This window comes from Allobosea sp. LjRoot90, from assembly GCF_964254315.1.
Taxonomy (GTDB): Bacteria; Pseudomonadota; Alphaproteobacteria; order Rhizobiales; family Beijerinckiaceae; genus Allobosea.
The window spans coordinates 1-55838 of the sequence record NZ_CAXUTF020000007.1 but is presented as its reverse complement, the minus strand read 5'-3'; the positions used below and the strand labels follow the sequence as shown (position 1 = coordinate 55838).

At 66.6% G+C, this 55838-nt stretch carries 53 protein-coding genes (1 of these 53 running past the window's edge); 30 read left to right on the top strand and 23 right to left on the bottom strand.

All coding sequences use genetic code 11. The features are described 5' to 3' along the window. From xdhB to ACSQ3M_RS22460, 13 genes are all read left to right on the top strand, one after another. Positions 1-324: the final stretch of a xanthine dehydrogenase molybdopterin binding subunit gene (gene xdhB, locus ACSQ3M_RS22520; protein WP_436152309.1), read on the top strand. 2025 nt of this gene lie to the left of the window's left edge; 324 of the gene's 2349 nt are visible here — the last part of the coding sequence; its start codon lies beyond the left edge, outside the window; its stop codon occupies positions 322-324. Next, complete coding sequence (xdhC, locus tag ACSQ3M_RS22515) at positions 321-1187, top strand: xanthine dehydrogenase accessory protein XdhC (RefSeq protein ID WP_436152308.1); 867 nt, start codon at positions 321-323, stop codon at positions 1185-1187. The genes xdhB and xdhC overlap by 4 nt, the downstream gene beginning before the upstream one ends. Then, a complete protein-coding gene (locus ACSQ3M_RS22510; protein WP_436152307.1) occupies positions 1171-2730 on the top strand; it encodes an ABC transporter ATP-binding protein in 1560 nt (519 codons plus the stop codon). Before xdhC ends, ACSQ3M_RS22510 begins: the two co-directional genes overlap by 17 nt. After that, positions 2723-3799, top strand: coding sequence for an ABC transporter permease (locus ACSQ3M_RS22505; RefSeq protein WP_436152306.1), 1077 nt, complete (start codon positions 2723-2725; stop codon positions 3797-3799). The genes ACSQ3M_RS22510 and ACSQ3M_RS22505 overlap by 8 nt, the downstream gene beginning before the upstream one ends. Further along, the gene (locus ACSQ3M_RS22500; RefSeq protein ID WP_436152305.1) at positions 3796-4719 is read left to right on the top strand and encodes an ABC transporter permease; all 924 of its coding nucleotides are present in this window, start codon (positions 3796-3798) and stop codon (positions 4717-4719) included. The genes ACSQ3M_RS22505 and ACSQ3M_RS22500 overlap by 4 nt, the downstream gene beginning before the upstream one ends. 32 nt (positions 4720-4751) lie before the next feature. After that, the gene (locus ACSQ3M_RS22495; RefSeq protein WP_436152304.1) at positions 4752-5825 is read left to right on the top strand and encodes a BMP family ABC transporter substrate-binding protein; all 1074 of its coding nucleotides are present in this window, start codon (positions 4752-4754) and stop codon (positions 5823-5825) included. A gap of 270 nt (positions 5826-6095) precedes the next feature. Further along, positions 6096-7259 carry an ABC transporter substrate-binding protein gene (locus ACSQ3M_RS22490; RefSeq protein ID WP_436152303.1) on the top strand — a complete coding sequence of 388 codons (1164 nt, stop codon included), beginning with the start codon at positions 6096-6098 and terminating at the stop codon, positions 7257-7259. Between the two features lie 259 nt (positions 7260-7518). Next, the gene (locus ACSQ3M_RS22485; protein WP_436152302.1) at positions 7519-8445 is read left to right on the top strand and encodes a branched-chain amino acid ABC transporter permease; all 927 of its coding nucleotides are present in this window, start codon (positions 7519-7521) and stop codon (positions 8443-8445) included. Then, entirely contained in the window at positions 8442-9434 is a 993-nt protein-coding gene (locus ACSQ3M_RS22480; protein ID WP_436152301.1) for a branched-chain amino acid ABC transporter permease, read from the top strand. The genes ACSQ3M_RS22485 and ACSQ3M_RS22480 overlap by 4 nt, the downstream gene beginning before the upstream one ends. Then, positions 9427-10176 carry an ABC transporter ATP-binding protein gene (locus ACSQ3M_RS22475; RefSeq protein ID WP_436152300.1) on the top strand — a complete coding sequence of 250 codons (750 nt, stop codon included), beginning with the start codon at positions 9427-9429 and terminating at the stop codon, positions 10174-10176. Before ACSQ3M_RS22480 ends, ACSQ3M_RS22475 begins: the two co-directional genes overlap by 8 nt. Next, a complete protein-coding gene (locus tag ACSQ3M_RS22470; protein WP_129158307.1) occupies positions 10177-10875 on the top strand; it encodes an ABC transporter ATP-binding protein in 699 nt (232 codons plus the stop codon). Positions 10876-10889: 14 nt separating this feature from the next. Then, the gene (locus ACSQ3M_RS22465) at positions 10890-11348 is read left to right on the top strand and encodes a cupin domain-containing protein (RefSeq protein ID WP_092160664.1); all 459 of its coding nucleotides are present in this window, start codon (positions 10890-10892) and stop codon (positions 11346-11348) included. A gap of 97 nt (positions 11349-11445) precedes the next feature. Beyond that, positions 11446-11826 carry a PilZ domain-containing protein gene (locus ACSQ3M_RS22460; protein WP_436152299.1) on the top strand — a complete coding sequence of 127 codons (381 nt, stop codon included), beginning with the start codon at positions 11446-11448 and terminating at the stop codon, positions 11824-11826. A gap of 69 nt (positions 11827-11895) precedes the next feature. On the opposite strand, the gene ACSQ3M_RS22455 is transcribed toward ACSQ3M_RS22460, so the two are convergent. Then, positions 11896-13137, bottom strand: a complete 1242-nt coding sequence (locus ACSQ3M_RS22455; protein WP_436152298.1) for a flavin-dependent oxidoreductase — start codon at positions 13135-13137, stop codon at positions 11896-11898. A 279-nt stretch (positions 13138-13416) separates the two neighbouring features. Between ACSQ3M_RS22455 and ACSQ3M_RS22450 the strand changes: the two genes are divergently transcribed. The 3 genes from ACSQ3M_RS22450 (at position 13417) to ACSQ3M_RS22440 (ending at position 15732) form a co-directional block, all read left to right on the top strand. After that, positions 13417-13689 (top strand): HU family DNA-binding protein, encoded by a 273-nt coding sequence (locus ACSQ3M_RS22450; protein WP_057190077.1) that lies wholly within the window; start codon positions 13417-13419, stop codon positions 13687-13689. Between the two features lie 167 nt (positions 13690-13856). Further along, positions 13857-15032 (top strand): vWA domain-containing protein, encoded by a 1176-nt coding sequence (locus ACSQ3M_RS22445; RefSeq protein ID WP_436152297.1) that lies wholly within the window; start codon positions 13857-13859, stop codon positions 15030-15032. A gap of 103 nt (positions 15033-15135) precedes the next feature. Further along, positions 15136-15732, top strand: a complete 597-nt coding sequence (locus ACSQ3M_RS22440) for a hypothetical protein (RefSeq protein WP_436152296.1) — start codon at positions 15136-15138, stop codon at positions 15730-15732. 25 nt (positions 15733-15757) lie between these two features. Here the strand turns inward: ACSQ3M_RS22440 and ACSQ3M_RS22435 are convergent, their stop codons facing one another. From ACSQ3M_RS22435 to ACSQ3M_RS22425, 3 genes are all read right to left on the bottom strand, one after another. Further along, positions 15758-16222, bottom strand: coding sequence for a YidB family protein (locus ACSQ3M_RS22435; RefSeq protein WP_436152295.1), 465 nt, complete (start codon positions 16220-16222; stop codon positions 15758-15760). A 44-nt stretch (positions 16223-16266) separates the two neighbouring features. Further along, on the bottom strand, positions 16267-16527 hold the full coding sequence (locus tag ACSQ3M_RS22430; protein WP_436152294.1) for a GlsB/YeaQ/YmgE family stress response membrane protein: 261 nt from the start codon (positions 16525-16527) through the stop codon (positions 16267-16269). Positions 16528-16627: 100 nt separating this feature from the next. Beyond that, entirely contained in the window at positions 16628-17050 is a 423-nt protein-coding gene (locus ACSQ3M_RS22425; RefSeq protein ID WP_436152293.1) for a universal stress protein, read from the bottom strand. Positions 17051-17332: 282 nt separating this feature from the next. On the opposite strand from ACSQ3M_RS22425, the gene ACSQ3M_RS22420 reads away from it, so the two are divergent. Then, a complete protein-coding gene (locus ACSQ3M_RS22420; RefSeq protein WP_436152292.1) occupies positions 17333-18568 on the top strand; it encodes an MFS transporter in 1236 nt (411 codons plus the stop codon). 20 nt (positions 18569-18588) lie between these two features. Here ACSQ3M_RS22420 and ACSQ3M_RS22415 read toward each other — a convergent pair whose 3' ends face one another. Continuing rightward, positions 18589-18909 (bottom strand): 2Fe-2S iron-sulfur cluster-binding protein, encoded by a 321-nt coding sequence (locus ACSQ3M_RS22415; RefSeq protein ID WP_436152291.1) that lies wholly within the window; start codon positions 18907-18909, stop codon positions 18589-18591. A 199-nt stretch (positions 18910-19108) separates the two neighbouring features. Continuing rightward, positions 19109-19444: an Hpt domain-containing protein gene (locus ACSQ3M_RS22410; RefSeq protein ID WP_436152290.1), complete on the bottom strand. Its 336-nt coding sequence runs from the start codon at positions 19442-19444 to the stop codon at positions 19109-19111. Positions 19445-19707: 263 nt separating this feature from the next. Between ACSQ3M_RS22410 and ACSQ3M_RS22405 the strand changes: the two genes are divergently transcribed. Next, positions 19708-25887, top strand: a complete 6180-nt coding sequence (locus ACSQ3M_RS22405; protein ID WP_436152289.1) for a hypothetical protein — start codon at positions 19708-19710, stop codon at positions 25885-25887. 324 nt (positions 25888-26211) lie between these two features. On the opposite strand, the gene ACSQ3M_RS22400 is transcribed toward ACSQ3M_RS22405, so the two are convergent. The 5 genes from ACSQ3M_RS22400 to ACSQ3M_RS22380 form a co-directional block, all read right to left on the bottom strand. Continuing rightward, positions 26212-26805: an ABC-type transport auxiliary lipoprotein family protein gene (locus ACSQ3M_RS22400; RefSeq protein WP_436152288.1), complete on the bottom strand. Its 594-nt coding sequence runs from the start codon at positions 26803-26805 to the stop codon at positions 26212-26214. 12 nt (positions 26806-26817) lie between these two features. After that, positions 26818-27951 (bottom strand): MlaD family protein, encoded by a 1134-nt coding sequence (locus ACSQ3M_RS22395; RefSeq protein ID WP_436152287.1) that lies wholly within the window; start codon positions 27949-27951, stop codon positions 26818-26820. A gap of 9 nt (positions 27952-27960) precedes the next feature. Continuing rightward, on the bottom strand, positions 27961-28677 hold the full coding sequence (locus tag ACSQ3M_RS22390) for an ABC transporter ATP-binding protein (protein WP_436152547.1): 717 nt from the start codon (positions 28675-28677) through the stop codon (positions 27961-27963). 129 nt (positions 28678-28806) lie between these two features. Then, positions 28807-29952, bottom strand: a complete 1146-nt coding sequence (locus tag ACSQ3M_RS22385; protein ID WP_436152286.1) for an MlaE family lipid ABC transporter permease subunit — start codon at positions 29950-29952, stop codon at positions 28807-28809. Between the two features lie 22 nt (positions 29953-29974). Further along, the gene (locus tag ACSQ3M_RS22380; RefSeq protein ID WP_436152285.1) at positions 29975-31162 is read right to left on the bottom strand and encodes an MFS transporter; all 1188 of its coding nucleotides are present in this window, start codon (positions 31160-31162) and stop codon (positions 29975-29977) included. A gap of 103 nt (positions 31163-31265) precedes the next feature. Between ACSQ3M_RS22380 and ACSQ3M_RS22375 the strand changes: the two genes are divergently transcribed. After that, on the top strand, positions 31266-32147 hold the full coding sequence (locus ACSQ3M_RS22375; protein WP_436152284.1) for a hypothetical protein: 882 nt from the start codon (positions 31266-31268) through the stop codon (positions 32145-32147). A gap of 34 nt (positions 32148-32181) precedes the next feature. Here ACSQ3M_RS22375 and ACSQ3M_RS22370 read toward each other — a convergent pair whose 3' ends face one another. From ACSQ3M_RS22370 to ACSQ3M_RS22360, 3 genes are all read right to left on the bottom strand, one after another. Then, on the bottom strand, positions 32182-33063 hold the full coding sequence (locus tag ACSQ3M_RS22370) for an ABC transporter permease (RefSeq protein WP_436152283.1): 882 nt from the start codon (positions 33061-33063) through the stop codon (positions 32182-32184). After that, positions 33060-33875, bottom strand: a complete 816-nt coding sequence (locus ACSQ3M_RS22365) for an ABC transporter ATP-binding protein (RefSeq protein WP_436152282.1) — start codon at positions 33873-33875, stop codon at positions 33060-33062. Before ACSQ3M_RS22365 ends, ACSQ3M_RS22370 begins: the two co-directional genes overlap by 4 nt. Before the next feature lie 103 nt (positions 33876-33978). After that, positions 33979-35007 carry an ABC transporter substrate-binding protein gene (locus ACSQ3M_RS22360; RefSeq protein WP_436152281.1) on the bottom strand — a complete coding sequence of 343 codons (1029 nt, stop codon included), beginning with the start codon at positions 35005-35007 and terminating at the stop codon, positions 33979-33981. A gap of 231 nt (positions 35008-35238) precedes the next feature. On the opposite strand from ACSQ3M_RS22360, the gene ACSQ3M_RS22355 reads away from it, so the two are divergent. Beyond that, positions 35239-35898 carry an NAD-dependent epimerase/dehydratase family protein gene (locus ACSQ3M_RS22355; protein ID WP_436152280.1) on the top strand — a complete coding sequence of 220 codons (660 nt, stop codon included), beginning with the start codon at positions 35239-35241 and terminating at the stop codon, positions 35896-35898. Between the two features lie 25 nt (positions 35899-35923). Then, complete coding sequence (locus tag ACSQ3M_RS22350) at positions 35924-36724, top strand: creatininase family protein (RefSeq protein ID WP_436152279.1); 801 nt, start codon at positions 35924-35926, stop codon at positions 36722-36724. Between the two features lie 231 nt (positions 36725-36955). Here the strand turns inward: ACSQ3M_RS22350 and soxR are convergent, their stop codons facing one another. After that, a complete protein-coding gene (gene soxR, locus ACSQ3M_RS22345; protein ID WP_436152278.1) occupies positions 36956-37417 on the bottom strand; it encodes a redox-sensitive transcriptional activator SoxR in 462 nt (153 codons plus the stop codon). Between the two features lie 73 nt (positions 37418-37490). Between soxR and ACSQ3M_RS22340 the strand changes: the two genes are divergently transcribed. Both ACSQ3M_RS22340 and ACSQ3M_RS22335 read left to right on the top strand, forming a co-directional pair. Beyond that, complete coding sequence (locus ACSQ3M_RS22340; protein WP_436152277.1) at positions 37491-38045, top strand: NADPH-dependent FMN reductase; 555 nt, start codon at positions 37491-37493, stop codon at positions 38043-38045. A gap of 236 nt (positions 38046-38281) precedes the next feature. Beyond that, a complete protein-coding gene (locus ACSQ3M_RS22335; RefSeq protein WP_436152276.1) occupies positions 38282-39052 on the top strand; it encodes an MBL fold metallo-hydrolase in 771 nt (256 codons plus the stop codon). A 20-nt stretch (positions 39053-39072) separates the two neighbouring features. On the opposite strand, the gene ACSQ3M_RS22330 is transcribed toward ACSQ3M_RS22335, so the two are convergent. Continuing rightward, positions 39073-39666, bottom strand: coding sequence for a TetR/AcrR family transcriptional regulator (locus tag ACSQ3M_RS22330; protein WP_436152275.1), 594 nt, complete (start codon positions 39664-39666; stop codon positions 39073-39075). Positions 39667-39796: 130 nt separating this feature from the next. On the opposite strand from ACSQ3M_RS22330, the gene ACSQ3M_RS22325 reads away from it, so the two are divergent. Continuing rightward, the gene (locus ACSQ3M_RS22325) at positions 39797-40201 is read left to right on the top strand and encodes a DUF6463 family protein (protein WP_436152274.1); all 405 of its coding nucleotides are present in this window, start codon (positions 39797-39799) and stop codon (positions 40199-40201) included. Positions 40202-40209: 8 nt separating this feature from the next. Here ACSQ3M_RS22325 and ACSQ3M_RS22320 read toward each other — a convergent pair whose 3' ends face one another. From ACSQ3M_RS22320 to otnK, 3 genes are all read right to left on the bottom strand, one after another. Beyond that, positions 40210-41739 (bottom strand): malonate--CoA ligase, encoded by a 1530-nt coding sequence (locus ACSQ3M_RS22320; protein ID WP_436152273.1) that lies wholly within the window; start codon positions 41737-41739, stop codon positions 40210-40212. A 38-nt stretch (positions 41740-41777) separates the two neighbouring features. Next, a complete protein-coding gene (locus tag ACSQ3M_RS22315) occupies positions 41778-43106 on the bottom strand; it encodes a malonyl-CoA decarboxylase (protein WP_436152272.1) in 1329 nt (442 codons plus the stop codon). 83 nt (positions 43107-43189) lie between these two features. Next, positions 43190-44455 carry a 3-oxo-tetronate kinase gene (gene otnK / locus ACSQ3M_RS22310; RefSeq protein WP_436152271.1) on the bottom strand — a complete coding sequence of 422 codons (1266 nt, stop codon included), beginning with the start codon at positions 44453-44455 and terminating at the stop codon, positions 43190-43192. 353 nt (positions 44456-44808) lie between these two features. On the opposite strand from otnK, the gene ACSQ3M_RS22305 reads away from it, so the two are divergent. From ACSQ3M_RS22305 to ACSQ3M_RS22285, 5 genes are all read left to right on the top strand, one after another. After that, on the top strand, positions 44809-46314 hold the full coding sequence (locus ACSQ3M_RS22305; RefSeq protein ID WP_436152270.1) for an ABC transporter substrate-binding protein: 1506 nt from the start codon (positions 44809-44811) through the stop codon (positions 46312-46314). 217 nt (positions 46315-46531) lie between these two features. Continuing rightward, positions 46532-47476, top strand: a complete 945-nt coding sequence (locus ACSQ3M_RS22300; protein ID WP_436152269.1) for an ABC transporter permease — start codon at positions 46532-46534, stop codon at positions 47474-47476. 8 nt (positions 47477-47484) lie between these two features. Then, positions 47485-48345 carry an ABC transporter permease gene (locus ACSQ3M_RS22295; protein WP_436152546.1) on the top strand — a complete coding sequence of 287 codons (861 nt, stop codon included), beginning with the start codon at positions 47485-47487 and terminating at the stop codon, positions 48343-48345. Positions 48346-48368: 23 nt separating this feature from the next. Then, on the top strand, positions 48369-50171 hold the full coding sequence (locus ACSQ3M_RS22290; RefSeq protein WP_436152268.1) for a gamma-glutamyltransferase family protein: 1803 nt from the start codon (positions 48369-48371) through the stop codon (positions 50169-50171). A 10-nt stretch (positions 50172-50181) separates the two neighbouring features. Next, the gene (locus ACSQ3M_RS22285) at positions 50182-50907 is read left to right on the top strand and encodes a DUF1028 domain-containing protein (protein ID WP_436152267.1); all 726 of its coding nucleotides are present in this window, start codon (positions 50182-50184) and stop codon (positions 50905-50907) included. Positions 50908-51099: 192 nt separating this feature from the next. Here ACSQ3M_RS22285 and ACSQ3M_RS22280 read toward each other — a convergent pair whose 3' ends face one another. From ACSQ3M_RS22280 to ACSQ3M_RS22265, 4 genes are all read right to left on the bottom strand, one after another. Next, the gene (locus ACSQ3M_RS22280) at positions 51100-52056 is read right to left on the bottom strand and encodes a dihydrodipicolinate synthase family protein (protein WP_436152266.1); all 957 of its coding nucleotides are present in this window, start codon (positions 52054-52056) and stop codon (positions 51100-51102) included. A 71-nt stretch (positions 52057-52127) separates the two neighbouring features. Further along, entirely contained in the window at positions 52128-53117 is a 990-nt protein-coding gene (locus ACSQ3M_RS22275) for a TRAP transporter substrate-binding protein (protein WP_436152265.1), read from the bottom strand. A gap of 33 nt (positions 53118-53150) precedes the next feature. Further along, a complete protein-coding gene (locus ACSQ3M_RS22270) occupies positions 53151-54419 on the bottom strand; it encodes a TRAP transporter large permease (RefSeq protein WP_436152264.1) in 1269 nt (422 codons plus the stop codon). Further along, positions 54419-55045 (bottom strand): TRAP transporter small permease, encoded by a 627-nt coding sequence (locus ACSQ3M_RS22265; RefSeq protein ID WP_436152263.1) that lies wholly within the window; start codon positions 55043-55045, stop codon positions 54419-54421. The genes ACSQ3M_RS22270 and ACSQ3M_RS22265 overlap by 1 nt, the downstream gene beginning before the upstream one ends. Positions 55046-55130: 85 nt before the next feature. Between ACSQ3M_RS22265 and ACSQ3M_RS22260 the strand changes: the two genes are divergently transcribed. Beyond that, positions 55131-55796, top strand: a complete 666-nt coding sequence (locus tag ACSQ3M_RS22260) for a GntR family transcriptional regulator (RefSeq protein ID WP_436152262.1) — start codon at positions 55131-55133, stop codon at positions 55794-55796. The last annotated feature ends 42 nt before the right edge of the window (positions 55797-55838 follow it).

The following is a 55838-nucleotide window of genomic DNA, read 5'->3' as shown; positions in this document are numbered from 1 at the left end:
GAGGAGCTGGTCTGGGACGAGAAGGGGCGCCTCAAGACCCACGCGCCCTCGACCTACAAGATCCCGGTCGCCTCCGACCGGCCGCGCATCTTCAATGTCGCGCTGCTGGAGAATGCGCCCAATCGCGAGCACACCATTCATCGCTCCAAGGCGGTCGGCGAGCCGCCCTTGATGCTGGCGATCAGCGTGCTGCACGCGCTCTCCGACGCTGTGGCCAGCGTCGGCGATCACCACTTCTGCCCGCAGCTCGACGCCCCGGCGACGCCGGAGCAGGTGCTCGACGCGGTCGATCGGGTTCGGGCCCTGGCGGAGGCGGCGCGATGACCCCCGCCGATTTCCTCGCCGCCAACCTCGCGGACGGCGCCGTCATCGTCAGCATTGCGGAAGCACAGGGCTCGACCCCGCGCGAGGTCGGCGCCACGATGATCGTCAGCGCCAATGGCAGCGCCGGCACGATCGGCGGTGGCCAGCTTGAATTCCATTGCATCGATCTCGCCCGCATCCTGCTCGACAGCAGCGGCCCGCGGCAGCTGATCGATATTCCGCTTGGCCCACAGATGGGACAGTGCTGCGGCGGACGCGTCCGGGTGGCGATGGAGCCGGCGACCGCAACGCATCTCGAGGCACTGAAGCAGGACGAAGCGAAAGCTGCGGCCGAGCGGCCGCAGGTGCTGATCTTCGGCGCCGGCCACACCGGCAAGGCGCTGGCGCGGAGCCTTGCTTTGCTGCCGCTCGCCGTGACGCTCATCGACGACCGACCTGGCCAGTTCGACGAGGTGCCGGCGGCCGTTGCCTGCCTGCAGCTCGACGATCCCGAAACCGCTCTGTCCGCCGCCCGATCCGGCGCAGCCTTCGTCGTCCTGACCCATAGCCATGCGCTCGATTATCGCCTGGCCGAGGCGGCGCTGCTGCGTGGCGACGCTCCTTACGTCGGTATGATCGGCTCGGCGACGAAGCGCGCCCGCTTCGAGGCGAGCTTCCGCCGCCGCCATCCCGGCAGCAAGGCGCCAGCCCACCTCACCTGCCCGATCGGCGGATCGGATGTGCATGACAAGCGTCCGGAGGTGATCGCCGCCTTGACGAGTGCAGAGCTGGTGCGTTGCTTGCTTGGCGAGAAGGCGGCCCTCGCGGGGAGGTCCGCCACGGGACGCGCGAGGGCACGGAACCGCCATGACGCAGCCGCCTGACCAGACGGCACCTTCGCGCCTGGCGCTCGCCCATGTCTCGAAAAGCTTTCCGAGCGTGAAAGCCAATCAGGACATCAGCCTCTCCGTCCGCCCCGGCGAGATCCATGCCCTGCTCGGCGAGAACGGCGCCGGCAAGTCGACCCTGGTCAAGATCATCTATGGCGTGCAGCGCGCCGATGAGGGGCAGATCAGCTTCGACGGCAAGTCGGTCGAGATCGCCTCGCCCAAGGCGGCGCGCAGGCTCGGCATCGGCATGGTCTTCCAGCATTTCTCGCTGTTCGACGGCATGACCGTGCTGGAGAATATCGCGCTCGGGTTGGATGAGAAGATCTCGGCCGAGGAGCTGAAGGCGCGGATAAGGGCGATCCTCGACAGCTATTCACTGCCTCTCGATCCGGACCGCGAGGTCCACACGCTCTCGGTCGGCGAGCGCCAGCGCATCGAGATCGTGCGCTGCCTTTTGCAGAGACCCAAGCTGCTGATCATGGACGAGCCGACCTCGGTGCTGACCCCGCAGGAGGTCGAGCGCCTGTTCGAGACGCTGCGCCAGATCGCGGCAGAAGGCTGCTCGATCCTCTACATCAGCCACAAATTGCACGAGATCAAAGCGCTCTGCGAGGCCGCCACCATCCTGCGCGGCGGCAAGGTCGTCGCCACTTGCGACCCGCGTATCGAGACGACCCGGCGCATGGCCGAGCTGATGATCGGCGCCGAGCTGAAGAGCATCGAGCGGTCGGCCGGAGACGGCAAGGCCGGCGCTGCGCGGCTCAGCGTCGACAAGCTCGACATGCCGGGCGAGCCGCCTTTCGGCACCAGCCTGAAAGGCATCTCGTTTTCCGCCCTGGCCGGCGAGATCCTCGGCATCGCCGGCGTCGCCGGCAACGGCCAGGCCGAATTGCTGATGGCGCTCTCTGGCGAGAGCCTTGCCAACCAGGCAAACGCAATCAAGCTCGACGGCCGGCCGATCGGCCTCGCGGATGCCGGCGCACGCCGCGCCGCCGGCCTCGCCTGCGTGCCCGAAGAGCGCAACGGCCATGCCGCCGTACCCGACTTCACGCTGGCCGAGAATGTCGTGCTGACGGCCCGCCATCGCCTGCCGCTCGCGCCATCGGGCCTGATCCGGCAAGGACCGGTCGAGGCCTATGCGAAGGACGTCATCGCTCGCTTCGACGTGCGCACCACCGGCACGGCCGCCCTTGCCGGCTCGCTCTCCGGCGGCAACCTGCAGAAATTCATCATGGGCCGCGAGATCGGGCAGAAGCCCGACGTACTGGTGGTGGCGCAGCCGACCTGGGGCGTCGATGCCGGCGCCGCCGCTGCGATCCGGCAAGCGCTGGTCGACCTCGCCGCGCAGGGCTCGGCGATCGTGGTGATCTCGCAGGACCTCGACGAGTTGCTCGAACTCTCCGACCGGCTCTGCGTGATCAACGAAGGCCGGCTGTCGCAGGCGCGGCCAGTCGCCGGACTGAAGCTGGAAGAGATCGGCCTGCTGATGGGCGGCGTCCACGGCGAGAGCCACGAAGCGGAGCCGGCGCATGCTTGAATGGCGGCGCCGGCGCGGGCCCAGCAAAGCGATGCTCTATCTCAGCCCGCTGATGGCGATCGGGCTCACCATGCTGACGGGCATGCTGGTCTTCGGCGCGATAGGGTATGACGGCCTGCGTGCGGTCACGGCGATCTTCATCACGCCACTGATCGAACCGCAGCGCTGGGCCGATCTCGGGGTCAAGGCGGCGCCGCTGATCATGATCGCGCTCGGCCTCGCCATCGGCTTCCGCGCCAATGTCTGGAACATCGGCGCCGAGGGGCAATACGTGATGGGCGCGATCGCCGGCACCGGCGTCGCACTCCTGACCCATGACATGACCGGCTGGTGGATCCTGCCGGCAATGGTGCTCGGCGGCATTCTCGGCGGCGCGGCCTGGGCCGCGCTCCCTGCCCTGCTCAAGATTCGCCTGCAGGTCAGCGAGATCCTGACCAGCCTGATGCTGACCTATGTCGCGGTGCAGTTCCTGTACTACCTCGTGCGCGGGCCGTGGAAGGACCCGGACGGCTTCAATTTCCCGCAGACGAAGATGTTCAGCGCCGACCAGACGCTGCCGGCGATCGCGGAAGGTTCGCTCGTCCATGTCGGCGTGCCGCTGGCCATCCTGCTCGCGCTCATCGCCTGGTTCGTCCTGAGCAAGACCGTCGCCGGCTACGCCGTGCGCGTCGTTGGGCGCTCTCCGGCCGCCGCCCGTCATGGCGGCTTCGACGCCAACCGCGTCACCTGGGCGGTGCTGCTCGCCGGTGGCGGCCTTGCCGGCCTCGCCGGACTGCTCGAGGCGGCCGGCCCCTTCGGCCAGCTCACCCCGCAATTCCCGGTCGGCTACGGCTTCACCGCGATCATCGTCGCCTTCCTCGGCCGGCTCTCGCCTGTCGGCATCGTCTTCGGCGCGCTGGTGCTGGCGGTGACCTATGTCGGCGGCGAGATCGCCCAGAGCACGGTGCGGCTGCCCTCGGCCGCCACCGGCATGTTCCAGGCGCTGCTGCTGTTCTTCCTGCTCGCGACCGACGTGCTGGTGCGCTGGCGGCTCGCCTGGAAGGCGCGGCCGGCGAAGGTGGCGCCATGACCGCCGCCATCCTCGTCTCGATCTTCATGACGCTCGCCGCCGCGGCGACACCGATCCTGCTCGCGGCGCTGGGCGAGCTCGTCACCGAGAAAGCCGGCGTCCTCAATCTCGGCGTCGAGGGCATGATGCTGTGCGGCGCGGTCGCCGGCTTCGCGGTCGCCTACTCGACCGGCAGCGTCGCGCTCGGGCTCATAGCCGCGACGCTGGCCGGCGTCGCGGCAGCGATGATCTTCGCGCTGCTGACGCTCGGCCTCGGCTCCAACCAGGTCGCCACGGGCCTCGCCCTGACGATCTTCGGCATCGGCGCCTCCTCGCTGATCGGCGCCGGCTTCGTCGGCCGGACCATCTCGCGGCTCGGCCCGCTCTTCCCGGCCGATTACGCCGCGCATCCCTGGCTGCGCCTCGTCTTCGGTCATGACGCCATCGTCTATCTCTCGCTGGCGCTCGTCCTCGCTGTCGGCCTGTTCCTGCGCCGGACGCGGGCAGGACTGATCCTGCGCGCCGTCGGCGAGAACGCCGACTCGGCCCACGCCATCGGCTATCGCGTGCTGGCGATCCGCACCGCCGCGACCGCCTTCGGCGGCGCGCTCGCGGGCTTAGGCGGCGCCTATTTCTCGCTGGCACTGACGCCGATGTGGGCCGACCGGCTGACCGCCGGGCGCGGCTGGATCGCGCTCGCCCTCGTCGTCTTCGCCGCCTGGCGGCCGGGCCGGCTGCTGGCCGGCGCCTATCTCTTCGGGGCGGTCGCGACCTTCGAGCTGCAAGCCAAGGCCGCCGGCGTCAGTTGGGTCGCGCCGGAGGTGCTGGCGATGACCCCCTACCTTGCGACGATTGTGGTTCTGACCATGATGTCGCTAGGACGGAGGACCGGCGGGCGCAACGCACCCGCCTGCCTCGGCAAGCCTTTCCCGGCGCAATGAGCGCGCCGCAACCGATAACGGGGAGCACGACCATGTCGACCATCATCACCCGCCGCACACTTCTTGCCGGCGCGGCCGCAACCTCCGTATTGCCCTTCACTGGCGCACAGGCGCAGGCGCCCTTCGGCGTCGGCTTCATCTATGTCGGCCCGGTCGGCGACCATGGCTGGACCTGGACGCACGACCAGGGCCGCAAGGCGGTCGAGGCCGCCTATGGCGCCAAGGTCAAGACCAGCTTCATCGAGAGCGTCGCCGAGGGACCGGACGCGGCGCGCGCCATCCGCCAGCTCGCCCAGGCCGGCGACAAGCTGATCTTCACCACCTCCTTCGGCTTCATGAACCCGACCATCCAGGTGGCGAAGCAGTTCCCCAAAGTCTTTTTCGAGCACGCGACCGGCTACCAGCGCGCCGAGAACGTCGCGACCTATAATGCCCGCTTCTACGAGGGCCGCGCGGTGATCGGCACCATCGCCGGGCACATGTCGAAATCGGGTCAGGCCGGCTACATCGCCTCCTTCCCGATCCCGGAGGTGGTGATGGGCATCAACGCCTTCCATCTCGCCGCCAAGAAGGTGAACCCGAACTTCAAGACCAAGGTGATCTGGGCCTCGACCTGGTACGATCCAGCCAAGGAGGCCGACGCCGCCAAGGCGCTGATCGACCAGGGTTGCGACATCATCACCCAGCACACCGATTCCGCCGCGGCCCTGCAGGCGGCCGAGCAGCGCGGCGTCTACGCGTTCGGCCAGGCCTCCGACATGAAGGCCTTCGCGCCCAAGGCGCATCTCTCGGCGATCGTCGACGACTGGTCGGGCTATTACGTCAAGCGCGTCAAGGAGGCGATGGACGGCACCTGGAAGTCGGGCGATGTCTGGGGCGGCATCAAGGACGGGCTGGTCAAGCTCGCGCCCTATAACGATGCCGTGACCCCGGCAGCGCGCGCCGCCGCGGACGAGCTTCAGAAGGGCATCGTCGCCGGCACGATCCACCCCTTCACCGGCGAGCTCAAGGACCAGAAGGGCACGCTGCGCCTCAAGGCCGGCGAGACCGCCAGCGACGAGATCCTCTCGAAGATGGACTGGTACGTCGACGGCGTGCAGGCCTAAGGCGGTTAAACGAAGGACGCGTCATGCTCGGGCCTGTCCCGAGCATCTCAGGCAGGCACAGGCGCCAACCAGCGCCCTCTCGTCATGAGATTCTCGGGTCTGCGCTTCGCTGCGCCCGAGAATGACGCTCCCAGCCGACGCACAAAAATTACCGATCAGAACCCCTTGCAGATATTTTAAGCTTGAAACAATATGGCCGTGGCGCTGCGCGAAACGGGGATGGGGATCCCTTCGGCGGCGGCTATCGCAGGTCCCGGGAGGACATCCGACATGACACTGAAATTCGCTTTGTCGCTCAGTGCCGGCGCGCTCGCGCTCGGACTTGCCAGCGCGCAGGCGCAGGAGCCCCTGAAGATCGGCGTGGTCAGCGTGCTAACCGGGCCGGCGGCGGCGCTCGGCCAGCAGGTCCGCGACGGCTTCCAGCTCGCCGTCGACCAGAACGGCGGTAAGCTCGGCGGCGTGCCGGTGCAGATCACCGTGATCGACGACGAGCTCAAGCCCGACGTCGCGGTCGGCAAGGTCCGCAGCTTCGTCGAGGGCGGCAAGGTCGACTTCGTCGTCGGCCCGGTGTTCTCAAACATCCTCGGCGCGATCGCCAAGCCGGTGCTCGATTCCGGCGCCATCCTGATCAGCCCGAACGCCGGTCCCTCGACCATGGCCGGCAAGGCCTGCCACCAGAACTTCTTCGTGACCTCCTACCAGAACGACCAGGTCCACGAGGTGCTGGGCAAGTACGCGCAGGACCAGAACTACAAGAAGGCCTACATCATCGCGCCGAACTACCAGGCCGGTAAGGACTCGCTCGCCGGCTTCAAGCGCTACTTCAAGGGCGAGATCCTCGACGAGGTCTATGTCCCGCTGACCTCGCTCGACTTCGCGGCAGAGCTCGCCAAGATCGCCTCGGCCAAGCCCGATGTGGTCTTCGCCTTCCTGCCCGGCGGCCTCGGCGTCAACTTCGTCAAGCAGTGGTCGCAGGCCGGCATCAAGGTGCCGTTCCTCTCGGCCTTCACCGTCGATGAATCGACCCTGCCGGCGCAGCAGGACGCGGCAGTCGGCATGTTCGGCGGCATGACCTGGGCGCCTAACATGGACAACCCGCAGACGAAGAAGTTCGTCTCGGCCTATGAGGCGGCCTACAAGATCGTGCCCGGCTCCTATGCCCAGCAGGCCTATGACGCAGCGCAATTGATCGACTCGGCGGTCAAGGCCGCCGGCGGCACCGGCGACAAGGACAAGCTGCGTGCCGCGATCAAGAAAGCCGACTTCACCTCGCTGCGCGGCAAGTTCAAGTTCAACACCAATGGCTATCCGATCCAGGACTTCTACCTGGTCAAGGTCGCCAAGCGCGCCGACGGCAAGTTCCAAACCGAGATCGCCCAGAAGGTGTTCGAGGACTACGCCGATCCGCACGCGAAGGATTGCGGGCTGAAATAGGGCGGCTGAACCTCGATAACCCCTCTCCTGCATCGAAGTCGGGTCTACCCGACTTCGACACTCTAAGATGCTGATCTCGGGTAAACCCGAGATCAGCGAGAGGGGCAGGGGTGAGGTGTTCGGAGCGACATCGCTGGCCTGAACCCGACCGCGCGGTCAGCCCTCGCGGCGCTGGTCCAATCGCCTACCCCTCAACCTGCCCTCTCCCTCCCGGAGAGGATTCCCCGCGCATGTCCGAGCAAGCGATCGCGAACGACCGATGACCACCGGCCTCCTCATCGTCCAGATCCTGAACGGGCTGCAGTTCGGCATCCTGCTGTTCCTGGTGGCGGCAGGGCTGACGCTGGTCTTCGGCGTGATGGACTTCATCAACCTGGCGCATGGCGTGCAGTACATGCTCGGCGCCTATCTCGCCGTGACCTTCGTCTCGCTGACCGGCTCCTTCATGCTCGGGCTGGTGCTGGCGCTGGCGGCAGCACTGGTCTTCGGCCTCGCTCTCGAATTCCTGGTCTTCCGCCATCTCTATGAGCGCGACCATCTCGACCAGGTGCTTGCGACCTTCGGGCTGATCCTCCTGCTCAACCAGGGCGTCAAGATGGTCTGGGGCGCGGCTCCCCTCTCCGTGCCGCTGCCGGTGTTCCTCACCGGCAATGTCGCGCTGATCGACGGCATCCTCTATCCGACCTACCGCTTCGCGCTGATCGGCGCAGGGCTTGGCGTCGGCGCCCTGCTCTGGTTCATTGTCGAGAAGACCCGCACCGGCATGCTGCTGCGCGCAGGCGCCTCGAACGCGCCGATGGTCTCGGCGCTCGGCGTCGACATCCGCAAGCTGTTCATGATCGTCTTCGCCTTCGGCACGATGCTGGCGGGCTTCGCCGGCGCGATGGCGGCGCCGATCCTCTCGGTCGAGCCCGGCATGGGCGACACCGTGCTGATCCTTGCCTTCGTCGTCATCGTCATCGGCGGCATCGGCTCGATCCGCGGCGCCTTCGTCGCGGCGCTGATCGTCGGCCTCGTCGACACGCTCGGCCGCTCCTTCATGAACGACCTGCTCCGGCTATTCATGAGCGCTCCCTCAGCGCGGGCGACCGGCGCCGCCCTGTCCTCGATGCTGATCTATCTCTTGATGGCGGTCGTGCTGTTCGTGCGGCCGGAAGGCCTTCTGCCCGCACGAGGCCGGACATGAGCGCAACGCCGGCCATGGCCGAGGTCAGCAGCGTCGCGCCACCGCGCGAGCGCGCCAAAGTCCTGCTGCCGGCCCTCCTCTTCCTGCTGCTGGCGCTGGTACCGCTCGCCGTCTCAATCGGCATGCCTGCCGGCTGGCTTGCCCTGCTGACGCGGGCGCTGATCTTCGCCATCGCGGCGCTCTCGCTCGACCTCATCCTCGGCGTCGGCGGTCTGGTCTCCTTCGGCCACGCCGCCTTCCTCGGCATCGGCGCCTATGTCACCGGCATCATGATCACCGAGGGCCGAAGCGAGGCGCTGGTGATCCTGCCGGTGATCCTCGCCGTCTGCGCGCTCTTCGGCGCGATCACCGGCGCGGTCTGCCTGCGTACGCGCGGCGTCGCCTTCATCATGATCACGCTCGCCTTCGGCCAGATGGTCTATTTCCTGGCCCAGGCGCTCTCCACCTATGGCGGCGATGACGGGCTGACGCTCTACGAGAAGAGCACGCTTCTCGGCTTCACTCCGTTCGCAAACCGGACCTCGTTCTATTACACCGTTCTCATCGCACTCGGCGGCGCCTATCTTGTGGTCCGCGGCCTCGTCGCCTCGCGCTTCGGCCGGGTGCTCAGGGCAGCGCGGGAGAACCCGACCCGCGTCAGCGTCACCGGCTTCGACGTCACCCGCGTGCGGCTCATCGCCTATGTGATCAGTGGCATGCTGGCCGGGCTCTCCGGCTTCTTCCTCGCCAACCACACCGAGTTCGTCAGCCCGGCCTTCATGTCCTGGCAGCGCTCGGGCGAATTGATCTTCATGGCGGTGCTCGGCGGCGTCGGCTCGCTGCATGGCGCCATCATCGGCGCCGTCGCGTACCTGATCGCCGAGGATGCGCTCTCGCACCTGACCGAGCACTGGCGTGCCATCTTCGGGCCGCTGATCATCCTCTTCGTGCTGTTCACCCGCGGCGGCATCGTCGGGATGCTGCGCAAACTGGGCTCGCGTCATGGCTGAGCCGGTTCTCATCCTCGACGGCGTGCGCAAATCCTTCGGTGCCCTCAAGGTCACCGACGGTGTCAGCCTCGCCGTCGCGCCCGGCGAATTGCACGCGCTGATCGGCCCGAACGGTGCCGGCAAGACGACGCTGGTCCACCAGATCTCCGGCATGCTGACGCCAGATGCCGGCACGATCCGCTTCCGCGGCCAGGACGTCACAGCCTTCAATGCCGAGAAGCGCGCCCGCCACGGCCTGGCGCGAACCTTCCAGATCACCTCGACCATCGCCTCGCTCTCGGCACTGGAGAATGTCGCGCTCGGCGTGCAGGCCAAGGCCACGCATCCGCTCTCCTTCTTCCGCAACGCTGCAAGCGACGAGCGCCTCAACCGCCCTGCCCGCGCTGCGCTGGAGGCGGTCGGCCTCAGCGAGCGCGCCCATGTCCCGGCCGGCAGCCTGTCGCATGGCGAGAAGCGGGCGCTGGAGATCGCCATGGCGTTGGCACTGGAGCCGGCGGCGATCCTGCTCGACGAGCCGCTCGCCGGGGTCGGCAAGGAGGAAGGCGAGCGGCTGATCGCCCTGCTCAAGAGCTTGAAGGGGCGCTACGCCATGCTGCTGGTCGAGCACGACATGGAGGCGGTGTTCGCTCTTGCCGACACGGTTAGCGTGCTGGTCTATGGCCGCGTCATCGCCTCGGGCGATCCCGCCGCCGTCCGCGCCGACGCTGCAGTGCGCGAAGCCTATCTCGGCGAGGAGGGCTGAATGCTCACCGTCGAAAACCTCGATGCCGGCTATGGTGAGGCGCAGATCCTGTTCGGCGTCGATCTTGCTGTTGGCGCCGGCGAGGTCGTGACCCTGCTCGGCCGCAACGGCATGGGCAAGACCACGACGGTGCGCGCCATCATGGGGCTGATCCGGCCGCGGGCCGGCCGCGTCAGCTTCGGCGGCGTCGACCTCACCGGCAGCGCGCCGTTCCGGCTGGCGCAGGCCGGGATCGGGCTGGTGCCGGAAGGGCGGCAGGTCTTCCCGACGCTCTCGGTCGAGGAGAACCTGATCGCCACCGCCGCCAGCCGCTTCGGCACGCCGCGCTGGACGCTGGAGCGCGTCTACGCCTTCCTGCCGCGACTGCAGGAACGCAAGGCGAATCGTGGCAACCAGCTCTCCGGTGGCGAGCAGCAGATGCTGGCGATCGGCCGCGCCCTGATGACCAATCCCAAGCTCGTCATTCTCGATGAAGCCACCGAGGGGCTGGCGCCGATCATCCGGCAGGAGATCTGGTCCTGCCTGTCGGCGCTGAAGGCCGAGGGCGAGTCGATCCTGGTGATCGACAAGAACGTCGATGCACTCGCGAAGATCGCCGACCGGCATGTCGTGCTGGAGAAGGGCCGCGTCGCCTGGCGCGGCAGCAGCGACGATTTGCGCAGCGACAGCGCGGTCAAGGACCGCTTCCTCCACCTTTAAGAAGGAGACCGACGATGAAGCCTCTGACCGCCGGCGTGACCAAGGCCAATGAGGGGATCGACGCGATCTCCTGGAACATCCTCGGCCAGACCTATGTGCCGAAGATGCTGAGCGAAGACAGCTTCTCCTGGCACGCCACCTTCCCGCCCGGCACCTTCGTGCCGCCGCATATCCATCCGACCCAGGACGAGTTCATCTACATGCTCGAGGGCCGTCTCGACCTCGTGCTTGACGGCCAGGAATCGCATGCCCTGCCCGGCGACCTGATCAAGCTGCCGCGCAACATTCCCCACGGTCTGTTCAACAAGAGCGATGCCCCGGTGAAGTGCCTGTTCTGGGTCGCGCCCACCGGCCGGCTCTATGATCTGTTCTGGGCGATCCATTCGATGAAGGAGCAGAACCCGGCCGAGGTCGTCGCCCTGTCCGCGCGCTACGAGATCGACTTCCTGCCGCCCCCGCCCGAGGGAGCCTGAACAGGCGGCGTGCAGTTAAGGTTAAGCAAAGCTTACTGATGCAACCACGGGCAATAAGGGGCATTGTTTCAACCTGAGCTAGAACAGGGCTGGGGCCATGGCCACCGCGACCATTTCCAACGAACGCCGCCGCGCGGTCCGCAACCGGACGCTGATCGGCGGTAAGGTCATCTTCAACCAGCGTCAGTCGACGCTGGACTGCACGGTCAGGAACCTGTCGGACGACGGGGCGCTGCTGGTTTTCCCGGGCAGCGTCGCCTTGCCCGATCTGTTCGAACTCTATCTCCCCCTCAAGCGGGAGAGCCGGATGGTGCGTACCCGCTGGCGCGACAGCGAGCGTATCGGCGTCGCTTTCGCTGCTGCCGCAAAACAGGACGAAGCGCCGATTCCGCTCGACCTGGTGCGACGCCTGCGCCGGCTCGAACAGGAAAACGCGACGCTCAAAGCACGCATCGTCGAGCTGACCGAAGGCGCCTGAGTTCCGGCATCTGGACCAACCGGATCGACCGAATTGCGCCGCTGGTGCGGGCCGACCAACCCTGATCGCTCAGCGCTTCGCCAGCTGCGCCGCCGAGAAACCAGCCTTGCCGGCATAGGCGTTCACGATCTGCTCGCGCTTGCCATAGGGCAGGACGCGCTCGACATCGTCGAAGCCGTTGGGCGCCAGCGCCTCGACCGCGTCGATGACGCGCTCGGGTCCGCCGGCGCGGTTCATCGCAACGATCTCGGCGGTCGCCGGCAGGCGCTGCGCCTCATAGGCCGCGAGCGCATGGCGCGGATGCTCGGCCTTGACCATGAGGTCGGCGAGGCAGCGTGCATCGAGGATTGCCTGCGAGGCGCCATTGGAGCCGACCGGGTACATCGGGTGGGCGGCGTCGCCGAGCAGCGTCACCCGGCCGTGGGTCCAGCGCGGCAGCGGATCGCGGTCGCACATAGGGTATTCCCAGAACGTGCCACTCGCCTTGATCAAGGCGAGGATGTCGACCCCCGGCACGGTGAAGCGCCGGGCGAAGGGCAGCACGTCCTCGAGCCGACCAGCCTTCGACCAGGCCTCCTTCGGCGGCGGTTTCAAGGGATCGCCCGTGCGCACATTGACCACCCAATTGGTCAGGCGTGTCCCCGGCTTTTTGCCCTCCGCAATCGGATAGAGCACCAGCTTGCCGGCCATTCCGCCGGCGATGATCATGCTCTCCCCGTCGAGGAAGGCCGGCCAGTCGCAGGCGCCGCGCCACATCTGGACGCCGTTCCAGCGCGGCCCGCCCTGGTTCGGGAAGTAATGCGCCCGCACTGTCGAATGGATGCCGTCGGCGCCGATCAGGATATCGGCCCGCGCCGTCTCGCCCGCCTCACCCAGCTTGGCATCGGCAAAATGCGCGGTCACGCCGCCCTCGTCCTGCAGGAAGCCCTGCAGGCGTCGCCCGGTGCAAATCGCATCCGGCCCGAGCCGCTCGATCACGGCGTCGCGAATCACGCCTTGCAGCCGGCCGCGATGGATCGAGAATTGCGGCACCGGTGCGCCGGCGTGCAGGCCGCGCAGCTCGCGCCAGACGGTCTGGCCGAAGCGATTCATGTAGATGAGCTCGCGTGTGCGGATCGCCACCGCATCGAGCGCCGGCAGCAGGCCCAATTCGGCCAGCTCGCGGATGGCATGCGGCAGCGTGTTGATGCCGACGCCGACCTCGCGGATCTCGCTCGCCTGCTCGTAAACGGTCGCGGCGATACCGCGTGCGTGCAGCATCAGGGCCAGTGACAGCCCCCCAATGCCGCCGCCAATGATGATGGCCTTCATGCCGTGTTCCGCTCCCCTAAATTATTTCAAGCTTCAAATAATTCGGGGGAACTTGTCAATCGCTCCACAAAGCTGGTGAAAACCGCCCCAATTTCGCGGCTTTTGACAGGAACGAAGCCGATTGCTGTGCGTATGTACGGTCGCTGCCGTCGTGTTCCGTCGGCAAGCGTGTCAAATGGCGGGCTCGTGCGCGATTGCGTCGATTCGCCGCGACGTGTCGGAATCCTCCGGGGCTCGGCACGGCGTCAATTTAAGCATCATTGGTCTCAGGAGGTTTTCATGACCAAGAACGAACTGATCGCCGCGATTGCGGATGAGACGGGCAAGACCAAGACCGATGTCTCGGCCATCCTCGGCTCGCTCGCCGGCGTTGTCGCCAAGACCCTGAAGTCCGGCGGCGACGTCACGCTCGGCGGTATCGGCAAGCTCGCCGCTTCCAAGCGCGAAGCCCGCGAGGCCCGCAACCCGTCGACCGGCGCGACGATCAAGGTTCCGGCCAAGACGGTCGTGAAGTTCAAGGTCACCAAGGATCTGGCCGACGCCGTCGCCTAAGCCTTGTAGACCGGAGCCGGATCCGATCAGATCGAATTCAATCTGATCGGATCCGGCTCTTACTTTTGATGGACCACTTGGCCGCTCGGCTTGCATCGCATGCTGACCGGCACAGGCTCCAGGCCACTGCAGCTTGACCCCGACGCGCTGCTGGCCACAGTAGCGCGATGTTCCTTCGCCTCTTCACCGATCTGCGCGCCGCCAAGGTCCCGGTGACCTTGCGTGAATATCTCGCGCTGCTCGAAGGCGTGGAAGCCGAACTCGCCGATTACCGCGTCGACGAATTCTACTATCTCGCTCGAACCTGCCTGGTGAAGGACGAGCGTCACCTCGATCGCTTCGATCGCGTCTTCGCCGAAGTGTTCAAGGGCATGGAGACGCTGGGCGAGGCGTTCGAGCAAGCCGGCATTCCCGAAGAATGGCTGCGCAAGCTCGCCGAGAAGTTCCTCACCGACGAGGAGAAGGCCCAGATCAAGGCGCTCGGCTGGGACAAGCTGCTCGAGACGCTCAAGCAGCGCCTCGCCGAACAGAAGGGCCGCCACCAGGGCGGCTCGAAATGGATCGGCACCGCCGGTACCTCGCCCTATGGCGCCTATGGCTATAATCCCGAAGGCGTGCGCATCGGCCAGGACACGAACCGCAACTTCCGGGCGGTGAAGGTCTGGGACAAGCGCGACTTCAAGGATTTCGACGACACGCGCGAGCTCGGCGTGCGCAATCTGCGGATCGCGCTCCGCCGCCTGCGCAAGTTCGCCCGCACCGGCGCGGCCGAAGAGCTGGACCTAGACCAGACCATCACCGAGACGGCCAAGCACGGCTATCTCGACGTCAAGCTCCGGCCCGAGCGGCACAACGCCGTCAAGGTGCTACTCTTCCTCGATGTCGGCGGCTCGATGGACTGGCATATCGAGCTTGCGGAAGAGCTGTTCTCGGCGGCACGGGCCGAGTTCAAGCATTTCGAGCATTTCTACTTCCACAACTGCCCGTATGAGCGAGTCTGGAAGGAGAATCGGCGCCGGCACGACCAGGTGATCCCGACCTTCGACGTGCTGCGCACCTATCCGGCCGACTATCGCCTCGTCTTCGTCGGCGACGCTTCGATGAGCCCCTACGAGATCGCGATGCCCGGTGGTTCGGTCGAGCACTGGAACGAAGAGGCCGGCGAGGTCTGGATGCGGCGCCTCACCGAGCGCTTCGCGAAATCGGTCTGGCTCAACCCCGTGCAGCAGCACCTGTGGGGCTACACCCAGTCGATCCGGCAGATCGGCGGGCTCATGGGCGGGCGGATGTTCCCGCTGACGCTGGACGGCCTCGACGGCGCGATGAAAGCGCTGACGCGGTAGCCACCTTGCCCATCATGCTCGGGCTCGACCCGAGCATCTCTGTCAGAAGATTTTCGGGTCTGCGCTTTGCTCCGCCCGAGAATGACGGCTAGAGCTTCGCGCCATGCAAACCGACGACGACGCTCCCCTGCCTTCCTGGCGCCAGCGCCCGAAACCGATCGGCTTCGAGATCGCCTATCGGCTGAAAGGCGACGTGCTGGAGATCGATTCGACCCGCAAGGTCGATCAGGTCAGGCTTTCCGCGGTCGAGCAGGTGCGCTTCATCTATGCGCCCAGCAACGTCTCGTCGAAAGGGTTTCGGACCCGGCTGCGGCTGAGCGATGGCAAGACGATCACCTTCGGAAACCTGTCCTGGCGCTCGCTCACCGACATCGACCGCGACGATGCGCGTTACCACGCTTTCGTCACGGCCCTGTCCGCTGCGATCACACGCGCCAATCCGAAGGCGCGCTTCCTTGCCGGCAAGCCCTATTTGCTCTGGCTGGCCCTGGCGCTCGCCGGCGGCGGCGCGATGCTCATGCTGACCTTTTTCAGCCTGCGCGCCTTCCAGCAGGGCGCCACCGCTGCTGCGGGCCTGGGAATCTTGCTCGCAGCCGCGTCCTTCTGGCAGGTCTGGCCAATGGTCAAACTCAACCGGCCGCGGGACCTTGCGACCGGCGAGGTGCCTGATGACCTCGTCCCGGGCCGCCCGCAGAGTTGATCGCGCCGACGGCCAGGATGCTGGTTCAGGCGCCGGCGGTGCCAAGCCTGCCATCGGGCGTATAGCGGTCGACCGCTTCGGGGAGCCGCCGCGACAAGCGGGAGAGCAACTCCTCTCTCGAAAGCCCCGTCTGGCGCACCAGAGCTTCGATGACATCGGGACCGATGGCGCCTTCGAGCTCCTGCGGCGCGACTTCCTGGTTTGGTCCCTGCCGAACCCAGGAATCCGCCTTCTCCGCCTGGCCGGCCTGTTTGAACCGGTCGAGAAGCTCGCCCAGCCCGCCATTCAGCAGGCCGCCGATTCCGCCGGCTCCAAGCGCGCCACCCAGGATACCGCCCGCCTCGGGAGGCATGTCGGGTGACGGTGAGGCCGCAGTTCCTGGCTCCTTGGCGCGCCCGAGCCACTCTGCGATCTTGTCCCGGTTCTGATAGCCGGCGATGGCCAGCAGCCCGAGGAGGGCCGTCATAGACGGCAGGCGGTTCTCACTCATGAAATGTCTCCTGGCGGGTTGGAAGCTAACCTGATCGAGCGTGCCTAGGCGGCGTTTCCGCGCTTTGAAAGAAACGCCCACACCATCAGGACGATGATCGCACCGACGATGGCCCCGATGATCCCCGCCCCTTCGCCGGGCGCGTACCAGCCGAGCGCCTGCCCGAGATATGACGCCACGAACGCTCCGACGATTCCAAGGATCGTCGTCAGCACAAATCCCGAGGGCTCATTTGGCCCAGGAATCAGGAACTTGGCGACGACTCCTGCCAAGAATCCGATAATGATCGTCCAAAGGATGCTCACGACGTCCTCCCGAGTTGCGGCGCAGAGCTTCAACTGCCGCGACGCCGGGAGGTTCCCGATTTTCGGAAGCGGCTGATTTGGCGAGCTATGCCGCCCAGGGCTACCGGACCACCAGCACCGAGCATTTCGCCCGCCTGACGATGGTCGAGGCGTTCGAGCCGATCACATAGGCCAGTATGCCGGGCTCGTGCGAGCCGATGACGATCAGGTCGGCGCCACTGGCATCAGCCTCGGCCAGCACCTCGCCATGGACAGAGCCGACCAGGACCTTGGCCGAGACGCGCTCGGCCGGGAGGTTCACCTTGGCGGCGATTTCGGCGAGCTTCGCCTCGGATTCAGACTGTTGACCCGCATCGAAGTCAGCCGGCACGAACTCCATGTAGGTGATCGGCACCAGCGAACGCACGAAGACCAGCCTGATGGTGCCGTCCGATTGAGCGGCGAACGACTCAGCTGCCGTGATGGCAGGACCTGCCAACTCAGCCTCAGCGAGATCGACCGGAACCAGAATCGATTTGTACATCGTACCCTCCTCCGGCGTGGCCCGCCCGGCCGGACATGGACGAACGATCGGAACCGACGCCTTCCTACTATGTCGGAGCACATTGCCCGAAGGGAAGAGCGTCGCGTCGTCGCGAGCTGATTCCGACGACGCGATCATCGCGCGATGAGGGACGGCCGTCCTTGCGATCGATCAATCAGGCTGGCGCATGCCCGCCAGAAGCCGGCGGAATTTGACGGCGACCCTTGCGAACCCGACAGTCCGCCGCTGCGCTTAGCGCCGTGCGCTCTTTTTGGTGGACCGATGACCGAAGCCGCCTCTCCGCCGCCACGCACGGGCCTGCTCGCCTCTCCTGCCGCCTTCCTGATGGTGCTCGCCTTCCTCAACTGGCTTGGCTACGCCAGCTGGAGCGCGCTGCTCAACAATTTTGCCAAGGAAGCGGCCGGCTTCACCGGGCAGGATATCGGCATCCTGCAATCGGTCCGCGAGATTCCAGGCTTCCTGGCCTTCACCGCCATCATCCTGTTCTGGATCATGCGCGAGCAGGTGCTGGCCTATCTCAGCCTGCTGACGCTTGGCCTCGGCGTGGCGCTGACCGGCTATTTCCCCAGCCTCCGCGGCCTCCTGCTGACGACGATGATCATGTCGCTCGGCTTCCATTATTACGAGACGGCGCAGCAATCGCTGCAATTGCAGCTGCTGCCGAAGTCGGAGGCACCGCGGCTGCTCGGCAAGATTGCCGGCGCCTCGGCGGTGGCACAGCTCATCGCCTTCGGTTCGATCGCGTTGATCTGGCGCCTGTGGCAGCCGAGCTACGTCCATGTCTTCCTCGGCGCCGGCCTCGTCACCATGGCGCTGACGGCCGCCGCCATGCTGCTCTTCCCGCGCTTTCAGGGGGTGGTTCCGCAGAACAAGGGCTTCGTGCTGCGCAAGCGCTACTGGCTCTATTACGCGCTGACCTTCATGTCGGGCGCGCGCCGGCAGATCTTCATGGCCTTCGGCGGCTTCCTGCTGGTTGAGCGCTTCGGCTACGACGTCGCCGCGACTGCGACGCTGCTGCTGGTGACCTATGGCATCAACATGTTCGCCGGCCCGCTGCTCGGCAACCTCGTCGGCAAGGTCGGCGAGCGCGCCACGATCCAGCTCGAGAACATCTCGCTGATCGCCGTCTTCATCGGCTATGCGCTGGCGAGCCACGGCCAGTTCGGCGCGGCGGGTGCGCTCGTCGCCGGCGGGCTCTTCGTCATCGACGGCGTTTTCTTTACGCTCGTCCTGGCGCAGCGCACCTATTTCCAGAAGATCGCCGACCCCGCCGACATCGCGCCGACCTCGGCGGTCGCCTTCACCATCAACCACATCGCCGCGGTGTTCCTGCCGATCACCTTCGGCCTGATCTGGCTGCGCGACCCGGCGATCGTCTTCTATATCGGGGCAGCGGTGGCGACGGTCTCGCTCAGCCTGTCGCTGCTGGTGCCGCGCCATCCGGCCGCCGGCCATGAGACGACGCTCGTCGCCCGGGCTGCGGCGCCGGCGGAATAGAAGACCAAGCTATTGGGGACTCAGCCCTGGCGGGCCGGTGTGCGCACGACGAGGCCGTCGAGTTCGTCGCGCACTCGGATCTGGCAGGACAGCCGCGAGTTCGGGCGGACGTCGAAGGCGAAATCCAGCATGTCCTCTTCCATCGGCTCGGCATGGCCAGCCTTCTCGGCCCAGGCCTCGTCGACATAGACATGGCAGGTGGCGCAGGCGCAGGCACCGCCGCATTCCGCCTCGATGCCCGGCACGCCGTTGCGCACCGCGACCTCCATCACGGTCGAACCCGCCTCGCCCTCGACCGTGCGGCTGGTGCCCTGGGCGTCGATGTAAGTGATCTTCGGCATCGTGAACTCCGGCGCGCCTTGCGGCGGCTGCGCGGCTGGCGCGGTCGGGAGGAACCGGCCGGGCCTCCTGATGGCGCACTGGCAGGTTCGCGAGGGAATGTCATCCGCAAGCACGGGCCTGCAGACACTTGTCTCTAGAGGATTTCGAAGGCGGACGAAACGGCGATCACCGCCACAGCCGACCTGTAGTGCTGCGACGTCAGGCCGCGCAGTCGAGCCGGGAGATCACCGCGCGCGCCTCGGCCGCCGCGAGCGTCAGGGCATCCAGCGCATCCTCGCGCGGCGTAGTGCCGGCCTGCCCGAGCTGCTGCTCGATCCGGTCGGCGGCTTCCGCCACCTGCCAGGCCCCGATCGCACGGGCGGCCCCCTTCAGGGTGTGGGCGGCATCGCGACGGACATTGGCGTCGCCGCCATGGATGGCGCGCAAATGACGGGCGCATTGCTGCGCGAACAGCATCAGCAGCTCGCGCTCCAGCTCGGCATCGCCGCCGGTCTGGCGGGCGAGATGCACGAGGTCGATGGCAGTCTGGGGCATGGGGAACTCGGTTTTTGGCTCTAAGCTGCAGAACTCATGCAGCCTTCTGACCTCTGATGAAACGCCGTTATGGTGAATGAGGCGTTAACGACGTTTGTGAATCAGACGGTCAAACGGGTTTCAATCCCTGCTTGCCTCAACTACCCTTCGATACAGTAAACGATGGGCGTCGTGTCGCTTGACGGATCCGGCTGGAGGCTGCCGGTTCCTGATCTGCGGCGGACATCACCGCCCGTCGCAAGTAGCGTAGCGAGGCGGTATTCATGACCCGGCAGAACAAGCTCCAGGATCCGACCGAAGCAGCGATGTCGGCGATCGAGGAGGCGCTGAGGCTCGACCCGTCGAAGACCGACGGGCCGGCTTCTACCGAGCCGAGGCTGCCATCGACGGGCGAGAACGAGCTCAAGATCGATCTGCCGCGCGTCGAAAGCGCTCCTGTCACGCCCGCGGCTGCCGAAGCCGCACCAGAAGCCCCGCCCGCCCCGCCCCGCCCCGCCATTGCGCCGGACACCAGCCGCGTCGCCAATGACGACCGCCGGGATTCCTCTTCGCTCGTCCAGGCCTTCGCCGTCCGCCCCTCCGGCAGGCCCTATTGGCTCGCTGTCCTGGCCGCTTTCGTCTGGCTCGGCGGCGTCGGTTTCACGCTCGTCAGCCGCTATGGCTCGTTCACCGAGGGCCTACCGGCCGGCATGGCCGCCTGGGGGCCCGGGCAATGGGCCCTGCTCGCCTTCGGCGCCGGCACGCCCGTCGTCTTCTTCTTCGTGCTGGCGGCGCTCTATCGCCGGACCCAGGAGATGCGGCTGGTCTCGCGCGCGATGACAGAAGTCGCACTGCGCCTGGCCGAGCCGGAGGTCGTCGCCACGGATTCCGTCCTGTCGCTCAGCCAGACCATCCGCCGCGAAGTTGCCGCCATGGGCGACGGCATCGAACGCGCGGTCGCGCGGGCCGGCGAACTTGAAACCATCGTGCGCGGCGAGATCGCGACGCTCGAGCGCGCCTATGCCGACAACGAAATCCGGCTGCGCTCGCTGATCGACGAGCTGGTGAACCAGCGCGAATCCGTCGTTGGCAATGCCGAGCGCGTGAAATTCGCGATCAGCGGCGCGCATGAGAGCATCACCAAGGATCTCGAAACCGCCAGCCGCTCGATCGCCGACGCCGTCGCCGAGGCCGGCGAGCGCGTCACCTCGCGCCTGACCGACAAGGGCGACCAGATCACGCTGGCGCTCGGTCATGCGGGCGAGCGCATGGTCGACGAAATCAGCGGCCGCGGCAGCGATCTGGTCGAGCGTCTGCAATCGACCTCGCACGATGTCAGCGAGCGCATGACGAATGCGAGCCAGTCGGTGACCGCCTTGCTCGACAACCGCGCCCAGGAGATCGCGGGTTCGCTGGAGCGCACCGGTGCCGTGCTCACCGAGGGCCTGACCGCCGGCGCCCGCGACGTCACCCGCGCCATCAGCGAGACCGGCGCCCAGGTCGTCGAGTCGCTGGCGAGCCGCGCCGAGACGGTCAACGACACGCTGCGCAACACCGGCGATACGCTCGCCCAGGAGATTTCGCAGCGCGGCGCCACCGTCGCCGAGCGCTTCGAGCAGAGCGGACGCACCCTCGTCGAGCTGTTCGACGAGCAGAGTGGCAGCCTGAGCCGCCGCCTCACCGAGACCGGCGAGACGCTGCGCAACACGATCAGCAGCGAGGGCGAGAGCGTGACCACCCGCCTGGCCGAAGTCGGCCGCGGCGTGCACATGCTGCTCGGCAAGCAGAACGAGCTTGTCGTCAGCCGCATCCAGGAAGCCGGCGATACCGTTCACAGCCTCATCGCCAGCCAGGGCGAGACGCTGGTCGAGAAGCTCTCCGGCACGGTCCAGACCGTCGACGCCTTGCTGAGCGAAAAGACCGATTCGATCGTCCTGCGCTTCGACGAGGCCAGCAAGGGCCTGCACAGCCTGATCGGCGAGCGCGGCGAGGAGCTGACCGCGCGGATTTCCGCCGTCGGCGCGACCGTGCACAGCCTGTTCTCCGAGGAGGCGAGCAGCCTCGTCACCCGCCTCTCCGACGTCGGCCACGAGGTACGCAGCACGATCGGCGAGCAGGGCGACCACCTGGTCGGCCGACTCTCCGAGACCGGGCAGCGCCTCCAGGAGGCGATCAGCGAGCGTGGCGACGGGCTGGTGCTGCGCATGGCCGAGATCGGCCAGAGTGTCGAGCACGCAATCGGCGAACGCGCCGACAGCATCGTTGCGCGTGTGTCCGATGCGGGCCGCAACGTCGAGACCGTGATCGGCGAGCGTGGCGACAGCCTTGTCGCCAGATTGTCCGACAGCACCGATGAGATTCACCGGACGCTCGGCGACCGTGCCGAGGGCATCGTCACCCGCGTGGCCCATGCCGGCCGCGACGTCGAGGCCGCGATCGGCGAGCGTGGCGACGGCCTCATCGCCCGCCTTTCGGAAGTCGCACGCGAGGTCCACGCCACGATCGGCGAGCGTGGCGACAGCCTCGTGGCGCGCCTGTCCGACGTCGGCACCGAGGTCCACACTGCGATCGGCAGCCAGCGCGAGACGCTGGTGACGCAGCTCACCGACGCCGGCGCCAGCGTGCGCAACCTGCTCATCACCGAGGGCGAAGCGCTCAGCGGCCGCGTCATCGCGACTGGCCAGGACATGCAGGAGTTGCTCTCCGGCCAGAGCCAGGCGCTGGTCACCCGCGTCGCCGATGTCGGCCGTTCGGTCCATGGCCTGCTGGCAGAGCGCGGCAATGCGCTGATCGACCGGCTGGCTGAGGCAAGCGGGACCGCGCATCAGCGGCTCGACGAAACCGGCGAGGCGCTCGCCGCCAAGATCCTGGCCGCGAGCGAGACGGCGAAATCCGTCATCGACAACCAGCACACCGGCTTCATCGCCCGCCTCGGGCAGGCGGGAGACGAGGTCGGCGCTCTGCTCGGCACCCAGCGCGATGCGATCGTTGCCGGTCTCACCGCGACCGGCCGGGAAGTCCACGGGCTCATCGGCGAACAGAATGAGGCGCTGGCCGCCCGCCTCGGCGATGCGACCAAGGCCCTGTCCGACGCGATCAATGTCGACGGTCGCGAGATCGCCGACCGCGTCACCGAAGCGGCGACCGCACTGCGCGGCACCTTCACGACCGAGGCGGAGCGCGCCAGCAGCCTGCTCGCCGCCACCGGCAAGGACGTGGTGATCGCGCTGACCCAGCAGGGCGGCCGCGTCAACCAGGCGCTCGCCGCCAACGCCGAGTCGCTGCTGCGCTCGGTCGATGCGCGCTCGCAGGCGCTCAACGAGTCGCTCGCAAGCAAGCATGACTCGCTGAACCGCCTGTTCGACGTCCAGGGCCGCGAGATCGAAGCCACGATCGGCGCCCGTCTCGGCGCCTTCGAGGAGATCATCGTCACCCGCGGCGGCACGCTGGCCGCCAAGCTCGGCAACGATGCGCGCTCCTTCACCGATTCGGTGACGCTGCGCCTCGGCCAGGTCGAGAAGCTGCTCGGCGAGGAAGGCCAGGCGCTGGCCGAGCGGATCGGCGAGCGCTCGCAGCACGCCGCCGAGACCATGATGGCGCGCACGCAGGAAGCGGCCGCTGCCATGGAGACCCAGATCAAGATCTTCGAGGAGCGCTCCAGCGCCAAGAGCTCCGAGATCGCGACCTCGCTCGACGGGCTCATCATCCGCATCGACGACAATCTCGGAGCACGCGCCAACGCGCTCAACGAGGCGCTGGTCGAGCGCACGGTCGATATCGCCCGGGTCATGGCCGAGGGCGGGCGCGAAGTCACCCGCGCGCTCACCGCCAAGGCCGACGAGATCGGCGAGATCGTCACCACGAAGAGCGAGGCGTTGACGCGCACGCTCGCCGACAAGGCCGACAGCATCAATGCGACGCTCGGCGGGCGCGCCCTGCAGATCGCCGACACGCTCGATCAAAGCGTGGCGCGGTTCGAGGAACGCGTCGTCAACCGGCTCGACACAGTCTCCGGCACGCTCGACGCGCGCGGCACCCAGATCGCGCAGACCCTGCAGGGCACCGCAGATTCGATCGCCGGCTCGCTCGGCGAGCGTACCGAGGAACTGCGAGCCCTGTTCGACGGCAAGGGCACCAGCCTGATCACCCTGCTCGACGAGCGTGGCAACCAGATCGTTCAGACGCTGCAAGGCACCTCGGAGTCGATCGCCGGCTCGCTCAGTGCCCGGACCGAAGAGCTGCGCGCTTTGTTCGAGGACAAGGGTTCCGGCCTCGTCACCTTGCTCGACCAGCAAGGCAACCAGATCGTGCGGACGCTGCAGGAGAAGTCGGACGGCATCGCGGCCGCGCTTTCCGAGCGGTCCGATGAGCTGCGTGCAGTCTTCGACGAGCGCGGCGGCGGCATCCTCAACGCGCTCGGCCATCGTGGCAGCCAGATCGCCCAGATCCTGCAGGAGCGGTCGGACGGCATCGCCACGGCGCTCTCAGGGCGGACGGAGGAGTTGCGTGCCCTGTTCGATGAGCGTGGCGGCGATATCCTGAATGTGCTGGACCAGCAGAGCCGGAACCTGACCCGGACGCTGGCGGAACAGTCGGAAGGGATGAACTCCTCGCTGACCGCACGCACCGAGGAAATCCGTGCGCTGTTCGACGAACGCGGTAACGGCGTGATCGACGCACTCGGCCAGAAGGGCGCCGCCCTCGCTGGCCAGTTCGCCAGCATCGGCGAGGCCCTGGTCAAGAACATCGAAAACCGTGGCGGCTCCGTGGTCGCCAGCCTGCGCGAGCGCGGCACCGAGATGAGCCAGGCGCTCGACCTCGCCTCGGGCGCGCTGCGCGAGACGATCGAGACCGGGACCAACCAGTCGGTCGAGGCGCTGCTCAAGACCAACGAGCAGCTGCGCAGCGAGCTCGGCAGCATGCTGGGCCGCCTCGGCGAGGCCAACAAGCTGATGCAGCAAATCGTCACCGGCGCGAACAAGAACCTCGCGGCGGTCGAAGGCAGCCTGTCGGGCCGCGTCGAGGAGCTGCAGAACGTGCTCTCGACGGTGGTGCAGGAGACCAACCGCACCTCGGAGCAGGTCGCGAGCCAAATCGCGACGCTGAAGGGCTACTCGGAAGGCACGCTGCGCGACACCGTAGCGCTGATCTCCCGGATCGACGAGCAGGGCTCGGCGATGACCGAGACCTCGCAGGCCAATGCCGCGGCGCTCAACGCCGTCGCGCAGCGGCTGGAGCAGGTCGAGGCCCGCGTCGGCAATGTCCTGGCCGACCGCAAGGAGGCACTGGAGCACCTGCACGGGCTGATCTCGACGCGCACCGACGACATCGAGCAGATCACCCGCTCCTTCTCGTCGGCGCTTGATGACTCGCTCAGCAACGCCGAGACGCGCACCCGCCAGCTCAGCACCGTGCTCGGCGACGCCGCCGAGTCGACCAACAACGCCATCGCCCAGCAATTCGACTCGATCCGTGCCGCCAGCGGCCGCGAGCGCGAGGCGACGGCACTGGCGCTGCGGGCGGCCTATGAAGAGGTGGTGAACGAGGTCTCCGGCGAGTTCGCCAAGGTCACGGAGCGCTTCCAGAGCGCTGCCGAGGACATGCGGTCGATGTCGGCGGAGATCCATCGCGAGCTCGAGAACACCCGTACCGAGCTGAAGCGCGGCGTGCTCGAGCTGCCGCGCGAGACGCAGGAGTCGACCGCCGCCATGCGCCGCGTCGTCGCCGACCAGATCAAGGCGCTCAACGAGCTGACCGAGATCGTTTCGCGCTCGGGCCGCAGTACTGACGTGGCGCGCCCGCAGGGCGAGCGGCGCGCGGTCGCCTATCAGCAGCCCATGCCCGCAGCCAGTGCGTCGGTCGCCGTGCAGAGTGCCCCGGTGCTGATGGAGCCGCTGCGCGCCTCGATCGATCCGACACCGGAACCGGCCCGTGCCCAGCCGCAGGCGCAGGTCCAGGCGCGCCCTGCCCCCGAGCCCGCGCGACCCGAGGCTCAGCGCGCCGAGCCGGCTCGCCGGCCCGCGGCCGAGCCTGCTCCGGCAAAGGCTGGCTGGCTCTCGGACCTCTTGAGCCGCGCCTCGCGCGACGACAAGGCGCCCGAAGCCTCCAAGCCGACGGCGCACAGCATCGAGAAGCTCGATTCGCTCTCGGTCGACATCGCCCGGATGATCGACCATGACGCTGCGGTCGAGCTCTGGGAGCGCTACAAGCGCGGCGAGCGCAACGTCTTCACCCGCCGGCTCTACACGCTGCAGGGCCAGCAGACCTTCGACGAGATCCGGCGCAAATACCGCCGGGACGCCGAGTTCAAGGAGACGGTCGACCGCTATATCGAGGAGTTCGAGCGCCTGCTCGGCGAGGCGGCCAAGGACGACCGCGACTCGATGGTGGCGAAGACCTACCTGACCTCGGAAACCGGCAAGGTCTACACCATGCTGGCCCATGCCAGCGGGCGGTTCGAGTAAGAGCCAGTTCAGGAACGATGAACAGAAAGGCCGCCGATTGGCGGCCTTTCTTATAGGGGAAGCCGTGGAGCGCAACGATGCCAATGATCAGCTCTGGCGAGGATGCCGCCTTGGCTGCTGGTCCTGAATATCCACCGGCGTTTTTGCGACAGCCGTCGTTCCGTTATTGAAATACGGATTCGGCACGCACTGGCTCTATGCGCTTCTGGCCGTTCTAGGCGCCCTCTTCGTATGGGGCTGGTGGCTGCGGCGCCGCATCCATCGTGCTACCCCGCCGAACTGAGCAACATCATCGACCGGGACAGCTAATCGAGGCTAGACCCGTCAGCGCGCCCAGCGGGCGATCTGGATCAGCACCTGCGACAGTGCCTGGTCGAGCGCTTGCGCCGCGCCTGCCCCGTCAGCGCCTGCGGGCACGCGCGCCGAGAACAGCTTGGCGCGCTGGACCTTGCCGCTGCGATCGCCGACCAGCTTTGCTGTGATCTCGACCACGGCGGCACCGCTCGCAGCGTCGATGTTGAAGCTGCGGATATCGGTGTTGAGCTGGAGGTCGGGAACGATGCGTTCGCCAGGCCGGCCGACGGCGGCGAGGCGGCTGCCGTTCTCAAACGTCTGGATCAGGCGCGTCTGCACCAGTTTCGGCACCCGGTCGGCCCATTGCGCGCCGCCGAGGAACGAGAGCGAGCCGGCCGAGTCCTTGACGATCAGGCGGTCGGAATCCAGCGCCTGAACGGTCGAAGGCTCGGCGACGATCAGCACGCCACCTGATCCGCCGATGCGGCCGAAGTCGCGCGGCGCCGAAAGATCGTATGTGGTTGGCGCCGCGCCGCCGCCACAACCAGCCAGCAGCAATACGCCTGCGACCGTCAGGGACAGGGCGCGCAGACGACCACGAAGCAGGAAAGGTGAGGTCAGCATGGTCATATCGAGCTAGCGCGATCCGCCGTATTGGGGAAGCGGCGGGCGCCCGCCGAAGATGAACTGCTGGGGATTACGCTCGAGATTGCGTAAGGTTCGGTTGAGGTCGGTCAAAGTGCGCTTGCCGTCGGAGGCGAGCGATTCGATATCGCGCAATCCAGGACCGGTGAAGCGATTGATGCCGGCGGTGATCTCGGCGGTGCGCTTGTCGAGATTGTCGGCCAGCGCCCGGATCGACTTCGCCGCACTGGCGACCTCGGCGAAAGCGCCCTGCCCGTCCTGCGTGTTCAGGAAGGACTGCGCCGCCTTGAGCACGCCCTCGACCTGATCGGCGGCGCGGTTGAGCTTGTTGGTGATCGAGGCGACGTCGCTGACCGCCTTCGCCACGTCACTGCTCGAGCCGCCCAATGCCGCAGTGAATTTGTCGATGTTTTCGACGATGCCGGTGATCTTCTTCTGATCGATGGAGCGCACCACCGAGGTCAGCTCCTCGCTCAGCGTGCCGAGCTTCTGCGACAGCGGCGCGATCGTGTCGGCGATCTGGCCGAAGCTGGCCATCAGCTTGTCGATGCTGTCGGAATTATCGCCCAGAGCCTTGGAGAACTTCTCGACATTGCGCACGGTATTGGTGATCGAACCGGAGTTGGTCTTGATCAGCCCGTCGAGATTGCCCAGCACCTCATCCGCCTTCTTGGCGACATTGCGGACCGTCTCGATGATGTCCTGCAGCTCGGAGCGCTCGGCGATGATGGTTGGCAGCGGCTCGCCCGGCTTGGCCTGCAGCAGGGCGGCATCAGGCTCGCCGCCGATCAGCTGCAATGCAACGACGCCGGCGAGCCCCTGCGCCTCGATGCGCGCACGCGTGTCGACGCGCAGCGGCGTCGTGTTCTCAACCTCGATCACACCGAAGATGCGGCGCGGATCGTCAGGCTGCAGGCCGATCTGCTTGACCTCGCCGACGCGCAGACCATTGAAGAGCACGCTCGATCCACGTCCAAGCCCGGTGACGGTCCCCGTGAAGATCACGCGAACGTCCTGCTTGCGGCCGCCACCACCGCTGCCGAACCAGTAGACGAAGCCGAACATTGCCGCGATCACCGCGAGGGTGAAGAGGCCGACCAGGGCATAGTTCGCACGGGATTCCATCGCGGGCGGTCAGGTCCTCGTTCGATCCTCAGGCAGCCGGGCGCGTGCCCGCTCCCCGCCGAAATACGCTTTGAGCCAGGGATGATCGGACGCCAGCATGGTGGCGAGCGGACCGACCGCGATGACACGCTTGTCCGCCAAGGCAGCAATCCTGTCGCAGGCTACATATAGGCTATCGAGGTCATGGGTTACCATGAACACCGTCAGGCCCAAAGTCTGCTTGAGCGTCATGATCAGTTCGTCGAATTCGGCGGCGCCGATCGGGTCGAGGCCCGAGGTCGGCTCGTCGAGGAAGACGATTTCGGGATCGAGCGCCAGCGCGCGGGCAAGCGCGGCGCGCTTGATCATGCCGCCGGATAGTTCCGAGGGCGTCTTGTCGGCCGCATCGGGCTTCAGCCCGACCATCTCGATCTTGAGCATGGCGAGTTCTTCGAGCAGACGCGGTGAAAGCTCGAGGTATTCCCGCATCGGCACCTGAATATTCTGCTTGACGGTGAGCGCCGAGAACAACGCGCCCTGCTGGAACATCACGCCGAAGCGCCGTTCGAGCCGGCGCCGGCCACGCGGGTCGAGCTTGTCGACGTTCTCGCCAAAGACCTCGATCGAGCCGCGCTGCTTGCGCACCAGACCGAGGATCGTGCGGGTCAACACCGATTTGCCCTGGCCGGAGCCGCCGACGAAGCCGAGAATCTCACCGCGCATCACGTCGAGATCGAGTCCGTCCATGATCACCTTATCGCCGAAAGCGACCTTGAGATCACGAACGCGAATCACGGCCTCGGGTTCCTGCCCGGCCGCATCCTGCGGCCCGCGCGAGCCGGTTTGAGAGGGCGTGTCGAGCACCGGCGCTCCCCCTCACATCCGAATCGAGGCGAAGAACATGGCGAACAGCCCGTCCACGACAATGACCATGAAGATCGCTTTCACCACCGACGCCGTCACCTGATGGCCGAGCGATTCGGCCGAGCCTTTTACCGCCAGCCCCTCGATCGAGGCGATCAGGCCGATCACGAATGCCATGAAAGGGGCCTTGATGAGGCCGACCGCAAAATGCTGCCAGGTGATCACGGATTTCAGGCGATCGAGATAGGTATCGAGGCCGATGCCGCCATAGAGCCAGCTCACCAGGCCGGCTCCGACGAGGCCTGCCATGGCCGAGATGAAGGTCAGGATCGGCAGCGCGATGATCAGCGCCAGGATGCGCGGCACGATCAGCACCTCGATCGGGTCGAGCCCCATCACCCTGAGCGCGTCGATCTCCTCGCGCATCTTCATCGAGCCGATCTCGGCGGTGAAGGCAGATCCGGAGCGGCCCGCAACCATGATCGAGGTCAGGAGCACCGAGAGCTCACGCAGGACCAGGATGCCGGTCAGGTTGACGACGAAGGCGGTCGCACCGAAGCGCTGGAGCTGGAAGATGCCCTGCTGCGCGACGATGCAGCCGACCAGGAATGAGATCAGGATAATGATCGGCGCGCCGTTGAAGGCGATCAGCTCGACCTGGTTGACCAGCGACGGCCCGCGGAAGCGCCGCGGTCCGAACAGGGCGCCGACGCAACCCGACATGACCTCGCCAAGAAAGATCGCGCCGCCGGCGAGGTCCCGGCCAAAGCGGGTGACCCCCTGGCCGATGTCGATGAGCACGGTGACGAGCCCGATGGGTTGAACCGGCGGCTGGTAATCGGTGATGTTGCGCTCAACCTCCGCAAGCAGCACCGCATGCTCCGGGCGGCGGCTGATCAGCTCGACCGAAGCGCCCTTCGCCTCGCCCGCCTGCTTCACCTGGTCGAGCAAATAAGCGCCGAGCGTGTCGAGGCGCTCGACCGCCGACAGATCGAGTCGTGCGCTGCGCACGCTGCCGATGCGCTCCGTCAGCTCGCTCGCCAGGGCTTCGAGACGCGGCGCCCGACCTGCGCTCCAGCGCCCGCCCAGCGACACCACGAGGACGCCACCATCGTCGCGATAGACCGCCTGCGGCTCAACGTCGTCGACGACAGCCATGACGGTTCGCCCACTCCCGCATTCAGATTCGGCCCCCATGGCCTGTATCGCCGCGCGCTCGGAGGATGGCAAGCACCGCCAGTGCCAGGCCGGACAACGCGACCGGCACCATGGCGAGGAACACGCCTGGCCCGAACAGGCGGTAGAGATAGCCTGACAGAATGGTCATCAGCCCCATCGCCAGCGCGCCGGCAGCGACCAGACGGCCCTGCGCCGCCGCCCGGCGCGCCTCCGGGGCGAGCGCAGACAACGCCGCCAGCGAGCCGAGATGGGCGCAGCCGAAGGTGGCGCCGTGCAGGATCTGCAGCAGGAACGTGACCGCCAGGCCAGGATCGGCGCTCATCACCCCGAAGCGGAGCGCCGCGGCCGCCGCCCCGATCGCGATCCAGCGCAAGCCGACGAGGCCTCGCGCCGCAATGCTGCCTGCGACGAGGAAAACCGCGATCTCGGCCAGCACCGAGACAGCCCAGAGCCAGCCGATCACCTGGTCGCTGAAGCCGACGCTGCGCCAGTGGAGCGAGCCGAAAGCATAGAGCGCCGCATGGGTGGCGTTGACGCAGGCGGCGGCGGCGACTGCGAGCCAGAACGGAAGCCTGAAGCCGGCCGGAGATGCGCCTTGCCGCGCAACGGACGAAATTCGGCCCGGCGGCGACGGCGCCTGCAAGGCGGCGAGAGCCGCGAGCGAACTGCTGCCGGTGAGGACGAACGGAATCAGCCAGGCGCCGTACAGTGCGATCAGATAGCCGCCGGCGAGGTTCGAGAGCACGAAAGTCACCGAGCCCCACAGCCTGACGCGGCCATAGTCCTTCAGCGCCCCGGCTTTCACCTGCTCGGTGGTCAAGACGTCGGCGAGCGGTACCACGCCCGACAGCGCGATGGCGCTCAGCGCGGTGAGGACCGCGATCGGGACAAGCTGGGCCTGCTGGGCCAGGAAGAAATAGATGATTGCGGCCAGTGCGTTGAGCAGTGCCAGCAGGATATTCGGGCGCAGCCGATCACCGAGGCCGGTCACCGACGACGCGACGAAGACACGCACCAGGATCGGGATCGCCAGCACATAGCCGATATCGACATCGCTCAACCCCTTCGAGCCGAGCCAGACGGGAAAGAATGGCAGATAGAAGCCGACGCCGAGGAAGTTCAGCGCGTGCATGAGCGACAGGCGCACGGCCAGCAGACGCGAAGGTTCGGACCGGAGCGGCGGTGACATGCCCGTGGCAGCGATTTCTTAAAGAATCATCAGCAATTTGGCTCAAGGGGCATCTTCGGCCGGCGAGACGCGATTCGGCCAGCCCATGGAGAGCAGTCTGGCCATGAGCGACGCGCGTTCGCTATCTCCGTTGAGCCCGGCCGACTACGAGGCGATCGCCGCCGCCGTGGTGGAAACCTCGCGCGGCCGCTGGTTCCTGAACGAGTACGCTCGCCGCAATCGGCAGGCCGATACCGAGATGGTGCTGTCGGCCATTGTGCGCCTCGAGCGGCTCTGCTCCGTTCCCGCGGCGGAGCTTGGCCCGGACCTTTCGGAAACGGCACGCACGATCGCAGAGCTTCGCAGCGATCTCGACCGCGCCGGCGTCAGCGGCACCTCCGCGCGCCTATCGACCCGCATCCAGGAGACGGCGTCGGGCATCCTCGAGGCGGCAGAAGCGATCCAGGAGATCGCCTGGGTCTTGCGCGAGTCAGGATCGGCATCCGAGCTTTGCAACCGGCTCGACCAACGTGCGACCCAGATCTTTGGCGCAACCACGGTGATCGAGGCCGGTGCCAACCAGATCGAGAAGGTCGCCGACACCATCGCCATGCTGGATGCAAATCTGCGCGCAAGCGCGGGCGACACGGATTTCGGCATGCTCGGCACCCCGCAGTCTCCGATCGCAGCGGCCGAGATGCCCAGGCCGCCCGCCCCGAAGCGGACGACGGACCCCGGTGACATCGACGTAGTCGAGGCCGGCACACAAGAGCGCGCGCCATTGCGCGAGACCGGGTTGCGCGCGCCAACACAGCCCTATCGCCGACGCGGCAGCATCCAGGCCGCCGAAGACGATATCGCTTTCGCCGATGTCGGCGCAGATGCCCAAGCCGTCGCCGACCTGCAAATGACGAGTTCAGCCCAGATCGAGCTCAGCTACTCAGAGGCGGATCTGCGAGCAATTGGCGCACTGCCGGTCGAGGACAGGCTGCGCTTCTTCGCATAGAGCCCGTTCTACCGGCTCTAGAGCGCTTCAGCGGTCAGTTCTCCCGCTTCAGTGCGCTCTCATGCCAGTGCCGCAGCAGCAGATGCGAAATCCAGCTCGTCGCGAGGAAGATCGCGATACCCGAGAGCGAGATCATCAGCAGCGCTGCGAAGACACGCGGTATCTTGAGCTGGTAGCCGGCCTCGAGAATGCGATAGGCGAGCCCTGACTCCGAACCGCCCGTCCCTGCCACGAACTCGGCGACGACGGCGCCGATCAGGGCGAGCCCGCCCGATATTTTCAGCCCGGCCAGGAAATAGGGCAGCGCCGCAGGCAGCTTGAGATGGCGCAGCGTCTGCCAGCGCGTCGCGCCATGGAGCTGGAAGAAATTGATCAGGTTATGGTCGGCGGAGTTCAGCCCGAGGATGGTGTTGGACAGGATCGGGAAGAAGGCGACGATCCAGGCGCAGATCAGCAGCGACAGGTTGATGTCCCCGGCCCAGATGATGATCAGCGGCGCAATCGCGACGATCGGCGTCACCTGCAGGATCACCGCATAGGGCAGAAGCGCCATCTCCAGCCATTTCGACTGGGTGAACAGCACGGCGAGCGCGACGCCGACGACGACCGCCGCCGCCAGCGCCATGAAGGTGATGCGCAAGGTGACCCAGAGCGAGGTCGACAGCGTGCCCCAATCGGCAATCAGCGTCTGGCCGACCAGGATCGGCCCCGGCAGCACATAGGACGGCACCTCGTTCCAGCGCACGGCGAACTCCCAGAACCCGAGCACCAGGATGCCGACGGCGATCGGCGCGAGGATGCGGGGCCAGAAGCTGACCGGCAGGCCAAGGATCGACGGTTCGGCAACGGTGAGCGGGCGGGCTTCTGCATCGGTGCCGTCATGCGGCACGGCGGTTGCGGGGGACGAGGAACTCATGCGCCGATCGCCTCCTTGAGCTTGCCGGAGGCGAGCCGGCAGAGATGGGCGTATTCGGGCGAGGTCCGGAACAGTTCGTCGCGCGGATAGGGCGCGGAGACATCGAGATCGGCCATGACGCGGCCGGGCCGCGCCGCCATCACCACGATGCGCTGCGAGAGATAGACCGACTCGAAGACCGAGTGCGTGACGAAGACGGCGGTGAAGCGCTCGCGCCACCAGAGATTCAGGAGGTCGTCATTGAGGCGATGACGGGTGATCTCGTCGAGCGCGGCGAAGGGCTCGTCCATCAGCAGGATCTTCGGTCGCATCACCAGAGCGCGGGCGATCGAGACCCGCATCTTCATGCCGCCCGAGAGCTCGCGCGGATAGGATTTCTCGAAGCCTTTCAGGCCGACCAGCGCCAGCATCTCGGCGGCGCGCTCCTGCGCCTCCCGCTTCGGCACATGCTTCAGGACGAGCGGCAGCATGACGTTGGCGAGCGCATTGGCCCAGGGCATCAGCGTCGGGTCCTGAAAGACGAAGCCGAGATCGCGCTCCCCCCTGCCCTGCGCATCATTGCCGGCGCCGGGCCAGTCGATCGTGCCGGTGGACGGGCTGCCCAGCCCGGCGATCATGCGCAGCAGGGTCGACTTGCCGCAGCCTGAAGGGCCGAGCAGGCTGACGAACTCGCCGGTGCCGAGGCTGAGATTGACGTCGCGAACAGCCAGCGTGCCGTTGGCGAACTGCTTGGAGACATTGCGCACGCAAACGAGCGGCTCGGCGCCAATCTGACGTACGGCATGGGGTGTGCTCAGATAGGCTGTGTCCAAAGCCTGATGATCCGCTGTGTGAAAGACCGTTACTCCCGGGCGAAACGCCGATCCGAGAATCTCCGGCAAGAAATGCCCGGGACGAGCCCGGGCATGACGCGCATTACGGCTTGCCGACGCCCTTGTTGACGAACTCCAGGCTGTAGGCCTTCTTCACGTCGACCCCGGCGGGTATGACGCCGGCCTCGGTCATCGTCTTGGCAAAGCTGGCCCAGCGCGCATCGGTCATGGCGCCGATGCCGAGCGAGAGCGCATCGCCCGAGGCGACAATGCCGTTCTCGTTCATCACCTTGAGGGCATAGTCGATCTTCTCCTGATCCATGTCGGGATTGTCCTTCAGGATCCGGGCATTGGCGGCAGCGATGTTGGCGCCGCCCTTCATGTACTGCGCCCAACCTTCGGCGGTCGCGTCGACGAAGCGCTGCACGACCTCCTTCTTCTCCTGCACCATCTTCCGGGAGATCGTGATCGTGGTGTTGTAGTTCTCGAAGCCGGCATCGGCGAGGAGATGGACGACCGGCTCCACGCCGGCCTTGCGGATCACGAACGGCTCCGAGGACAGGAAGCCCTGCTGGGTAATCTTCTTGTCAGCCAGGAACGGCGCCATGTTGAAGGTGTAGGGCCTGATCTGCTCGTCGCGATAGCCGAACTTCAGCTTCAGGAACGGCCAGAAGCCGACACGCGCCTGCGCCGCGATCAGGATCGGCTTGTCCTTGAGGGCAGCGAGCGTGTCATTGCCCTGGCCGGGATGCGAGATCAGGACCTGCGGGTCCTTCTGGAAGATCGAGGCGATGCAGAGGAAGGGCAGGTTCTCCTGCGCAAAGCTCAGCGCCTCCAGAGAATTGCCCATGATCATGTCGACGCGGCCGCCGAGCAGGAGCTGGGTCGGGTTCTGCTGCGGACCGCCGGGACGGATCTCGACGTCGAGGCCGTACTTCTTGTAGATGCCGTTGGCGGCGGCGAGGTAGAAGCCGCCATGCTCGGTCTGGGCCCGCCAATTGGTCTGGTAGCTGACCTTGTCGAGCGTCTGCGCATTGACGCGCGCACCCGGTACGGGAATCAGCACCGAGGCGGCCGAGCCACCGAGCAGGCCGAGCGCAGCGCGTCGGTCGAGGCGATATTTCATCGTCATGGCAGAACCCCCTCCATCATGTCGCAAACCTGTCGCCGGGCTGCGTGACCTCCGCGTCCGGCAAGCAGCTTGTATGCCACGGCCGAGGCCGTCCTGGGAATGTGCACCAGCGCGCTGCACACAGGTGGCGGCAGCGCTTCCATCGCGCCGCTCGCCGGCTATGCTGCGATCAGCCAACGCCGTCTCCAGTGGCGTCCCACGGCCGGAAGTCCAGCTGAAAACGTCTTCGCCATGAAAGTCCTGATCTTCGGCGCCACCGGCATGGTCGGACAGGGCGTCCTGCGCGAATGCCTGCTGGACCCCGCCGTCGAGGAGGTCGTCACGATCGGCCGCACGGCGACGGGCCAAGGCCACGCCAAGCTGCGCGAGCTCGTTCATGCTGACCTGACCGACTATTCGGCGATCGAAGCGGAGCTCACCGGTTTCGACGCCTGCTTCTTCTGCCTCGGCATCGCCTCGGCCGGGATGAGCGAGGCCGATTACAGCCGGATCACCCATGACATACCGCTCGCGGCTGCCCGGACACTCTCCCGGCTCAACCCGGCAATGACGTTCGTCCACACATCCGCAGCAGGCACCGACAGCAGCGAGAGCGGCCGCGTGATGTGGGCCAGGGTCAAGGGCCGGACCGAGACTGCGCTGCTGCGCCTGCCCTTCAAGGCCGTCTACATCTTCCGGCCCGCCGGCATCCGGCCAATGCACGGCATCACCTCGCGCACGACGCTCTATCGCATCGGCTATGCGATCACCGCACCGCTCCTGCCCTGGCTCGAGCGGACCTTCCCACGCTATGTCACCTCGACCGAACGGCTGGGGAAGGCGATGCTGAAGGCCGCCCGCGAGGGCGCGCCCAAGCCGATCCTCGAATGCGAAGACATCAACCGGCTATGAACTGCCGCCGACAAGGACTGACGGAATGAGCGCGCGTTTCTGGGGCGATCTCAAGAGCAGCGACTTCGCCGGGCTCTCGCCCGAGGCGACCATCGCCGTGCTGCCGCTGGCGGCGATCGAGCAGCACGGGCCGCATCTGCCTGTGTCGGTCGACACCACCGTGATGAACGCCATGCTGGCACTGGCGATGCCGCAGGTTCCGGCCGGCCTCGACGTGCTGGTTCTCCCGACGCAGGCGATCTGCAAATCGAACGAACACCTGCATTCGCCCGGTACTTTGACGATCTCCTGGGAAAGCGCGATCCGCAGCTGGATCGAGATCGGCGAGAGCGTGAAGCGCGCCGGCCTGCGCAAGCTCGTGCTGGTCACCTCGCATGGCGGCAATGTCGACCCGATGAAGGTCGTGGCGCGCGAATTGCGCGTCAGCCAGGGCATGTTCGCGGTCTCGACCTCCTGGAGCAATTTCGGGCTGCCGCCCGGCCTCTATGCCGAGATGGACGCCAAGCACGGCATCCACGCCGGCGACATCGAGACCTCGCTGATGCTGCATTTCCGGCCCGACCTCGTCGACATGAGCAAGGCCGGCCCCTTCGTGCCGCGGACGGTCGAGATGGCGGATGAGGGTTACAAGTGGCTGAGGCCGACAGGCGCTCATCCCTTCGCCTGGATGGCGCAGGACGTTCACCCCTCCGGCGCGGCGGGCGATGCCAGCCTCGCCACGGCCGAGAAGGGCAAGGCGACGGCGGAGCTCCAGGCCGAGGGTTTCGTCGAGCTGCTCGCCGATGTCGCGCGCTTCCCGCTGTCGAGGCTGCACAAGGCGGGGTGATTTTGTCTTTCCGGGGCGCTGCGCAGCAGCGAGCCCGGAACCCATGAACACCACCCTCTTCGTCATGGTCGGGCTTGTCCCGACCATCCACGTCTTCGCTTGATCGATCGAGTGCGGCGTTCAAGACGTGGATGCTCGCCACAAGGGCGAGCATGACGGGACTGGAACAGCTTCGTGTTCATGGGTTCCGGGCTCAGGCCTGCGGCCTGCCCCGGAATGACGCCTCCGGCATCAATCCGGATCGAGCAGGCGCGGCCCCGCCCCCTGCTTGCCGAGCTCGTCCCAGGGATTGTGCAGCGGGCAGCTCTTCACCGAAAGGCAGCCGCAGCCGATGCAGTCGTTGAGATGGTCGCGCAGGCGTGTCAGCCGGTCGATGCGGTGCTCCAGCTCCGCCTTCCAGGCGGCGGAGAGCCGGGTCCAGTCTTCCGCCGTCGGCGTGCGTTCCTGCGGCAGCGCCTTGAAGGCCTCGCGGATCGTCTTCAGCGGGATGCCGGTGCGCTGCGCCACCTTGATGATGGCGACGCGGCGCAGCACCTCGCGCGGATAGCGGCGCTGGTTGCCGGCATTGCGGCGGCTGCGGATCAGCCCCTCCGCCTCGTAGAAATGCAGTGCGGAGACCGCGATCCCGCTGCGGCTCGCGACCTGGCCGACGCTGAGATCGTCGGCGAAGGGATTGCGGAGCGGATGTTTCATGCGCTTGACCTTAACCTTACTTGAGGTCTTATAGGGGTCGCTCCGCTGCATCGCCAGCCCCCCGGAGCCTCTCATGCATCGCCCGCTCATTCCCCAGATCAAGGTCGCCGTAATCTACGGCAGCACGCGCCAGGGCCGCCTCTGCGACAAGGTCGCCGGCTGGACGATCGCGCAGATCGAAGGCGACGGCCCGTTCTCGGTTGAGAGCGTCGATCCCGGCGCCCATGACCTCGCCGAGCAGAAGGAGCGGCTCGGCCGCGCCGACGCCTTCATTGTGGTCACGCCCGAATACAACCGCAGCTTCCCGGCTCCGCTGAAGGCGCTGATCGATTCCACCAGCGCCGAATGGCGCGGCAAGCCGATCGCCTTCGTCTCCTATGGCGGGGTCTCGGGGGGCCTGCGCGCTGTCGAGCAATTGCGCCTCGTCTTCGCCGAATTGCACGCGGCGACGATCCGCGACGGGGTCTGCTTCGCCAACGCCTGGGACCAGTTCGACGAGGCGGGCCGCCTGCGGGATGCCGATCGCGCCGAGCGGGCGATGGCGACCATGCTCGGGCAATTGCATTGGTGGGCAAGTGCACTTCGGGCAGCCCGCAACACCGTGCCCTACGGCCAATTCGCGGCTTGAGCGGCGCCCAACGAAATCGGTGCGGAAAAATTAGCAGCAGCTCGGTCGCGGCTATTTTTTCGTGTCAGCTGCCTGTCGGAGACAAACACAGCCCTCAGACGGCAGCAGAAGGAAAATCTGCCTGAAAACACAGGGACCTAACGCCGCGATGCAGTTTGCTTCACAAATTCGAACTGGTCGCGGCGGCTGCATGCGGGAAGGATCGGGCGACCGATCCCTCCATTTGCGGAGCCGCCATGCAGCTCAAACTCCTGCGCAACGCCCTGCTCAAGCTGAGCTATGCCGGCAAGACCCTGCTGATCGACCCCGATCTCGGCGAGAAGCTCAGCCGCCGCTCGATCGCCGGCAAGTCGCAGAACCCGATGGTCGAGCTGCCCGAGCCGATCGAGGAGATCCTCGCCGGCGTCGACCACCTCATCGTCTCGCATCTGCACGCCGACCATTTCGACGAGGTCGCCAAGGCGCGGATTCCGAAGGACATCCCACTGATCTGCCAGCCCGGCAACGAGGAGGCGATCCGGCAGGCCGGCTTCACCAACGTCACGCCGCTCGACCATTTCGTCCGCATCGGCCCGATCGTGGTCAAGCCGCAGCCGGCCCAGCATGGCATCGGGCCGGTCGTCGAGGTGATGGGCAAGGTGATGGGTCTGACGCTGGAGGCCCCCGGCGAGCCATGCGTCTACTGGTGCGGTGACAGCGTGCTCTATCCGCCGCTTCAGGAGGCTGTGGCCAAAGCCGAGCCCGACGTGATCATCACCCATTCCTGCGGCGCACTCTGGGACGGCACGCTGATCGTGATGGATGCGCAGCAGACGCTCGACCTCGCCGAGCAGGCGCCGCAGGCGGTGATCGTCGCGACCCATATGGAAGCGCTCGACCACGCCACGGTCAGTCGGCAAGCATTGCGCGAAGCGGCCGACGCCCGCGGCATCGGCTCCGAGCGACTCCTGATCCCGGCCGATGGTGAGACGATCAGGCTGCAGGCGCCGGCGCGAGCCGAGGCCTGAAGGATCGCGGCCCGGCTAGCTCAACCGGCTCTGGTGGAACTCTGCGCCGCCGCATCGAGGACGATCGCGACAATGGCTCGGAACGGCGCATCGCCTGCCAGTTCAGGTGTGTAGCGGCGCGCCGCATAGATGCCGAGAAGCGTCAGGTAGATCGCCCGCGCGGCAAGCTCGGCCTCGGCCGGGGCAAGTCCGGCCAGCGCAAGCTCGCTGGCAACGTGGTCGATGCGCTGCTGATCGACAAGACGGCAACCGTGGCCGGCTGCCGCGTCCTGCGCCGCCCAGGCACGGAGTGCACCCTCAGCCTCGGCGACGTTCACCCCCTCGCTCTCGGCTTCGAGCGAAAGCTGCGCCAATGTTTCAAGGCGCTGCCGCGGCGTGGGCAGATCGGCACTGCGTTCGATCAACTGGGCGGTGAGCTCGTCCTGCCAGAATGCGAGCAACGCGGCGAGAAGATCGCCGCGATCCTTGAAGTGCCAGTAGAACGAGCCCTTGCTCACCGAAAGGCGGCGCGCCAACCGCTCGACCTTGACGGCTTCGACACCGCCTTCGGCGAGCGCCGCAAGGGCCGCTTTGACCCAATCCCGCCGCGTCAATGCCTGCCCCGTCGCCGTCATGGGCACCTCTCGTCATACACGATAGCTCCATACGCAAGCGTATGGACTCACCCATGCTTCATATCCTACATACATACGCAACCGTATGGTCTGGATGTACAAGCCCCAGGCTGAAGCAGGAGGTCGCAACATGATCCGCTGGAGCGCGCGAGCCCTGGTCGCTCTCGGAATCCTGCATCTGCTGGTGCTGGGCCTCGACGCACGCGGCGAGATTTCAGGCTGGCTCGGCCTGACGCAGTGGACACTGGCGCATTGGCAGCCTTTCGCCGACCAGCCGCGCGAGCTTGCCGCCAGTGGTGCCGCATTCTGGTCGACGATCGGAAGCTTTGCGATACCGAGCATTCTGCTCGGTTGCCTGATCCTGCATCTCGACGCGCGTAGCCAAGCGGTTCCGGCCTTTGTCGGCTGGGGACTGCTGGCCTGGTTTGCGGTTTGTGCGCTCCTGGTCGAGCCGAGCGGCTTTCCCGCCGGCCTTCCCGTCGCCGCCGCGCTCCTTGCCGGGATCAGGAGGCAAGCGCGCTCCGGCACCAGCTGAGAGGCAGCCTACTCCCCCGCCTTGAGCTGCTTGGCGTAGATGTCCTTGTACTGGTCGCGCAGCAGGTTCTTCTGGACCTTGCCCATGGTGTTGCGCGGCAGGTCGGCCACGATGAAGACCTGCTTCGGCAATTTGAACTTGGCGAGACGCTGCTCCAGCGCCTTGGCGATGCCGGCGGCGGAGATATCGGCGCCAGCCTTCGCCACCACCACGGCGGTGACACCCTCGCCGAAATCGGGATGCGGGCAGCCGATCACGGCGCTTTCGATCACGCCTTGCATCTCGTCGATCTCGGCCTCGACCTCCTTGGGGTAGACGTTGTAGCCGCCGGTGATGATCAGGTCCTTGCCGCGCCCGACGATGTGGACGTAGCCAGCCGGATCGATCTTGCCGAGATCGCCGGTGATGAAGAAGCCGTCCGTCCTGAACTCGGACTTGGTCTTCTCCGGGTTGCGCCAATAGCCCTTGAAGACATTCGGCCCCTTGACCTCGATCATGCCGATCTCGTCGCGGGCGAGCTCCTTGCCGCTCTCCGGATCGGTGACGCGCGCCGAGACGCCCGGCAGCGGGAAGCCGACCGTGCCCGCCACCCGCTCCCCGTCATAGGGATTCGAGGTGTTCATGTTGGTCTCGGTCATGCCGTAACGCTCGAGGATGGCGTGGCCGGTGCGCTCGCGCCATTCGCGATGCGTCTCGGCCAGCAGCGGCGCCGAGCCGGAGACGAAGAGGCGCATATGCTTCACCGCCTCCTTCGACAACCTCTGGTCCTGGAGCAGGCGGACATAGAAGGTCGGCACGCCCATCATGCTGGTCGCCTTGGGCAGGTGTTTGAAGACCTGCTCGGGATCGAATTTCGGCAGCAGGATCATCGCGGCGCCGGCAAACAGGATGACATTGGTCGCGACGAAGAGGCCGTGGGTGTGGAAGATCGGCAAGGCATGCAGCAGCACGTCGCTCTTGCCGAAGCGCCAGTAGTCGACCAGCGCCAGCGCGTTCGAGGCGAGGTTGTCATGGCTGAGCATGGCGCCCTTGGAGCGCCCGGTCGTGCCGGAGGTATAGAGGATGGCGGCGAGATCATCCGCACCGCGCGCAACATCGGCGAACTCGACTGAGGCGGCACTGGCCTTGTCGAGCAGGCTTCCGGTGCCGACGCCGAGCGCCTCCAGCTTGGCGCCAGCCTTCTCGGCGAAGGGCTTCAGCGCCTCGGCCTTGGCGGGATCGCAAACGAAGACGGCCGGCTCGGCATCGCCGAGGAAGTACTCGATCTCGGCCGGGGTATAGGCGGTGTTGAGCGGCAGGAAGATCGCCCCGGCACGGACCGTGCCGAGATAGAGCATCAGCGCCTCGATGCTCTTCTCGACCTGGACGGCGACCCGGTCGCCCGGCTTGACGCCGAGCGCCACCAATGCATTGGCGAAGCGGGCGGAGACCGCGACCATGTCGGCATAGGAATAGGTCCGGCCGTCATCGAGGAACGCGAAGGGCGCGTCCGGCGCCGGCATGCGGGCCTTGATCAGGTCGAACAGATGATTGCCCATGATTTCGGGTCCTTTCAGGCATTTCCGTGGTGTGTTGTTCAGTGCTTGGCCGGCCGCAGCAGCTTCTTGACCGAGGACGAGGCGACCACGGTGTTGCGGCTGGCGAAGGCTTCGTGATTGACCTCGATGTCGTCGAGCTCATAGCGGTAATTGACCATCACGCCGTGGGACTCGCGCTGCCCCCGGTCGGAGAGGTTGCCGCCGACATTGATGCGCTCCAGCCGCGCGCCATTGCCGAGATGAAAGCGGGCGACCGGGTCGATCACGCGGCCCGACGAGGTCCGGGCTCGCAGCATGTAATGCGCCAGCATCTGCCCGAGCAGCTTGTCGCGACGGGCTTCGGTCACCTCGTCGAGCGCCACGACCTCGGCCGGCGCCTGCATCAGCAATGCGGCTTCCTCGTTGGTCAGGCCGAGCTCGGCCGGCTCCGCCAGCGCCGGTCCAAGCCAGCGGGCAAAGCCTGGCACCGGCGAGAGCGTGACGAAGACGTCAAGCCCCGGCAGCTCCCGCTTCAGGTCCTCGGCGACCTGCTTGATCAGGAAATTGCCGAAGGAGATGCCGCGCAGCCCCTCCTGGCAGTTCGAGATCGAATAGAACACCGCCGTGGTGGCGGAGGAGGCCGGCAGGACCTCGCGTTCCTCGCTCAGCACATCAACGATGCGGCTCGGGTTTTCGCGGGTCAGTGCGACCTCGACGAAGATCAGCGGCTCGTCGACGAGTTGCGGGTGGAAGAAGGCAAAGCAGCGCCGGTCGGCCGGTTCGAGCCGGCGGCGCAGATCGTCCCAGTCCTTGATGGCGTGGACCGCCTCGTAGCGGATGATCTTCTCCAGCACGTTCGCCGGTGTCGTCCAGTCGATGCGGCGCAGCACCAGGAAGCCGCGGTTGAACCAGGACGCGAACAGGTGGCGGAAATCGGCATCAACAGCCGAAAGCTCCGGCTCCTGCTTCATCGCCTCGAACATGGTTTCCCGCATGCGCACCAGCACATGGGTACCGCCGGGCGCGAGGTTGAGGCGGCGGAACAGCTCCTGCCGGCGCGGCTCGGAGGCGAGATGGAGTTGGCCGATCGCCTCGGCGTCGGGATAGTCGCGATAGCGCTCCAGCGCGGCGTCGAGCCGCTCGCGATCGGGCCCAAAATGCTCCTGCAGCAGGCGGAAGAAGCCCAGTCGCCCGGCCTCGTCGAGCCGTTCCCACTCATCGAGCACGGCCTGCGCCAGCGCCATGCCGGACGCCTCGCCGCGCCCCGAGAGCAGGTCCTCGCAGAGCTTGTCGAGCGGCCGCCGGCGGTTCGAGGCGAAACGCTCGAAATTGATCAGCGCCCGGCCGCGATCGGCGACGCTGGTCAGGAGATCGCCAAGAAACGCCATCTGAACCCCCAAAGGCCTGCAATCAGCGCCATCCTATACGAGTTTGCCGCAGTGCAAACGCGCAGCGCCGCGACACGATCGCGCTACTTCAACAGGTCCCACGCCTTGAGGAAAAAATCGGGCGCGCCGAAATTCCCCGACTTCAACGCCACCACCATGTCCGGCCCGTCGACGACGCGGGTCCAGGGCACGCCGGGATCGATCTCGGGGCCGATCTCCAGCGTGCGGATGGCAAGCCCCTGCACGACCGCGCCGGAGGTCTCGCCACCGGCCACGAGCAGGTGGGTGATGCCGCCGGCGTTGAGAAGCCGCGCGGCTTCGGCAAAGGCATGCTCGACGGTCTCGCCGGCCTGGTCGCGGCCGAGCTTATCCTGCACCGCCGCGACCTCGGCCGGGTCATCGCTGGAGTAGACGAGGAAGGGCTTGTCGGCCTGCTGCGCCAATGCCCAATCCGCCAGGTCCTTCGCGGTCTGGCTGCCGTCGGCGAGCGCCAGAGGATCGACCTTCAGCGCCGGGACGCCAGCGGCCAGGGCCGCCTTGATCTGACCGCGCGTCGCCGCCGAGCAGCTGCCGGAGATGATGCCGGCGCGGCCGGCCGGTGCGGAGAGGTGCGTCGCGGTCTCGCGCCAGGGCAGCAGCCCCGCCTTGCGGAAGTTCTCGGGCAGGCCCATGGCGATGCCGGAGCCGCCGGTGAGCAGGACATGGTCCGAAATGGCCTCGCCGAGCACCGTCAGATGGCCATTGTCGAGCGCGTCGGTGACGACGTAGCGTACGCCGTCGGCCGCCAGCTCGGCCAGACGCTTGCGGACGGCAGCGGCCCCCTGGTTGACGGCCGCGTAGGAGGCGAGCCCCACCTTCTGCCCGGTCTGCGCAGCCATCAGCCGCATCAGGTTGGAATCCCGCATCGGCGTCAGCGGGTGGTCCTTCATCGAGCTCTCGTGCAGCGGCACCTCGCCGACGAAGAGATAGCCCTGGAAGATCGAGCGGCCATTCGCCGGGAAGGCGGGGCAGACGATGGCCTGATGAGCATTGAGCCGCTGCATCAGCGCATCGGCGACCGGGCCGATATTGCCCTGTGCCGTCGAGTCGAAGGTCGAGCAGTATTTGAACAGGATCTGCCGCGCGCCAGCCGCCAGCAGCGCCTCGCAGGCCGCGAGCGAATCCTCCACAGCTTCGGCGACGGGGTTGGTGCGCGACTTCAACGCGACGACGACGGCATCGGCCTCGGGCAGTTTTGCGCCGGCAGCAGGCGCTCCGATGACCTGGACCGTGCGCATACCGGCGCGGTTCAGCATCAGGGCGACGTCGGTCGCGCCCGTCATGTCGTCGGCAATCACACCCAGCAGCATCGTTCGACCTTTCCGTTGGACGTGCCTCACAAGCATGCGGGCAGCGTCCGGCAAATTTTGCATACCAGAATCGAAGCGGACGGCGACAGAGCCCGATCGCGCCGCTGCCATGCGGGTGCCGGGAGCGCGCTCGTCATACTGTATCCATTGCACCAATCGCGCTGGCGTGGAATGTTTCAGCCAACGCTCGGCGGAGACAAGACGAGCCTATCGACGATCACCTCGAAATGCGCCAACTTGGTACCGAATGGGACCAAGTCAGGAATGACCCGCGGGGCTGCCAGAATCGCCGAAGAGCGAGGCCGCACCGGTCAGCGGGCCACTATCAAAGCAAAACAAACAGGGGAACAGCCATGAAACGTATCGTTCTGCTGGCGTCGGCCACCTTGCTCGGCCTCGCCGCACTTCCGGTCCAGGCCCAGTCGCCATCGACCTTGCGGATCGGGCTCCAGGAAGATCCCGATATGCTCGACCCGCACAAGGCCCGGACCTTCGTCGGCCGCATCGTCTTCATGGGCCTGTGCGACCGTCTCGTCGACATCGACCCGGAGTTGAAGATCACCCCGCGGCTCGCGACCGAATGGTCGTTCTCAGGCGACGGGCTGACGCTGACGATGAAGCTCAGGACCGACGCCAAGTTCCATGACGGCGAGACCTTCAACGCCGAGGCGGCCAAGGCCAATCTCGAGCGGGCGATGACGCTGCCGGATTCGCTGCGCAAATCGGAGCTCGCCTCGGTCGAGAGCGTCAGCGCCCCCGATCCGGCGACCCTCGTCTTCAAGCTGAAGCGCCCCGATGCGACGCTGCTCGCGCAGCTCACCGACCGCGCCGGTATGATGCTGTCGCCGAAGAGCCTCGGCCCCGACATCACCGCCAAGCCGATCTGCTCCGGCCCCTACCAGTTCGTCGAGCGCGTCCAGAACGACCGGATCGTGCTGGAGAAGTTCAAGGGGCACTGGGAGGCGGCGAACTACCAGTTCGACCGCATCGTCTACCGCGCCATTCCCGACACCACCGTCCGCCTCGCCAACTTACGCGCCGGCGAACTCGACATGCTGGAGCGGCTGGCGCCGACCGATGTGAAGTCGGCCAAGGCCGACAAGAGCCTCAAGATCGAGAGCACTGCCAATCTCGGCTATCAGGGCATCACCATCAACACCGGCCATGGCGACGCCGCCAATCAGCCCATGGGCAAGGACAAGCGGGTACGACAGGCACTGTCGCTCGCCATCGACCGCAAAGTGCTGAGCCAGGTCGTGTTCGAAGGGCTCTATGAGCCGATGATCCAGCCCTTCAATCCCGGCAACCAGTATCTCTCTGCCGCCTTCCCCGTGCCGGCGCGCGACGTCGCCAAGGCCAAGGCGCTGCTGAAGGAGGCCGGGGTCGCCAAGGTCAGTGTCGATCTCTTCGTCACCAACAACCCCGTCGACGCCCAGCTCGGCCAGGTCATCCAGGCGATGGCGCAGGAGGTCGGCATCGACGTCCAGATCCGCTCGACCGAGTTCGCCAGCCAGTTGCGCGACCAGCAGCAGGGCAAGTTCCAGATGAGCCGGATCGGCTGGTCCGGCCGCATCGACCCGGATGGCAACATCCATCAGTTCGTCACCAGCAAGGGCAACCAGAACGACGGCAAGTATTCCAACGCCGAGGTCGACAAGCTGCTCGACGAGGCCCGCACGATCTACGACGTCGCCGAGCGCAAGAAGCGCTACGACGCCGCCCAGAAGATGCTCCAGGACGAGCTGCCGATCGTCTATCTCTACAACCAGACCGTCTTCTTCGCGCTGCGCTCTAATCTTCAGGGCTTCGTGATCAATCCCGACGGGATGATCCGGCTCTCGGGACTGAAGCGGTCGTGATCACGCATTCCGGCTGGCGCGGGCGCCACCGCCCTACTCTCTCCCCCCTTGTGGGGGAGGGTTGGGGAGGGGGGCATGCAACGCTCCCGCGCTCTAAATCCTGGCGAGCGGTGCGTGCAGCGCGATCAGCCGCGCGGCTGACTACCCCCCTCTCTATCTCTCCCCCACAAGGGGGGAGAGAAGCGCCCTCCCCGGCCCACGACAGCGATCGGCAGCCATGCTCGCCCTGATCGGCCGCCGCCTCGTGATCGCGATCCCGACGCTGTTCCTGGTGTCGCTGTTCGTGTTTGCCCTGCAGCGGGCGCTGCCCGGCGATCCGTTCCTGGTGATCGCCGGCGAGGAGCGCGACCCCGAGGTGATCGCGCGCCTGCGCGAGATCTACCGGATGGACGACCCGATCGTGGTGCAGTTCTTCGCCTGGCTCGGCCAGGTGATCCAGGGCGATTTCGGCCGTTCGCTGCGCACCGGCGAGCCGGTGCTCGGGCTGATCGTGCAGAAGCTCGGCGTCACCTTCCAGCTGGCGGTCGCTTCGATGCTCATCGCTGTCGGCATCGGCATTCCCGCTGGCATCATCGCGGCGCGGCGCAAGGATACCCTCGCCGACTATTCGGCGAGCGCGGTCGCGCTGTTCGGCCTCTCAGTCCCGCATTTCTGGCTCGGGATCATGCTGATCCTGCTGGTCTCGGTCGAATTGCGCTGGCTGCCGGCCTCGGGCTTCGAATCGATCTTCAGCGACCCGCGCGCCGCGATCGAGCGCCTGATCATGCCGGCCTTCGTGCTCGGCGGCGGGCTCGCGGCCTCGCTGATGCGCCATACCCGCTCGGCCATGCTCGAAGTGCTTCAGTCCGACTATGTCCGCACCGCGCGCGCCAAGGGGCTGGCTGAGGATGCGGTCATCAACCGGCACGCGCTGCGCAACGCGCTGGTGCCGATCATCACCCTGTCGACGATCCTGTTCGGGGAACTGCTCGCCGGCGCGGTTTTGACCGAGCAGGTCTTCACCATTCCCGGCTTCGGCAAGCTGATCGTCGATGCGGTCTTCAACCGCGACTACGGCGTCGTCCAGGGCGTGGTGCTCTGCACCGCGATCGGCTTCATCATCATGAACCTCCTCGCGGATGTCCTCTACATCCTCGTCAATCCGCGCCTGAGGGACAGCTGATGGGCGCCATGACCGTCCGCGCCACCGGGGCGACCCTTCAGGGCCGCGGCTCCTTCCGCAAGCTGATGCGCAGCCGCTCGGCCCGGATCGGCGGCCTGATCGTGCTGGTCTTCGTCGCGATGGCGCTGCTGGCGCCGTTGCTGCCGCTCGCCGATCCCTTGAAGTCGAACTTCCTCGCCATCCGCAAGCCGCCCTCCGAGCTCTATTGGTTCGGCACCGACGAGCTCGGGCGCGACCAGGTTTCGCGGCTGATCTTCGGCGCACAGGCCTCGCTGCTGGCAGGCATCATCTCGGTCGCGATCGCGCTGGCGGTCGGCGTGCCGATCGGCCTGATCGCCGGCTGGTATGGCGGCTGGATCGACGCGGTGATCTCGCGTGTCACCGAGGCGCTCCTCGCCTGCCCCTTCCTGATCCTGGCGATCGCGCTCGCGGCCGTGCTCGGCCCGTCGCTGACCAATGCGATGATCGCGATCGGGCTCTCCTTCGCGCCAATCCTGATCAGGCTGGTGCGGGGACAAGTACTCGCGATCAAGAACGAGGAATTCGTCGACGGCGCCCGCTCCATCGGCGGGGGCAGCCTCTACATCCTGTTCCGCCATGTCGCGCCGAACACGCTCTCGCCGATCATCGTGCAGGCGACGCTGTTCATGGCGCAGGCGATCGTGCTCGAAGCCGCCCTCTCCTTCCTCGGCCTCGGCCAGCAGCCGCCCTCCCCGTCCTGGGGCCAGATGCTCAACGTCGCCAAGAACTTCATGGAGCAGGCGCCGTGGATGTCGGTCGCGCCCGGCGTCGCCATCTTCCTGGCGGTTCTCGGCTTCAACCTGCTCGGCGACGGCCTGCGCGACGCGCTCGACCCCAAAGAATCCTGACCTGCCTATCTAGGGAACCAACCATGTTCACTACCCGCCCCGAGATCCTCGGCACCTTCGGCGTCGTCACCTCGACGCATTGGCTCGCGACCGCCTCCGGCATGGCCATGCTTGAGAAGGGCGGCAACGCCTTCGACGCCTGCGCCGCCGCCGCCTTCGTGCTGCAGGTGGTCGAGCCCCATCTGGTCGGCCCGGCCGGCGACATGCCGGCGGTGTTCTATTCGGCCGAGACCAAGAAGGTCGAAGTGCTCTGCGCCCAGGGACCGGCGCCGGCGGCGGCGACGATCAAGGCCTACAAGGACCTCGGCATCGACATCATTCCCGGCGACGGCCTGCTCTCGACCGTGATCCCCGGCGCCTTCGGCGGCTGGATGACGATGCTGCGCGATCATGGCCGCTTGCCCCTGCGCGAGGTGCTGGAGCCGGCGATCGGCTATTTCGAAAACGGCCACCCGATGCTGCCGCGCGTCTCCGACACGATCGCAGGGTTGACCGATCTCTTCAGCAATGAATGGCCGACCTCCGGCGCGGTCTACCTGCCTGGCGGCAATGTCCCGAAGGGTCGCGAGCTCTTCCGCAATCCGGCGGCGGCCAACACTTACAAGCGCATCCTCGCCGAGGCCGAGGCCGCCGGTGGCGATCGGCAAAAGCAGATCCAGGCCGCCTATGACTGTTGGTACAAGGGCTTCGTCGCCGAGGCGATGGACGCCTTCTGCCGTACGGAAGCGCCGATGGATTCGACCGGACGGCGTAACAAGGGCCTGCTCACGGCGCAGGACATGGCCGGCTGGACGCCGCATTACGAGGCGCCCGCAAGCGTGACCTATCACGACTGGGAGGTGTTCAAGATCGGCCCCTGGGGCCAGGGTCCGGTCTTCCTGCAGACGCTGAAGATCCTCGAAGGCATCGACCTTGCCAGCATGGGCCCGGCGAGCCCCGAATTCATCCATCACGTCACCGAAGCGATGAAGCTCGCCTTCGCCGACCGCGAGGCCTACTACGGCGACCCCGACTTCGTGAAGGTGCCGCTGGCGACGCTGCTCTCGGAGGATTATGCGCGGGGCCGCCGCGAGCTGATCGGCGCCGAGGCTTCGCTGGAAATCAGGCCGGGTGCAGTGCCCGGCTTCGAAGCCCAGGTCGCGCAGGCGCTCGCCAATATCAGGATCGCCGGCCAGCACGGTGCCAAGGGTGGCGCGACCGTCGGCGAGCCGACGCTGGCCTCGATGGTCGCCTCCTCGCAGCGTGGCGACACCGTCCATATCGACGTGATCGACCGCTGGGGGAACATGGTCGCGGCGACGCCGTCGGGCGGCTGGCTGCAATCCTCGCCGGTGATCCCCGAGCTCGGCTTCCCGCTCAACTCGCGCGCCCAAGCCTTCTTCCTCGAAGAGGGCCTGCCCTCCTCGCTCGCACCCGGCAAGCGCCCGCGCACGACGCTGACCCCGACCATCGCCTTCGAGAACGGGCAGCCGCGCCTCGCTTTCGGCACGCCGGGCGGCGACCAGCAGGAGCAATGGCAACTCGGCATGTTCCTGCGCCGGGTGCATCACGGGCTCAACCTGCAGGAGGCGATCGACCTACCGCTGTTCCACACCCAGCATTTCCCCTCGACCTTCTATCCGCGCGAAGCGCGGCCGGGTCATCTCACGGTCGAGGAGAGCGTCGGCGAGGCTGTCCTGGCCGATCTTGTCCGGCGCGGCCACAAGCTGGAGACGGCGCCGGCCTGGACGGTCGGGCGGCTGACCGCGGCCGAGAAGAGCGCCAGCGGCCTCTTGCGCGCCGCGGCGACGCCACGTCTGATGCAGGCCTACGCCGCCGGCCGCTGAGGAACTGCCTATGACCTGGTCCATCGTCGCTCGCGATGCCGCGACCGGCGCCTTTGGCGTCGCCGTCTCGACCTGTGCCTTCGCCGTCGGCGCACGCGTACCCTATGGCGGCGGCCGCGTCGGCGCGATCGCGACCCAGGCCTTCGTCAACCCGCTCTACGGCGTCGATGGCCTGAAGCTGCTGCAGGAAGGCCGGTCCTCGGTCGAGATCATCGCCAATATGACCGCGGCCGATGAAGGCCGAGCGCACCGGCAACTGCACCTGATCGACCGCGACGGCCGCACGGCGTCCTATACCGGCAATGCCTGCATCGACTGGTGTGGAGCCGTCGACGGGCCGCAGGTCTCGGTCGCCGGCAACATGCTGGCCGGGCCGGAGGTCGTCCAGGAGACGCTCAAAGCCTATGTCCAGAACTCGGGCCTCGATTTCGACGAGCGCCTGCTGGTCGCGCTCGAAGCCGGCGAGAAGGCCGGCGGCGACAAGCGCGGCCGGCAATCCTGTGCGATCCGGATCTGGGCAGGCGAGCCGGTGCCGAATTTCGACATCAGGGTCGACGACCATGCCGAGCCGCTCACGGAGCTGCGCCGGATCTGGCGGGTGGCGCATCAGCGCTCCGTGCCGTTCCAGCAGGCTTCGCCCTCGCGGGCGCGGCCGGCCGGCGTCACCGACCGGGCCGAGCTCGACCGGTTGTGCAGTGAATATGCCGCGACGTGGAATGCGCGGCATCCGGGGTAGGCTCCGCAGAACCCCTCTCCCGGATGGGAGAGGGGCAGGGGTGAGGGACTGCCGCTGATTATTGATACGAGGCAGTGCCGCCGCGCCTTCTGCGGTTAGGGCAGGCCCTCATCCCTACCCTTCTCCCACTCGGGAGAAGGGTTCCCCGCGCTCTTCATCCGGCACTTCGCCCGAGAATGACGCCTTTGAGCCTCACGCCGCCTTTGCGGCCCGGCCTTCCGCTGCCCACTTGGCGTACCAGCTCTTGAAGCGGCGCCACTCGCTCTCGACGTAGTTGCGCTGGGCGTCGGAGAGCTTGTCGGCCTCGTTGAAGTGGCGCTCGTAGGCCTTATGCCCCTCCAGCACCATCAGGTGCTTGTAGTAGAGCACGAGGTCGACGCCCTCGTCGAAGGACGACAGCACATAAAGCGCTCGCTCCAGCTCGAGCGCATCGCGCTCGGCCTGCGGATCGCCGGCGGCGGCCTTCTGCGAGAGCGCGACGAGGTGCAGCACTTCCTTCGGCAGGGCATTGCCGATGCCGGTGATCGCGCCGCCGGCGCCGCAGCGGATGAAGCCGTGCGTGACCTGCGTATCGACACCGACCATCAGGGTCAGCTTGGGATCGCGGTTGGTGATGTGCTCGGCCGCATAGGTCAGCGCCGCACCGCCACCGAACTCCTTGAAGCCGACGAGGTGCGGATAACGCTCATGCAGCGCAAAAAAGAGATCAGCCTTGGTCTCGTAGCCGTAATAGGGGCTGTTGTAGATCACCGCCGGCAGATCGACCGCAGCCGCCAGGATGCCCTCGAAATGGGCGCGCTGGGCCTGCAGCGAGGAGCCACGCGAGAGCACGCGCGGGATGACCATCAGGCCCTGAGCCCCGGCCTTCTTGGCGTGGGCTGCGATGGCAGCGGCGCGCTTCGGGTTCTGCGCGCCGGTGCCGACGATGAGCGGGATACCGCCCTTCACCAGCGCCTCGACGCCCGCCATGCGCTGCTCGTCGGTGAGCAGCGGCCAGTCGCCCATCGAACCGCAATAGACGACGGCCGACATACCGGCGTCGATCAGGTGGCGGCCGGTGCGCACGAGCTCGTCATAATCGACGTCGCCCGAGGCGGTGCAGGGGCTCATCAGGGCGGGAATCGTACCGCTGAAGATGTTCTTGGTCATGGCAGGGGTCCGCTCGCGGGAGGAAGGCGGCTGCGGGACGTATCGCCCGCAGCCTTGATTGTAGCCTGAGATCAGGCCGAGATCGACTTGCCGGCCTTGCGCAGGTCGGCGAGGACCGGCGCCTTGGGCAGCCAGATCTTGTCGAACTCGGCGACGACCGCTTCGGCGTCCTTGGGATTGGCGAGCTTGAAGTTGGCGCCGGCCGCCTTGAACTGCTCGACGAGCTTGGGCTCGTTGATGGCAAGCGCGTCGATCTGCTCGTCGAGCGCAGCGCGCACCGTCTTCTGGATCAGCTCGCGATCGGCCGCCGGCATACCCTGCCAGACGCGGCCCGAGGCGAGCGCGATCACCGGCATGAAGATCGCGTTCATCTGCAGGATGGTCTTCGAGACCTTGTCGAAGCGCTGGTTCCAGGAGAACTCCAGATCAGCCTCGAGGCCGTCGACCTGGCCGTTGGTCATGGCGTCGAAGACCTGCGGCGTCGGGATCGGCGTCGGGGCGGCGCCGAGCAGCTGGTAGAAGTCGCGATAGACCGGTGTCGGGTTAATGCGCAGCTTCATGCCCTTGAGGCCGGCGACGCCGTCGATCTCCTTGGCGGCGAAGACGGCGCGCATGCCGGTGATGCCCCAGGCCATGCCGACGCAGCCCGTCTCGCGCGGCAGCACGTCGAACAGCTTCATCGCGACGGGATCGCGCACCAGCTTGGCGATCTTGGCGGTGGAGTCGACGATATAGGGCGCGGTGATCGCGCCGATCGCCGGCACGCGCGAGCCGAGCTCGGCGGCCATGATCCAGCCCATGTCGAGCGCGCCGGACTGCATCTGCTGCAGCATCGCCGCCTCGTTGCCGAGCTGGCCGGAGTGGAAGACCGTCAGGTTGAGCCGGCCATTGGTCTCGGCCTTCAGGCGCTCACCGACCTTGACGGCCGCGACGTTCCAGGGATGGCCGTTCGGGGTGAGGATGCCCAAGCGCAGCTCCCTGCTCTGGGCGAGCAGCAGCGCCGGCTTGGCGATCGGCAGGGTGGCAGCGGCAGCGATCAGATGGCGGCGTGAAATGGTCATGACGGAACTCCCCTTATTGGTTGACGAACGAACTCACTTCACCAGGACCAGCGACAGCCATGGGTAGATCGAGAGCAGGACCAGCAGGACGCAGGAGATGATGAAGAAGGGCAGCGTCACCAGGAACATCTTGCCCGGCTTGGCTCCCGTCACCGCGGCGGCGACGAAGAAACACAGCCCCACGGGCGGCGAGAGCAGGCCGAGCACGAGGTTGATCACCACCACGACGCCAAAATGGCGGGGATCGATATTGTAGACCTCGGTCGCGATCGGCAGCAGGATCGGCACGGTCATGATCAGACCGGGAATGCCGTCGATCACCGTGCCGATGACCAGCAGGATGACGTTGACCAGCAGCATGAAAGTCACCGGATCCTTGGCGATCGCCTGGATCGAGGCTGCTACAGCCTGCGGGACCTTGCCGTAGACCAGTACCCAGGAGAACACGGCAGCGGCCGCGACGAGGAAGAGCACGATCGCCGAGTAGACGCCGGCGCGCAGCATCATCTGCGGCATCTGCCCGAACTTGAGTTCCCTGGTCCAGTAGCGGCCGATCAGCGCCGCTGCGACCGAGCCGACGGCTGCCGCCTCCGTCGCATTGGCGAAGCCGCCGAGGATCGAGCCGACGATGACGATCGGGATCAGCAGCGTCGGAGCCGACTTCAGCACGATCCTGGCCCGCTCGCGCAGGGAGAGCTTGTCGCCGGCCGGGTAGTTGTAGACGAACCCCATGGCGGCGATGATGAGGAAGAACAGGATGGTCAGGAGCACGCCCGGCACGATGCCAGACAGCAGCATGTCGCTGACCGAGACCTGGGCCAGCACGGCATAGACCACGAACATCACCGAGGGCGGGATGATCGGCCCGAGCATGCCGCCATAGGCGGTCAGGCCGGCGGCGAAGTCCTTGTCGTAGCCCTTGCGTTCCATCTCCGGGACCATGACCTGCGCCATGATCGCGACCTGGGCCGTGGCCGAGCCGAGGATCGAGGCGACGAACATGTTGGCGAGGATGTTGACATAGGCGAGCCCGCCCTTGAGCGAGCCGACGAAGGCCATGGCCAGGTCGACGATGCGGCGGGTGATGCCGCCGCCGTTCATGATCTCGCCGATCAGGATGAAGAGCGGGATGGCGATCAGCCCGTAGCTGTCGACGCCGCCGAACATCTGCAGCGGATAGTTCGGCAGAAGCTGCATGTTGCCGGTCGCCGCCATGTAGACCAGCGCGCCAAGGCACAGGCACAGCGCGATCGGCACGCCGGCCAGCATGATGCCGAGGAAGGCTCCAATCGTGAGTGCCATCAGTTCACCACCCCGTCGGCATTGGCGGCAAAGCCCGGCAGCTCCTGCCTGGCGACGAGGTCGAGATCCTCGAACAGGTTCGCCAGCGCGTGCAGCGTCATCGACACCGCGAAGAGCGGCATGATCAGGTAGATCACCCAGGTCGGCCAATTCAGCGTCTGGGTGCGCTCGGTGTAGATGAAGTTGAAGGACTGGCCGGCATATTCCCTGGCGTCGAAGCCCGCCTGCGCGATACCGACCGGGTCGAGCCAGAGCCAGCACATCACGCCGAGCGCGATGCCGAACAGGATGACGCCGAGGGTTGCGATGATGCGAAAGATCGCGACACCGCGCTCGGAGAAGCGTTCGGTCAGCATGGTCACCGCAAAGTCGAGCCGCATGCGCGTCATCGCGGAAGCGCCGATGAAGGTCAGCCAGACGACGCTGTAAACAGCGGATTCATCGATCCAGTAGATCGGATGGCCGGCGTAGCGCGTGATCACGTTGAGCAGGATCAGCGCGGCGAGCAGGAACATCAGCGCCTGGATCGCACGGTGCTCGGCCCGGAGCAGGCGCCCGGAGAGCGCGACGATCGCCAGCGGCACGGCCATGGAGCGGCTTTTCGCCGCGACAGCTTCATTGCTCATTCTTGTCTTCCCCTGATCGTGTTGTAGATTGTATAAAATCTACGTGTCAATGGTTTTCCTCAACGCGATCAGCTAGGGTCGACCAATGTCCCCACCCCTGAAGCACCGCACCCTGTCCTCGGCGATCGTCGATCGCCTGCGCCAGGATATCCTCGACGGCAGCTATCCGGCCGGCTCGCAATTGCGGCAGGACGCGCTGGCGCAGGCCTTCGAGGTCAGCCGCATCCCGGTGCGCGAGGCGCTGTTCCAGCTCGAGGCGGAGGGTTTCGTCAGGATCGTGCCGCACAAGGGCGCGATCGTCTCGGGGCTGTCGCTGGACGAGATCAACGACGTCTTCGAGCTGCGCAAGCTCCTGGAGCCGCGGCTGCTGGCGAGCTCAGTGCCAACACTGACGGAAGAGGATTTCGCGGCGGTCGCCGGGATGGAAGCCGCCTTCGAGCAGGCCATGACGGCCGGCGACATCAGCCGCTGGGGCGTGCTCAACGCTGATTTCCACCTGGCGCTTTATGCGCGGGCGACACAGCCGCGCACGCTTTCGATCGTCTCAGGGCTGCTGCAGACCAGTGACCGCTATACGCGACTACAATTGCAGCGCAGTTCGTCGATCGAACGGGCGCAAGCCGAGCACAACGAGCTGATCCGGCTCTGCCGCGCGGGAGCGATGAAGGAGGCGTGCCGCCTGCTCGTCGACCATATCGAGCTGGTTCGGCGCGACCTGGTCGCGTTCCTGGAGGAGCGCGGGAAGGGGTAAGTTCGGCGGCGCATCAATGTAGGCGATGACAGACGGGACGGA

Excerpts from the sequence above, each read along its gene's own strand:
- xdhC (WP_436152308.1), top strand. The coding sequence starts at position 321 with ATGACCCCCGCCGATTTCCTCGCCGCCAACCTCGCGGACGGCGCCGTC.
- ACSQ3M_RS22510 (WP_436152307.1), top strand. The coding sequence starts at position 1,171 with ATGACGCAGCCGCCTGACCAGACGGCACCTTCGCGCCTGGCGCTCGCC.
- ACSQ3M_RS22505 (WP_436152306.1), top strand. The coding sequence starts at position 2,723 with ATGCTTGAATGGCGGCGCCGGCGCGGGCCCAGCAAAGCGATGCTCTAT.
- ACSQ3M_RS22500 (WP_436152305.1), top strand. The coding sequence starts at position 3,796 with ATGACCGCCGCCATCCTCGTCTCGATCTTCATGACGCTCGCCGCCGCG.
- ACSQ3M_RS22495 (WP_436152304.1), top strand. The coding sequence starts at position 4,752 with ATGTCGACCATCATCACCCGCCGCACACTTCTTGCCGGCGCGGCCGCA.
- ACSQ3M_RS22490 (WP_436152303.1), top strand. The coding sequence starts at position 6,096 with ATGACACTGAAATTCGCTTTGTCGCTCAGTGCCGGCGCGCTCGCGCTC.
- ACSQ3M_RS22485 (WP_436152302.1), top strand. The coding sequence starts at position 7,519 with ATGACCACCGGCCTCCTCATCGTCCAGATCCTGAACGGGCTGCAGTTC.
- ACSQ3M_RS22480 (WP_436152301.1), top strand. The coding sequence starts at position 8,442 with ATGAGCGCAACGCCGGCCATGGCCGAGGTCAGCAGCGTCGCGCCACCG.
- ACSQ3M_RS22475 (WP_436152300.1), top strand. The coding sequence starts at position 9,427 with ATGGCTGAGCCGGTTCTCATCCTCGACGGCGTGCGCAAATCCTTCGGT.
- ACSQ3M_RS22470 (WP_129158307.1), top strand. The coding sequence starts at position 10,177 with ATGCTCACCGTCGAAAACCTCGATGCCGGCTATGGTGAGGCGCAGATC.
- ACSQ3M_RS22465 (WP_092160664.1), top strand. The coding sequence starts at position 10,890 with ATGAAGCCTCTGACCGCCGGCGTGACCAAGGCCAATGAGGGGATCGAC.
- ACSQ3M_RS22460 (WP_436152299.1), top strand. The coding sequence starts at position 11,446 with ATGGCCACCGCGACCATTTCCAACGAACGCCGCCGCGCGGTCCGCAAC.
- ACSQ3M_RS22455 (WP_436152298.1), bottom strand. The coding sequence starts at position 13,137 with ATGAAGGCCATCATCATTGGCGGCGGCATTGGGGGGCTGTCACTGGCC.
- ACSQ3M_RS22450 (WP_057190077.1), top strand. The coding sequence starts at position 13,417 with ATGACCAAGAACGAACTGATCGCCGCGATTGCGGATGAGACGGGCAAG.
- ACSQ3M_RS22445 (WP_436152297.1), top strand. The coding sequence starts at position 13,857 with ATGTTCCTTCGCCTCTTCACCGATCTGCGCGCCGCCAAGGTCCCGGTG.
- ACSQ3M_RS22440 (WP_436152296.1), top strand. The coding sequence starts at position 15,136 with ATGCAAACCGACGACGACGCTCCCCTGCCTTCCTGGCGCCAGCGCCCG.
- ACSQ3M_RS22435 (WP_436152295.1), bottom strand. The coding sequence starts at position 16,222 with ATGAGTGAGAACCGCCTGCCGTCTATGACGGCCCTCCTCGGGCTGCTG.
- ACSQ3M_RS22425 (WP_436152293.1), bottom strand. The coding sequence starts at position 17,050 with ATGTACAAATCGATTCTGGTTCCGGTCGATCTCGCTGAGGCTGAGTTG.
- ACSQ3M_RS22420 (WP_436152292.1), top strand. The coding sequence starts at position 17,333 with ATGACCGAAGCCGCCTCTCCGCCGCCACGCACGGGCCTGCTCGCCTCT.
- ACSQ3M_RS22415 (WP_436152291.1), bottom strand. The coding sequence starts at position 18,909 with ATGCCGAAGATCACTTACATCGACGCCCAGGGCACCAGCCGCACGGTC.
- ACSQ3M_RS22410 (WP_436152290.1), bottom strand. The coding sequence starts at position 19,444 with ATGCCCCAGACTGCCATCGACCTCGTGCATCTCGCCCGCCAGACCGGC.
- ACSQ3M_RS22405 (WP_436152289.1), top strand. The coding sequence starts at position 19,708 with ATGACCCGGCAGAACAAGCTCCAGGATCCGACCGAAGCAGCGATGTCG.
- ACSQ3M_RS22400 (WP_436152288.1), bottom strand. The coding sequence starts at position 26,805 with ATGCTGACCTCACCTTTCCTGCTTCGTGGTCGTCTGCGCGCCCTGTCC.
- ACSQ3M_RS22395 (WP_436152287.1), bottom strand. The coding sequence starts at position 27,951 with ATGGAATCCCGTGCGAACTATGCCCTGGTCGGCCTCTTCACCCTCGCG.
- ACSQ3M_RS22390 (WP_436152547.1), bottom strand. The coding sequence starts at position 28,677 with ATGGACGGACTCGATCTCGACGTGATGCGCGGTGAGATTCTCGGCTTC.
- ACSQ3M_RS22385 (WP_436152286.1), bottom strand. The coding sequence starts at position 29,952 with ATGGCTGTCGTCGACGACGTTGAGCCGCAGGCGGTCTATCGCGACGAT.
- ACSQ3M_RS22380 (WP_436152285.1), bottom strand. The coding sequence starts at position 31,162 with ATGTCACCGCCGCTCCGGTCCGAACCTTCGCGTCTGCTGGCCGTGCGC.
- ACSQ3M_RS22375 (WP_436152284.1), top strand. The coding sequence starts at position 31,266 with ATGAGCGACGCGCGTTCGCTATCTCCGTTGAGCCCGGCCGACTACGAG.
- ACSQ3M_RS22370 (WP_436152283.1), bottom strand. The coding sequence starts at position 33,063 with ATGAGTTCCTCGTCCCCCGCAACCGCCGTGCCGCATGACGGCACCGAT.
- ACSQ3M_RS22360 (WP_436152281.1), bottom strand. The coding sequence starts at position 35,007 with ATGACGATGAAATATCGCCTCGACCGACGCGCTGCGCTCGGCCTGCTC.
- ACSQ3M_RS22355 (WP_436152280.1), top strand. The coding sequence starts at position 35,239 with ATGAAAGTCCTGATCTTCGGCGCCACCGGCATGGTCGGACAGGGCGTC.
- ACSQ3M_RS22350 (WP_436152279.1), top strand. The coding sequence starts at position 35,924 with ATGAGCGCGCGTTTCTGGGGCGATCTCAAGAGCAGCGACTTCGCCGGG.
- soxR (WP_436152278.1), bottom strand. The coding sequence starts at position 37,417 with ATGAAACATCCGCTCCGCAATCCCTTCGCCGACGATCTCAGCGTCGGC.
- ACSQ3M_RS22340 (WP_436152277.1), top strand. The coding sequence starts at position 37,491 with ATGCATCGCCCGCTCATTCCCCAGATCAAGGTCGCCGTAATCTACGGC.
- ACSQ3M_RS22335 (WP_436152276.1), top strand. The coding sequence starts at position 38,282 with ATGCAGCTCAAACTCCTGCGCAACGCCCTGCTCAAGCTGAGCTATGCC.
- ACSQ3M_RS22330 (WP_436152275.1), bottom strand. The coding sequence starts at position 39,666 with ATGACGGCGACGGGGCAGGCATTGACGCGGCGGGATTGGGTCAAAGCG.
- ACSQ3M_RS22325 (WP_436152274.1), top strand. The coding sequence starts at position 39,797 with ATGATCCGCTGGAGCGCGCGAGCCCTGGTCGCTCTCGGAATCCTGCAT.
- ACSQ3M_RS22320 (WP_436152273.1), bottom strand. The coding sequence starts at position 41,739 with ATGGGCAATCATCTGTTCGACCTGATCAAGGCCCGCATGCCGGCGCCG.
- ACSQ3M_RS22315 (WP_436152272.1), bottom strand. The coding sequence starts at position 43,106 with ATGGCGTTTCTTGGCGATCTCCTGACCAGCGTCGCCGATCGCGGCCGG.
- otnK (WP_436152271.1), bottom strand. The coding sequence starts at position 44,455 with ATGCTGCTGGGTGTGATTGCCGACGACATGACGGGCGCGACCGACGTC.
- ACSQ3M_RS22305 (WP_436152270.1), top strand. The coding sequence starts at position 44,809 with ATGAAACGTATCGTTCTGCTGGCGTCGGCCACCTTGCTCGGCCTCGCC.
- ACSQ3M_RS22300 (WP_436152269.1), top strand. The coding sequence starts at position 46,532 with ATGCTCGCCCTGATCGGCCGCCGCCTCGTGATCGCGATCCCGACGCTG.
- ACSQ3M_RS22295 (WP_436152546.1), top strand. The coding sequence starts at position 47,485 with ATGACCGTCCGCGCCACCGGGGCGACCCTTCAGGGCCGCGGCTCCTTC.
- ACSQ3M_RS22290 (WP_436152268.1), top strand. The coding sequence starts at position 48,369 with ATGTTCACTACCCGCCCCGAGATCCTCGGCACCTTCGGCGTCGTCACC.
- ACSQ3M_RS22285 (WP_436152267.1), top strand. The coding sequence starts at position 50,182 with ATGACCTGGTCCATCGTCGCTCGCGATGCCGCGACCGGCGCCTTTGGC.
- ACSQ3M_RS22280 (WP_436152266.1), bottom strand. The coding sequence starts at position 52,056 with ATGACCAAGAACATCTTCAGCGGTACGATTCCCGCCCTGATGAGCCCC.
- ACSQ3M_RS22275 (WP_436152265.1), bottom strand. The coding sequence starts at position 53,117 with ATGACCATTTCACGCCGCCATCTGATCGCTGCCGCTGCCACCCTGCCG.
- ACSQ3M_RS22270 (WP_436152264.1), bottom strand. The coding sequence starts at position 54,419 with ATGGCACTCACGATTGGAGCCTTCCTCGGCATCATGCTGGCCGGCGTG.
- ACSQ3M_RS22265 (WP_436152263.1), bottom strand. The coding sequence starts at position 55,045 with ATGAGCAATGAAGCTGTCGCGGCGAAAAGCCGCTCCATGGCCGTGCCG.
- ACSQ3M_RS22260 (WP_436152262.1), top strand. The coding sequence starts at position 55,131 with ATGTCCCCACCCCTGAAGCACCGCACCCTGTCCTCGGCGATCGTCGAT.